This is a genomic window from Leifsonia sp. 71-9 (assembly GCF_001898805.1).
In the GTDB taxonomy this organism is placed as follows: Bacteria; Actinomycetota; Actinomycetes; order Actinomycetales; family Microbacteriaceae; genus Leifsonia.
The window spans coordinates 106,562-156,087 of record NZ_MKVJ01000021.1; the positions used below are offsets into that span (position 1 = coordinate 106,562).

Annotated in this window: 53 protein-coding genes and 2 pseudogenes; 39 read left to right on the top strand and 16 right to left on the bottom strand. The window is 67.1% G+C overall.

Annotated features, from left to right (window positions below):
- From BGO91_RS17040 to BGO91_RS17100, 13 genes and pseudogenes are all read left to right on the top strand, one after another.
- A pseudogene (locus tag BGO91_RS17040) lies at positions 1 to 420 on the top strand (hypothetical protein); the annotation flags it as partial.
- Positions 421 to 433: 13 nt separating this feature from the next.
- Positions 434 to 1,954 carry a phage portal protein gene (locus BGO91_RS17045; RefSeq protein ID WP_290473926.1) on the top strand — a complete coding sequence of 507 codons (1,521 nt, stop codon included), beginning with the start codon at positions 434 to 436 and terminating at the stop codon, positions 1,952 to 1,954.
- The gene (locus BGO91_RS17050; RefSeq protein WP_290473927.1) at positions 1,929 to 3,188 is read left to right on the top strand and encodes a hypothetical protein; all 1,260 of its coding nucleotides are present in this window, start codon (positions 1,929 to 1,931) and stop codon (positions 3,186 to 3,188) included. The genes BGO91_RS17045 and BGO91_RS17050 overlap by 26 nt, the downstream gene beginning before the upstream one ends.
- A 64-nt stretch (positions 3,189 to 3,252) precedes the next feature.
- On the top strand, positions 3,253 to 3,960 hold the full coding sequence (locus BGO91_RS17055; protein WP_290473928.1) for a hypothetical protein: 708 nt from the start codon (positions 3,253 to 3,255) through the stop codon (positions 3,958 to 3,960).
- A 51-nt stretch (positions 3,961 to 4,011) separates the two neighbouring features.
- Entirely contained in the window at positions 4,012 to 4,968 is a 957-nt protein-coding gene (locus BGO91_RS17060; RefSeq protein WP_290473929.1) for a major capsid protein, read from the top strand.
- A gap of 19 nt (positions 4,969 to 4,987) precedes the next feature.
- The gene (locus BGO91_RS17065) at positions 4,988 to 5,311 is read left to right on the top strand and encodes a hypothetical protein (protein ID WP_290473930.1); all 324 of its coding nucleotides are present in this window, start codon (positions 4,988 to 4,990) and stop codon (positions 5,309 to 5,311) included.
- A gap of 17 nt (positions 5,312 to 5,328) precedes the next feature.
- Positions 5,329 to 5,724, top strand: coding sequence for a hypothetical protein (locus BGO91_RS17070; protein ID WP_290473931.1), 396 nt, complete (start codon positions 5,329 to 5,331; stop codon positions 5,722 to 5,724).
- 2 nt (positions 5,725 to 5,726) lie between these two features.
- The gene (locus BGO91_RS17075) at positions 5,727 to 6,143 is read left to right on the top strand and encodes a DUF6093 family protein (RefSeq protein WP_290473932.1); all 417 of its coding nucleotides are present in this window, start codon (positions 5,727 to 5,729) and stop codon (positions 6,141 to 6,143) included.
- Positions 6,140 to 6,553, top strand: a complete 414-nt coding sequence (locus BGO91_RS17080) for a hypothetical protein (RefSeq protein ID WP_290473933.1) — start codon at positions 6,140 to 6,142, stop codon at positions 6,551 to 6,553. The genes BGO91_RS17075 and BGO91_RS17080 overlap by 4 nt, the downstream gene beginning before the upstream one ends.
- The gene (locus tag BGO91_RS17085) at positions 6,550 to 6,945 is read left to right on the top strand and encodes a hypothetical protein (RefSeq protein ID WP_290473934.1); all 396 of its coding nucleotides are present in this window, start codon (positions 6,550 to 6,552) and stop codon (positions 6,943 to 6,945) included. The genes BGO91_RS17080 and BGO91_RS17085 overlap by 4 nt, the downstream gene beginning before the upstream one ends.
- 81 nt (positions 6,946 to 7,026) lie before the next feature.
- Entirely contained in the window at positions 7,027 to 7,545 is a 519-nt protein-coding gene (locus tag BGO91_RS17090) for a hypothetical protein (protein ID WP_290473935.1), read from the top strand.
- 107 nt (positions 7,546 to 7,652) lie between these two features.
- Positions 7,653 to 8,207 (top strand): hypothetical protein, encoded by a 555-nt coding sequence (locus BGO91_RS17095; protein ID WP_290473936.1) that lies wholly within the window; start codon positions 7,653 to 7,655, stop codon positions 8,205 to 8,207.
- A gap of 101 nt (positions 8,208 to 8,308) precedes the next feature.
- Positions 8,309 to 8,578, top strand: coding sequence for a hypothetical protein (locus tag BGO91_RS17100; protein ID WP_290473937.1), 270 nt, complete (start codon positions 8,309 to 8,311; stop codon positions 8,576 to 8,578).
- On the opposite strand, the gene BGO91_RS17105 is transcribed toward BGO91_RS17100, so the two are convergent.
- The gene (locus tag BGO91_RS17105; protein ID WP_290473938.1) at positions 8,579 to 8,815 is read right to left on the bottom strand and encodes a hypothetical protein; all 237 of its coding nucleotides are present in this window, start codon (positions 8,813 to 8,815) and stop codon (positions 8,579 to 8,581) included.
- Positions 8,816 to 8,859: 44 nt separating this feature from the next.
- Between BGO91_RS17105 and BGO91_RS17110 the strand changes: the two genes are divergently transcribed.
- From BGO91_RS17110 to BGO91_RS17165, 12 genes are all read left to right on the top strand, one after another.
- Positions 8,860 to 11,592 carry a phage tail tape measure protein gene (locus BGO91_RS17110; protein ID WP_290473939.1) on the top strand — a complete coding sequence of 911 codons (2,733 nt, stop codon included), beginning with the start codon at positions 8,860 to 8,862 and terminating at the stop codon, positions 11,590 to 11,592.
- A 10-nt stretch (positions 11,593 to 11,602) separates the two neighbouring features.
- A complete protein-coding gene (locus BGO91_RS17115) occupies positions 11,603 to 12,439 on the top strand; it encodes a hypothetical protein (RefSeq protein WP_290473940.1) in 837 nt (278 codons plus the stop codon).
- 56 nt (positions 12,440 to 12,495) lie between these two features.
- Positions 12,496 to 13,551, top strand: a complete 1,056-nt coding sequence (locus BGO91_RS17120) for a hypothetical protein (RefSeq protein ID WP_290473941.1) — start codon at positions 12,496 to 12,498, stop codon at positions 13,549 to 13,551.
- The gene (locus tag BGO91_RS17125) at positions 13,548 to 14,408 is read left to right on the top strand and encodes a hypothetical protein (RefSeq protein WP_290473942.1); all 861 of its coding nucleotides are present in this window, start codon (positions 13,548 to 13,550) and stop codon (positions 14,406 to 14,408) included. Before BGO91_RS17120 ends, BGO91_RS17125 begins: the two co-directional genes overlap by 4 nt.
- A 10-nt stretch (positions 14,409 to 14,418) precedes the next feature.
- Positions 14,419 to 15,003 (top strand): hypothetical protein, encoded by a 585-nt coding sequence (locus BGO91_RS17130; RefSeq protein ID WP_290473943.1) that lies wholly within the window; start codon positions 14,419 to 14,421, stop codon positions 15,001 to 15,003.
- A 9-nt stretch (positions 15,004 to 15,012) separates the two neighbouring features.
- Positions 15,013 to 15,876: a hypothetical protein gene (locus tag BGO91_RS17135; protein ID WP_290473944.1), complete on the top strand. Its 864-nt coding sequence runs from the start codon at positions 15,013 to 15,015 to the stop codon at positions 15,874 to 15,876.
- A 27-nt stretch (positions 15,877 to 15,903) separates the two neighbouring features.
- The gene (locus BGO91_RS17140) at positions 15,904 to 16,398 is read left to right on the top strand and encodes a hypothetical protein (RefSeq protein ID WP_290473945.1); all 495 of its coding nucleotides are present in this window, start codon (positions 15,904 to 15,906) and stop codon (positions 16,396 to 16,398) included.
- Positions 16,399 to 16,407: 9 nt separating this feature from the next.
- Positions 16,408 to 16,764 carry a hypothetical protein gene (locus BGO91_RS17145; protein WP_290473946.1) on the top strand — a complete coding sequence of 119 codons (357 nt, stop codon included), beginning with the start codon at positions 16,408 to 16,410 and terminating at the stop codon, positions 16,762 to 16,764.
- A gap of 4 nt (positions 16,765 to 16,768) precedes the next feature.
- Complete coding sequence (locus tag BGO91_RS17150; protein ID WP_290473947.1) at positions 16,769 to 17,101, top strand: hypothetical protein; 333 nt, start codon at positions 16,769 to 16,771, stop codon at positions 17,099 to 17,101.
- A gap of 34 nt (positions 17,102 to 17,135) precedes the next feature.
- Positions 17,136 to 18,350 (top strand): hypothetical protein, encoded by a 1,215-nt coding sequence (locus BGO91_RS17155; RefSeq protein ID WP_290473948.1) that lies wholly within the window; start codon positions 17,136 to 17,138, stop codon positions 18,348 to 18,350.
- A gap of 98 nt (positions 18,351 to 18,448) precedes the next feature.
- Entirely contained in the window at positions 18,449 to 19,456 is a 1,008-nt protein-coding gene (locus BGO91_RS17160) for a hypothetical protein (protein ID WP_290473949.1), read from the top strand.
- Between the two features lie 9 nt (positions 19,457 to 19,465).
- Positions 19,466 to 20,389, top strand: coding sequence for a hypothetical protein (locus BGO91_RS17165; RefSeq protein ID WP_290473950.1), 924 nt, complete (start codon positions 19,466 to 19,468; stop codon positions 20,387 to 20,389).
- 367 nt (positions 20,390 to 20,756) lie between these two features.
- Here BGO91_RS17165 and BGO91_RS17170 read toward each other — a convergent pair whose 3' ends face one another.
- From BGO91_RS17170 to BGO91_RS17200, 7 genes are all read right to left on the bottom strand, one after another.
- A complete protein-coding gene (locus BGO91_RS17170; protein ID WP_290473951.1) occupies positions 20,757 to 21,953 on the bottom strand; it encodes an acyltransferase in 1,197 nt (398 codons plus the stop codon).
- Positions 21,954 to 22,088: 135 nt separating this feature from the next.
- On the bottom strand, positions 22,089 to 22,448 hold the full coding sequence (locus BGO91_RS17175; protein ID WP_290473952.1) for a hypothetical protein: 360 nt from the start codon (positions 22,446 to 22,448) through the stop codon (positions 22,089 to 22,091).
- Positions 22,449 to 22,548: 100 nt separating this feature from the next.
- Positions 22,549 to 23,046 (bottom strand): hypothetical protein, encoded by a 498-nt coding sequence (locus tag BGO91_RS17180; RefSeq protein ID WP_290473953.1) that lies wholly within the window; start codon positions 23,044 to 23,046, stop codon positions 22,549 to 22,551.
- A 132-nt stretch (positions 23,047 to 23,178) separates the two neighbouring features.
- Positions 23,179 to 23,433, bottom strand: a complete 255-nt coding sequence (locus tag BGO91_RS17185) for a hypothetical protein (RefSeq protein WP_290473954.1) — start codon at positions 23,431 to 23,433, stop codon at positions 23,179 to 23,181.
- 81 nt (positions 23,434 to 23,514) lie between these two features.
- On the bottom strand, positions 23,515 to 23,694 hold the full coding sequence (locus BGO91_RS17190) for a hypothetical protein (RefSeq protein ID WP_290473955.1): 180 nt from the start codon (positions 23,692 to 23,694) through the stop codon (positions 23,515 to 23,517).
- A 238-nt stretch (positions 23,695 to 23,932) separates the two neighbouring features.
- Entirely contained in the window at positions 23,933 to 25,009 is a 1,077-nt protein-coding gene (locus BGO91_RS17195; protein ID WP_290473956.1) for a DUF4037 domain-containing protein, read from the bottom strand.
- Positions 25,010 to 25,023: 14 nt separating this feature from the next.
- On the bottom strand, positions 25,024 to 25,671 hold the full coding sequence (locus BGO91_RS17200) for a TetR/AcrR family transcriptional regulator (RefSeq protein WP_290473957.1): 648 nt from the start codon (positions 25,669 to 25,671) through the stop codon (positions 25,024 to 25,026).
- 148 nt (positions 25,672 to 25,819) lie between these two features.
- Between BGO91_RS17200 and BGO91_RS17205 the strand changes: the two genes are divergently transcribed.
- From BGO91_RS17205 to BGO91_RS17240, 8 genes are all read left to right on the top strand, one after another.
- Positions 25,820 to 27,487 carry an ABC transporter substrate-binding protein gene (locus BGO91_RS17205; RefSeq protein WP_290473958.1) on the top strand — a complete coding sequence of 556 codons (1,668 nt, stop codon included), beginning with the start codon at positions 25,820 to 25,822 and terminating at the stop codon, positions 27,485 to 27,487.
- Positions 27,488 to 27,572: 85 nt separating this feature from the next.
- Positions 27,573 to 28,397 (top strand): ABC transporter ATP-binding protein, encoded by an 825-nt coding sequence (locus BGO91_RS17210; RefSeq protein WP_290473959.1) that lies wholly within the window; start codon positions 27,573 to 27,575, stop codon positions 28,395 to 28,397.
- Positions 28,394 to 29,206 (top strand): ATP-binding cassette domain-containing protein, encoded by an 813-nt coding sequence (locus tag BGO91_RS17215; protein WP_290473960.1) that lies wholly within the window; start codon positions 28,394 to 28,396, stop codon positions 29,204 to 29,206. Before BGO91_RS17210 ends, BGO91_RS17215 begins: the two co-directional genes overlap by 4 nt.
- Entirely contained in the window at positions 29,203 to 30,273 is a 1,071-nt protein-coding gene (locus BGO91_RS17220; RefSeq protein ID WP_290473961.1) for an ABC transporter permease, read from the top strand. The genes BGO91_RS17215 and BGO91_RS17220 overlap by 4 nt, the downstream gene beginning before the upstream one ends.
- A 176-nt stretch (positions 30,274 to 30,449) precedes the next feature.
- Positions 30,450 to 31,406: an ABC transporter permease gene (locus tag BGO91_RS17225; RefSeq protein WP_290474494.1), complete on the top strand. Its 957-nt coding sequence runs from the start codon at positions 30,450 to 30,452 to the stop codon at positions 31,404 to 31,406.
- Positions 31,403 to 33,673 carry a glycoside hydrolase family 3 N-terminal domain-containing protein gene (locus BGO91_RS17230; RefSeq protein ID WP_290473962.1) on the top strand — a complete coding sequence of 757 codons (2,271 nt, stop codon included), beginning with the start codon at positions 31,403 to 31,405 and terminating at the stop codon, positions 33,671 to 33,673. The genes BGO91_RS17225 and BGO91_RS17230 overlap by 4 nt, the downstream gene beginning before the upstream one ends.
- A 74-nt stretch (positions 33,674 to 33,747) precedes the next feature.
- The gene (gene dcd / locus BGO91_RS17235) at positions 33,748 to 34,353 is read left to right on the top strand and encodes a dCTP deaminase (RefSeq protein WP_290473963.1); all 606 of its coding nucleotides are present in this window, start codon (positions 33,748 to 33,750) and stop codon (positions 34,351 to 34,353) included.
- 22 nt (positions 34,354 to 34,375) lie between these two features.
- Positions 34,376 to 34,900, top strand: coding sequence for a hypothetical protein (locus tag BGO91_RS17240; RefSeq protein WP_290473964.1), 525 nt, complete (start codon positions 34,376 to 34,378; stop codon positions 34,898 to 34,900).
- A 756-nt stretch (positions 34,901 to 35,656) separates the two neighbouring features.
- On the opposite strand, the gene BGO91_RS17245 is transcribed toward BGO91_RS17240, so the two are convergent.
- The 3 genes from BGO91_RS17245 to BGO91_RS17255 all read right to left on the bottom strand — a co-directional run bounded on the left by BGO91_RS17245 (position 35,657) and on the right by BGO91_RS17255 (position 37,770).
- Positions 35,657 to 36,505: an SDR family NAD(P)-dependent oxidoreductase gene (locus tag BGO91_RS17245; RefSeq protein ID WP_290473965.1), complete on the bottom strand. Its 849-nt coding sequence runs from the start codon at positions 36,503 to 36,505 to the stop codon at positions 35,657 to 35,659.
- Between the two features lie 150 nt (positions 36,506 to 36,655).
- The gene (gene idi / locus BGO91_RS17250; RefSeq protein ID WP_290473966.1) at positions 36,656 to 37,207 is read right to left on the bottom strand and encodes an isopentenyl-diphosphate Delta-isomerase; all 552 of its coding nucleotides are present in this window, start codon (positions 37,205 to 37,207) and stop codon (positions 36,656 to 36,658) included.
- Positions 37,208 to 37,338: 131 nt separating this feature from the next.
- A complete protein-coding gene (locus BGO91_RS17255) occupies positions 37,339 to 37,770 on the bottom strand; it encodes a hypothetical protein (RefSeq protein WP_290473967.1) in 432 nt (143 codons plus the stop codon).
- Positions 37,771 to 37,933: 163 nt separating this feature from the next.
- Here BGO91_RS17255 and BGO91_RS17260 point away from each other — a divergent pair, with 163 nt between their 5' ends.
- The gene (locus tag BGO91_RS17260; RefSeq protein ID WP_290473968.1) at positions 37,934 to 39,811 is read left to right on the top strand and encodes a glucoamylase family protein; all 1,878 of its coding nucleotides are present in this window, start codon (positions 37,934 to 37,936) and stop codon (positions 39,809 to 39,811) included.
- Between the two features lie 101 nt (positions 39,812 to 39,912).
- On the opposite strand, the gene BGO91_RS17265 is transcribed toward BGO91_RS17260, so the two are convergent.
- Positions 39,913 to 41,022 (bottom strand): hypothetical protein, encoded by a 1,110-nt coding sequence (locus BGO91_RS17265; protein ID WP_290473969.1) that lies wholly within the window; start codon positions 41,020 to 41,022, stop codon positions 39,913 to 39,915.
- A 55-nt stretch (positions 41,023 to 41,077) separates the two neighbouring features.
- On the opposite strand from BGO91_RS17265, the gene BGO91_RS17270 reads away from it, so the two are divergent.
- Complete coding sequence (locus tag BGO91_RS17270) at positions 41,078 to 41,869, top strand: MarR family winged helix-turn-helix transcriptional regulator (RefSeq protein ID WP_290473970.1); 792 nt, start codon at positions 41,078 to 41,080, stop codon at positions 41,867 to 41,869.
- Between the two features lie 12 nt (positions 41,870 to 41,881).
- On the opposite strand, the gene BGO91_RS17275 is transcribed toward BGO91_RS17270, so the two are convergent.
- From BGO91_RS17275 to sigJ, 3 genes are all read right to left on the bottom strand, one after another.
- Complete coding sequence (locus BGO91_RS17275) at positions 41,882 to 42,550, bottom strand: hypothetical protein (RefSeq protein ID WP_290473971.1); 669 nt, start codon at positions 42,548 to 42,550, stop codon at positions 41,882 to 41,884.
- A 52-nt stretch (positions 42,551 to 42,602) separates the two neighbouring features.
- On the bottom strand, positions 42,603 to 44,093 hold the full coding sequence (locus tag BGO91_RS17280) for an MFS transporter (protein WP_290473972.1): 1,491 nt from the start codon (positions 44,091 to 44,093) through the stop codon (positions 42,603 to 42,605).
- A gap of 67 nt (positions 44,094 to 44,160) precedes the next feature.
- The gene (sigJ, locus tag BGO91_RS17285) at positions 44,161 to 45,048 is read right to left on the bottom strand and encodes an RNA polymerase sigma factor SigJ (RefSeq protein WP_290473973.1); all 888 of its coding nucleotides are present in this window, start codon (positions 45,046 to 45,048) and stop codon (positions 44,161 to 44,163) included.
- A 144-nt stretch (positions 45,049 to 45,192) separates the two neighbouring features.
- Between sigJ and BGO91_RS22160 the strand changes: the two are divergent.
- Positions 45,193 to 45,288 (top strand): annotated as a pseudogene (locus BGO91_RS22160) (NAD-dependent epimerase/dehydratase family protein); the annotation flags it as partial.
- A gap of 370 nt (positions 45,289 to 45,658) precedes the next feature.
- Positions 45,659 to 45,949 carry a hypothetical protein gene (locus BGO91_RS17295; RefSeq protein WP_290473975.1) on the top strand — a complete coding sequence of 97 codons (291 nt, stop codon included), beginning with the start codon at positions 45,659 to 45,661 and terminating at the stop codon, positions 45,947 to 45,949.
- 35 nt (positions 45,950 to 45,984) lie between these two features.
- Here the strand turns inward: BGO91_RS17295 and BGO91_RS17300 are convergent, their stop codons facing one another.
- On the bottom strand, positions 45,985 to 46,752 hold the full coding sequence (locus tag BGO91_RS17300; RefSeq protein ID WP_290473976.1) for a GTP pyrophosphokinase family protein: 768 nt from the start codon (positions 46,750 to 46,752) through the stop codon (positions 45,985 to 45,987).
- Positions 46,753 to 46,975: 223 nt separating this feature from the next.
- Between BGO91_RS17300 and dnaK the strand changes: the two genes are divergently transcribed.
- A complete protein-coding gene (gene dnaK, locus BGO91_RS17305) occupies positions 46,976 to 48,835 on the top strand; it encodes a molecular chaperone DnaK (RefSeq protein WP_290473977.1) in 1,860 nt (619 codons plus the stop codon).
- Between the two features lie 2 nt (positions 48,836 to 48,837).
- Positions 48,838 to 49,485 carry a nucleotide exchange factor GrpE gene (locus tag BGO91_RS17310; protein ID WP_290473978.1) on the top strand — a complete coding sequence of 216 codons (648 nt, stop codon included), beginning with the start codon at positions 48,838 to 48,840 and terminating at the stop codon, positions 49,483 to 49,485.
- Positions 49,486 to 49,526 lie beyond the last annotated feature (41 nt).

Genomic DNA, 49,526 nt, shown 5'->3' on the forward strand with positions numbered 1-49,526 from the left:
TTCGAGTACGTGTTTCAGACGTACGACGTCGTCCGCGCCTACCTGGACCCGCCACTGTGGGCCAGCGAGGTCAACTTCCTCCAAGGGAAGTACGGCGACCGGGTCGTCTTCGAGTGGCCGACGTACCGGATCAAGCCGATGCATGCGGCGCTCGAGCGATTGAAGACCGACATCATCAACCCCACCTCGGGGCTGTCATTCGACGCGGACCCCGATGCGGACATCCATTACCGGAACGCGGTCATGCGTGCCCGTGCAGGGCAGACCTACATCCTCGGGAAACCGGCGGACAACCAGAAGATCGACATCGTCATGTCCGACGCGCTGGCGCATGAGGCCGTGAATGATGCGATCGCAGCGAATGATCTCGGCCGGCGCAAGACGTCACAGATTTCGACCACGTTCTACAAGATCGGCTAACCGGGAGGTGTTCATGGACGTCATCACCGCCCGGGAACGCCTCGCTGTGGGGATGCATGAGCTTCAGGAGTCGCTGAACGCGAAGCAGAAGCGTGAGCGGTACTTCCGTGGGGATCATGACCGTCCGTTCGCCCCTGCAGGTGTGAATGAGGAGTACACGGATCTGCAGGACCAGGCGATCGCGAACTGGATCGCTCTCGCGGTCGGGTCTCCTGTTCAGCGACTCCGAGGCGACTCCTTCGTCACCCATGTGGACGAGAACCTCGACAAGACGTTGTGGCGGAATGTGTGGCAGTCGAACCGTATGGATTCGATGCAGGCGCTCCCGTATCGCGACATGATGATGCACGGCCGCGGGATCGTGTCAGTGTGGCCGAACACGAAGGTCAAGGCTCGGCCGATCGTCCGCCCGGAGTCGAACGAGCTCGTCTACGTGCACCCTTCGGAGGATGACCCGTTCACGGCTGCCTGGTCGGTGAAGGTGTTCACCGTGCAGGACTACTCGCTCGCCGCTGGTGCGCTGGTCCTCCCCACAGGGACGCCGGGCACGGTCCGCACGGTAGGGATCGTGTACGACGACACGTCGATGATCCGGTTCGAGAAGGGCGGCAAGTCCAACAACGCCGACTTCGAGGTTGTGGCTGACGGAACTCACCCGATGGGTGAGAACCCGTTCGTCACCTTCGACTACCGCCCGGATGCGATGGGCCGCACCTGGTCGCCGATGGACCCGCTGATCCCGCAGCAGGACGCGATCAACACCATCCGGTTCAACACCCTGTTGGCGATGCAGTTCAGTGCGTTCCGGCAGCGCATCGTTGTCGGATTCGACCCGGTTGTACGTGACGAGCAGGGCAACGTCGTCTTCCAGAAGAACCCGGACGGCTCTTTCAAGCTCGACGGCAACGGAAACCCAATGCCCCAGGTCACCGCGGCCGGGAAAATCGGCGTCGACCGGCTCCTCGCCTTCCCTGGTGGTGACACGAAGGTGTTCGATCTCCCTGAGTCGAACCTGTCGAACTACATCACCGTGCTTGGGGAGTTCCTGACCCAGTTCTTCGCGACCGGCCAGATTCCGCCCCAGTACCTCCTGTCTCGGATGGCGAATCTCTCCGGTGACGCACTGACCGGTGCCGAGTCGACACTTGCGTCTCTCGTGCAGGAGATCCAGCTCATCGGAGCGGAAGCGAACGAGGGCATCTTCCGTCGCGGCGCGAAGTGCGCCGGCCTCGAGTCGGACTTCCCCGACGCGGAGATGAACTACGCCGATGCGGAAGCGAAGTCGTTCGCCCAGGTGGTCGACGGGATCCAGAAGCTCATCGCTGTCGACTTCCCCCACCGGGACGCGTTCGCGATGCTCCCCGGGGCGACGAAGCAGAAGGTCGATGACTGGATGGACCACATGGAGGACGAGTCCTTCACATCCACCCTCGCCAACGCTGCACGGTCGTTCCAGGTTGCCCCCGGTCAGTCGGTGGCTCCGGTGGCTGATCAGACGGAGCTGACCGATGGCACTTCCAACAACGGCAGTTGATCACTACCGGCAGCAGCAAGCGATCAGCGTTTCCACTGCAAAGCAGGTGGAGCGGTTGTGGCGGCAGATGGGTGTGAACTTCGACCTGTCGTGGTCGTCGATCTCCCCGGATGTGTTCGCGGCTGTGATCGCAGGACAGACTGCTGCCGCTGCTGGCGGGCTCGACTATGTTCCGGCTGTGCTCGAAGAGCAGGGCATCACCGCCCCGGCTGTGGCTGACGTCAACCCCGCACGCTTCGCCGGCGGAACCCGTGACGGACGGCCGCTCGAGTCGCTTCTCGCAGGTGCCGTGTACGAGTCAAAGACTGCGGTCGGTCAGGGATACAGCACAGATGCCGCCCTCAGGCAGGGAAGCATCTGGCTGTCCACTGCCGTCCTGGACGCTGTCCGGGACGCGAACCGGCAGGCCGTTGCCTCCGGGTACACGGTGCGCCCCAAGGTGCAGGGATGGGTGCGGATGCTGAATCCGCCCTCATGCAAGTTCTGCATCACGTTGGCGGGAAAGTTCTTCCGCTGGAACCAGGGGTTCCAATCGCACAACCGGTGCGACTGCAGGCACATCCCCACGAACGAGTCCGTGTCTGAAGACCTCACTGTGGACCCGTACAAGTACTTCCACAGCCTGGACGAGAAGACCCAGAACCAGTTGTTCGGGAAGAACGATGCGGAAGCGATCCGCTCCGGTGGTGACATCTACCGGGTCGTCAACGTCCGATCGCGCGGCCTGTCCGATGACGTGCTCAAGAACACTGCCGGCCGTAACCGTGGATGGCAGGCACGACGGTGGGATTCCCCATCAAAGATGACGATCGACGACATCTTCGCCGTCGCGAAGAACCGTGACGACGCCATCCGGCTCATGGAAACGAACGGGTTCATCACCGGCGCCCAGAACGCCGGCGGAAACCTGATCGGAAACGTCGGGTTCGGTTACGCCGGGCAGCTGGGCCGCGGAGGGACCCGCAAGGGTGCAACGCGCGCGTATCAGAAGGCCCTCGTGACCGGGAACAGGGACCTCCTGGAACCGGCCACTCAGACCGCCGCGGAACGGCGCCTGCACAACGCTTACCTCGTGAAGCAGGCCGTCGACCAGAACCGCAACCCGTTCGGAACCGCGCGCCTCACCCCGGGCATGCGGAAAATCGCGGACGACATGTACGCCCGCGAGATCGGGAAGCTCGACACCGCTCCTCAGAGCGTCCGCGAGCTCGCCCGACTGCTCCACATTCTCTGACGTCGCAAGGACGCCAGACCACCGGCACGCAAGGTGCCTACACCGTCTCGCAAGGAGATCCGTCATGTGCAAACTCAACCCATTCCCCACGATCGTCGACGCTGACGGCATGGCCGTCATCGGCCGCACCCTCCACGACCTCCGAGGCATTCGCTTCGGGGACGGTGAAGGCGGCAACGGGAGTGACAGGGCAGGCGGAGACGGTGAAGGCGCTGATGGTGAAGGTGCCGACAAGGAAGGCCTTGGCGATGCCGGGCAGCAGGCTCTCGACCGGCTGAAGGCACGCGAACGGGCATCCCGGGCAGAGGCGAAGGCATACAAGGACCTCGGCCTCACCCCGGACGAGATCAAGGAACTCATCAACGCTCGCGATAAGGCGGGCGCACCCGACGAGGACAAGATCCGCCAGACCGCACAGCGGGAGGCAGAGACGGCAGCCCGTGAGAAGTTCGCCGTCAAGCTGCGTGCCTCCGAGGTGCGCGCCCAGGCGGCGGAACTCGGATTCGCTTCCCCCTCGGATGCGCTGGCCCTTCTCCCCGCAGACAAGCTCGCCGGCGTCGACGTGTCCGACGACGACGAAGTCGACACCGGTGAGGTCAAGAAGCTGCTCGAGCAGCTGAAGACCGACAAGCCGTATCTGCTGAAGAACACCGACACCACCGCCGATTACACCACTGCTGGGATCGGCGCCTCAGGCTCCGGCAAGACGCCGGATGTTCAGCCGGGGCTGGACCGCATGCGGTCCGCCTACGCGAAGAACACCAAGAAATAACAAACGCTCCACGCGGACGCGGGGAGCCCTACCTGAAAGGAGGCAGCCACAATGGCTGTCACTCTTCCTCAGTCCGCGCTCCTGTCGCAGAACGACCTGCAGCGCGGCGTCATCGAGACGTTCGTGCAGCTCTCGCCTGTTCTCGACCGCATCCCGCTGATGCCGATCGAGGGCAACGCGTACGCGTACAACGTCGAGGCCACCCTGCCCGGTGTCGCGTTCCGTGCCGTCAACGAGGCCTACACCGAGTCGACCGGTACCGTGAACCAGCTCACCGAGTCGCTCGTCATCCTCGGTGGCGACGCCGACGTGGACCGCTTCATCGTCCAGACCCGCGGCAACCTCAACGACCAGCGCGCCGTGCAGACCCGACTCAAGGTCAAGGCCGCGTCGTACAAGTTCCAGGACACCTTCTTCAACGGTGACGTCACCGTTGACACGAAGTCGTTCGACGGACTCAAGAAGCGTCTCACCGGCTCCCAGGTCATCTCCGCCGGCACCAACGGCATCCCCGTCGTCGGCAACGGCGGTTCGGACGCCAACGCGTTCTTCGACCAGCTCGACAACCTCCTCGCCGCGGTCCCCGGAATCGATGCCTCCAACGGCGCCATCTACGCCAACTCCAACATCGTCAACAAGGTCCGCTCCGCGGGCCGACGCATCGGCGGCGTGGACATCGTCAAGGAAGACCTCACCGGCAAGCGCGTCGTCACGTGGAACGGCATCCCGATCCTCGACCCGGGCAACAACAACGCCGGTACGGCGATCCTCCCGCAGACCGAGACCCAGGGATCCTCGTCCCTCGCGTCGTCCATCTACGCGGTGAAGTTCGGCGAGGACGAGACCGATGGCGGCGTCACCGGCCTCACCAACGGTGGGGTCATGGTCGACGACCTCGGCTTCCTGCAGTCCCAGCCGGTGTACCGCACCCGCATCGAGTTCTACTGCGGTCTCGCAGTGTTCGCCGGCAAGGGTGCAGCCCGCCTCACCGGTGTCCTCAACGGCTGACCTAGAAAGGAAATCGATCATGCCTCGTGCAGCAAAGCCCGCAGAGACGACCCTCGACGACAACGTCGAGGAGCTCTCCACCGTCGCCCCCGGCGACGCACCCGCCGACACCACCGACCCCACGGAGCACGCCTCCACCGTCGTCCCACAGCCCTCCGCGGAGGCGCTGAAGCAGGGAACCGTCAACGGTGTCCTCCCCGTCGAGCCGGCGACGACCGCACCCGCAGCAGCTGTCGACGCGAAGGACCACCGCGTCGAAGAGTACGACGCGGTCAAGCCGGACGGCAGCAAGGTCCGCATCAAGCACAACATCGACCTCGGCACCACCGAGATCGTCAAGTAGTCGGCAGGAGGGCGCTCGTGACTAACCCGGCGATCATCCAGGACGTCATCGAACGTTTCGAGCGCCCCCTCACCGATACCGAGAAGACCGCCGGAGCGAAGTGGCTTGACGATGCATGGAGCATCGTTCGCCGCAACGTGCCCGGCATTCAAGCTCGGATGAGTCTGAACCCAGACCAGCCCGGATACATCGAATCCGAAGACGTTGTCCGGGTTCTCTCCTGGATGGTCATCCGTGTCCTCCGTAATCCCGAAGCGTTGCGCCAGTGGTCGGACGATACCTACAACCAGACCGTAGACACAGCAATGTCTTCAGGCCTCCTCTACCTTGCCGATTCTGAGCTTGCCGACCTGCTCCCCGCAGCGCCCGGCGCCGCAGCGAACGGCATGTACTCGATCCCCCTGGGCAGGTAAGCATGGTCTCACCCGCACAGGCAGCTCAGGGCCGGCGTCGCGCTGAATCCCGACTCACCGACCGATGCCGAATCGTCCGTCGCACCAAGTCGATCACCCTCGACGAGCACGGAAACTATCCGATCGTTGAGGTGCAGGTGTATCCGCCTGGTGGCGAAGCAGACGGTCCTTGCGCCCTCAAAGCGGTCAACATCTTCCCGGAGGACGTCGACGCCGTGGGGCAGAACCTCGTCCTCCAGAGCACCGAGCTGGGATTGCCAATGGGCACCAGCGGCGACGTCGAAACCGGCCAGGTCGTCATCATCACATCATCGGAGTTCGATGCTGCATCCGTTGGAACCGAATTCCGAATCGAAGGGCTTGCGGAACGACAGACGTACGCCACATTGCGTCGGTTCCGCATCGAGGAGAGATCATGAGCGACGGATTCGACGTCGACTTCTCCGAGTTCGACAAGCTCGCCGCGGACCTGGGCGAGGTCCCGAAGAACATCGGGCCCTTCGTCCGAAAAGCGGTAGAAGTCGGCGCACGCAACGTCCGCGATGACTGGCGCCAGAACGCGCAGGGAATGGCGCACGCGCCCGCCTTTCCGTACTCAATCACCTACGACCTCAAAGGTGGGAACGCTGTCCGAGGATCTCAGATCGAAGCCGAGATCGGCCCCGATAAGGCCCGACCGCAGGGGGCGCTGGGAAACCTCATCGAGTTCGGTTCGGTCCACAACCCGCCGCAAGGCCTCGGTCTGGGCGCGCTCCAGCGAGAGCAAGAGGATTTCGTCGAAGGACTCGCGAAAGCCGAGGCTGACGCCAGGAAGAAGGGCAACCTGTGATCAGAGCCCACGTTGACGCGTTCCTTGCCCAGATCCGACTTGACGACGAACTCGCCGACACCACGTTCGACGGCGACGTCACCGGGACCCCTGATCGTTATTGCGTCGTCACATTCAACAGCGGTGATCGGTATGGGGACAGGCTCACCGGGCCGGAGGTTGCCGCCACCTTCCGTGCTGGCGTGCGGTCAGTCGGAGCGACCCGTGACCAAGCCCAGTTCGTTGCTGAGCGTGTCTTTGCTCAGGTGATGAACGTTCACCTCGAGGTGCCGGGGCGGCAGTTGGGCCTGATCCGCCACGCAGGTGGCCAGCCCACAACGAAGGACGACACCGTCACGCCGCCCCTGTTCGTGGCGACGGACTTCTTCGAATTCGACAGCGACCCCATCTGAGCGGGTCGCCTCATGCTCCCTTCGGTCTCCCCGGAGGGCTAACCGAAGACCCCGGTTTGTCGGGGAGAGAAAGGAGCCACTATGGCTGACGTTGCAGAGGGGCTCATTCCCCCGAGCGCACTGGATCAGAAGGGCAACACCACCATCTGGTGGGTCCCGACGATCGCAGACCCCACCGCCCCGAAGGTGACCGAAGTGGGCGCCGGAACGCGGGTGACGTACTCGTTCACTCCTGCCGGGTTCAACTTCGGTGGAGCGCAGGGAACTACTAAGGACGAGCGTCTCGGTCTCATTCAGGCCCTCGAATCGCTGGACACCAACGAGGTCACCCTCGACCTCGAGTACGTCGAGTCGACGGATGCGAAGTCCGCGAACGTGGTCCTCGCGCCCACGCCGCCGGCGACAACCATCGCGGGGAACTTCGTGATCCGCACCTCGACGCCGAACGCGACTCTGGCGGCTGCGGCACAGAAGGTGCGTGTCGTCCAGGTGGTGCTGGGTGCCCAGAACCTGGGGACCGTCAACAACGCGGGCAAGTTCCTGATCAAGCAGAAGGCTGCAATCGCGGCCGTGGTTGGACCGCCTGTCGCGCTGGTCTGATCTTCGACTGCCTGGCGGGGTGCTCCCACCCTGTACCCCGCCAGGCGCATCTCTCTTCATGGGTGGAAGGGTGGAAGGACTTAGGTATGCCCTCGTTTGAGGAACTGATGGCGAAGCGGAAGGCCGCGCCGCCGAAAACGGTCAAGGTGGAGGTGCTGCTCGATGTGGAGTCTTCGGAGGAGATCGCGGCCCTGCAGGCGCAGATGGATGACCTCGCGTCGAACGCAGACCAGCGTCTAGGAGTGTCGGATGGGTCGGAGGAGATTCAGGCACAGATCGATGCGCTGAAAGACGTCACTGCCGACGCGATTCTCACGCTTGAGTTTGAGCGGCTGCCTGGCGATCTCTGGACTGACGTGATCGCGAAGAACCCCTCTCGCGGGGAGTCGGCGCTGGACCTCACCTACGGGTACAACGTCGACGCTGCCGCGCGGGCGGCGGCGAAGGCTCAGCGTGGTGGGCATGCGTTCGGCTGGTGTGCTGAGGATGGCAAGTCGCGCACCCTCACCGATGAGCAGTGGGACGACCTGTTCTCGATGCTCTCCGGTCATGACATGACGGAGATCCGGGACGCGATCTGGAACCTCAACGAGTGGGCGCCGACGATGCGGCTTCTCGCGGCAAAAAAAGCATCGGCCGGGATCGAGACCGGCTCGAACTAGCGCTGCAGATGGGGGTCTCGCCACGGCGCCTGTCGGGGTGGGAACCAATCGAGGTTCACGAGTGCGAGTACGACGGTGAAGGTCGACTCGTTCGGACCGTCGTGCAGCGCGAACCGGAGTTCGATGAGAACGACCGCGAGATGCTCACCGCACACATGCTGTTGAAGATGGACACGGGCCAGTACGGCGAATCCATCAGCGAGGCAACATCGGAGAAGGCGGACCCGACCTACACCGGTGCTGATGCGGTCAGGTACAGCGCCGGCTACCGCGTCAATCACGCTGCAGCTGCGGTCGATCTTCTCCGAGAGAAGACGAAGGATCTACCCAAGGGGGCGGAGTTCTACGTCGAGCGGGAAACGTTCGAGTAGCTAGCGCTCCCGCATGAAGTAGCTGTATCCGCCGGCGCACGCGATTGCCCCCGCAATGGCGAGCCCAGCGAGGGCGATGGCGGAAGTAGCTGGCGAACTCGCAGCCAAGGCGACGGCCAACGCGACGAACCCGACGCCCCCGACGATCGACGCCAGACCCAGCAGGGTGACCCACACCGGCCTTACGGACCGCTCGGGCGCGGGCGGTTTCGCCTCTGAATCCCCGAAGTACGTCATGCCCTGAACTCTACAACTCCACAACGCCGTGACGGGAGGCCATCGTGACCGATCGCACCGTAAAGGTCTCCCTTGTCGCCCAAGTGCAGGGCTATATCTCCGGGATGGAGAAGGCCGCCAAGGCCACCCGCGAGACCGGTGGCGAGGCGGAGAAGCTCGGTCAGAAGAAGGAAGCGTTCCAGCAGATCGGCACTGCGGCGATTGCTATGGGCGCCGTCGCCGCTGCTGGCGTTGCCCTGGCCATCAAGAAGTTCGCTGACTTCGACGCCCAGATGTCGCAGGTGCAGTCCCTGTCTCATGCAACAGCCAGCGAGATGGACCAACTGCGCGACGCCTCGCTCAACATGGGCCAGGCGATCGGGTTCTCCGCTACTCAGGTGGCCGACGCTGAGACCGAACTCGTCAAAGCGGGTGTGTCGGTCAAGGACATCCTTGGTGGTGGTCTTGTTGGCGCCCTGAACCTTGCTGCTGCTGGGCAGATCGAGGTTGGTAAGGCAACTGAGATCGCTGCCGTTGCGTTGACCCAGTTCAAACTGCAGGGTAAGGACGTACCGCACGTCGCTGACCTTCTCGCGGCCGGGGCCGACAAGGCACTCGGCGGCGTAGACCAGCTCGGTCAGGCCCTGAACCAGGGTGGTCTTGTCGCCGCGCAGTTCGGCCTCAGTGTCGATGACACGGTGGGCACCCTGTCAGCGTTCGCGAACGCTGGTCTTCTCGGGTCGGATGCTGGTACGTCGTTCAAGCAGATGCTGCTGTCTCTGGCGTCGCCGTCACAGAAGGCGGCGGACACGATGAAGCAGTACAACATCCAGGCGTACGACGCTCAGGGCAACTTCGTCGGCATCACGAACCTCGCCGGCCAGCTGCAGAAGAACCTTGGCGGGGTGTCGCAGGCGCAGCGCGATTCTGCTCTCTCAATCATCTTCGGCTCCGATGCCATCCGTACCGCGAATGTCCTCTACAAGGAGGGCTCGAAGGGCATCAAGGGATGGATCGACAGCGTCAACGACACCGGATTCGCGGCCGAGCAGGCGCGCGGGAAGATGGACAACCTCAACGGCGACCTGAAGAAACTCGGCGCCGCATTCGATACCGCCCTGATCAATACAGGGTCTAACGCGAACGACGTCTTGAGGGAGACGGTTCAGGCGATCACGGGGCTGGTGTCGGCCTTCGGCGAGCTCCCGGCGCCTGCACAGGGTGTCGTTCTTGCCGGCGGGGCTGTCGTCGCGGCGATCGGTCTCATTGGTGGGGGTGCTTTGACCCTCGTGCCAAAACTCGCGGAGATGAAGATCGCCCTCGAGACCCTCGGCACGTCGATGCGGACGGTGAGTCTCGCTGGTGGTGCAATCGCTCTCGTCGTGGCGGGTCTCATCCAGGTGTTCGCGGAGTTTGGCGAGAAGCAGGCGCAGATTGCGTCGGATGCCTCATCTTTGGCTGAGACTCTCGACAAAGAGACTGGCGCGATTACGAAGAACACTCGGGAATTCGTGGCGAACAAGCTTGCGAAGGATGGGACTCTCGAGCTCACCAAGAAACTCGGCCTTGCATCGAACGACGTCATCAACGCGTACTTGCAGCAGCCAGCGGCGCTGAAGCGGGTTCAGTCTGCGGTCAACGAACTCGACAAGAGTGAGAGCAAGTACATCGACGGCCTCGATAAGGGCAAGTACACAGCTCAAGACCTTATCGACGTGCGAGCCAAGTTGGGCTCGGTCGTCGGCGACGGTGCTGCTGCGATGAGCCAGGCGAAGACTGAAGCGGAAGCGCTGGCAGAGGCAGAGACATCCTCCGCTGATGCGAGCGATACCGCTTCCGCGAGCGCGTCCACCGCGGCCACGGCGTATATCGACGCAGCGAAAGGCGCTCAGGAACTCGGAGACCAGATTTCTCAGTTGGTCGACGAGATCAACAAGGCCAACGGTGTCGGGCAAGACGCAATCTCCACCAACTCGGCATATCAAACTGCGCTGGCGAAGGTCCAGGACACCATCAAGAAGGCCAAGGAAGGTGCCGAGGGGTACTCGACTTCGCTCGACACTGCTACCGCTGCTGGCGCAAGCAACGTGGACATGTTCGCCGACTTGGCCGAGAAGTCACAGGCTGCCGCTAAGGCCCAGTTCGAGGTTGACCACAATTCGCAGTCGTATGTCGCGAATCTGCAGGCTGGCCGACAGGCACTGATCGACAACATCACAGCTCTGGGCGGGACTGCTGCGCAAGCCCAGGCGGTTGCTGACCAGGTCTACCGGATCCCCGACGAGAAGGCCGTCAAGATACTCGCGGACGCAGCGCAGGCGCAGCACAACATCGACGTGTTCAACCAGTGGCTGGCTTCGATCCCTTCGGAACGGATCGTCAACATCGTCACTCGTTCGAATGCGAAGGTGAACGCCTCAGATGGTCCGGGTTTCGCTACGGGTGGGCGAATCAGTGGGCCTGGGACGGGGACGTCTGACTCGATCCCGATCTGGGCGTCCAACGGCGAGTACATGAACACCGCCAAGGCTGCGTCGAACCCGAACAACCTCGCGGCCATGGAGTACATGAACCGTGGCGGTGAGATCCGTGGGTACGCGGGTGGCGGGCAAATCCAGCCGACCTACGTGCCGGCGTCGTCGTTCGCTTCGGCGCCCACCGTGACAGTGAAGACGTCGGATCGTCCGATCTACATGGACGGTCAACTGTTCGGGATGCTGCGCGAGATGGCGAATGGGGAAGCCCAGATCGTTGTGAACGCGAACGAAACCGCACGCACACGACGCGCTCGAATGTGAGAGGTGAACGATGGCTTACGCTCCCACATTGAACGTGTCGACTGATGCGGCCCCGTGCCCGCGCGTGGAGGTGCTGTTCAACACCTTCGCCGCGGGCACGACCGCCGTGGATGTGTACCGTCTCGCGGGTGGTCGTGAGTACCTCGTGCGTGGCGCGGTGAAGACCGCTGTGGCTGGGGCGTTGTCTCGTATCGACTTCGAGGTTCCGTTCGGTGTGCCGGTGCAGTACCGGGCGGAGATGTTCAACTCGTCCGGGTTGTCGCTCGGGTTCACGGACACTGCGACGACCACCGTGTTTGTGGCGGAGACGTGGGTGCATAACCCGCTTGACCCGCAGGGGGCAACCATTGTGGCGTTCAGGGCGACCGCGGCTCGTGAGGTGAAGCGACCTCACGAAGGCGACATTGTCTGGCCCGAGGGTCGCACCGTGGGTGTGGTGGTGTCCGGTCAGCGGCGTGGTGTTCAGGATGCCGTCTTGGACGTCATCGTGGACTCGATCGTGCAGGCCGACAAGCTGCAGGCCATGTTCGGTTCCTATGGGACCCGCACCACACCGGTGATCTGTTTCCGTATCGGCGCAAACGATCGTGTTCGTTTGCCGCGGCCGTTCTTCGCCGGGATCCTCGAGCTGTCCGAGCAGGACCAGAACTATGCGATTGGCACTGGGGAGAAGATCGCGTATGGGATGACGGGCAGTGAAGTGTCCCCGCCGACCCCGGCACTGGTGGTGCCACTGCTGACCCGTGCTGACTTGAATGCGGCGTTCGCGACGCGGGCTGCGTTGAATTCGTTCTTCCTCACCCGTTTGGATGCGAACCGGGCGTACCAGTTCGCCGGGAGCGCCTGATGAGGGCCCGCACGGCAGCCCTGGATGATGTCCTCACTGGGTCGCACAGTCGGCGCTTGTTCGTGGATGTGTTCCACGGGTCGGATCGTGTGCTGCAGGGCCTAGAGATGGAGGAGTGGGAGCTTGAGGGTGACCTGAGCCAAGAGGTGAAACTGTCGGGGTCTGCGACGATTTCGTATCAGTCGGTGTCTGGGGAGTCTCTTGTCCCGTCCGGGACGCAGGGAGTTCTGTCACCGTTTCGGGCGCGACTGCTGTTGACAATGGAGATCCAGGCAGGCGACTTCACCGAACTGGTCACCCTGGGGTGGGCGCGCCTCAGCACGGTCCCCGCTGGTGTCGACTACTGGGCGGACACCCGTTACGGGAAGTTCGTAGTTGCTTCGTTCGTGAAGATCGAATGGGCGGGCCTTGAGGATTACGTCCGCCGGCGCGGCTTTCGTTCGCCGGAACAACCACCGTCCGTGACATCCACGTATGCGGAGTTGCGGCGCGTCACCGGGATGACGGTTGTGCAGACAGTGGCGGATGCTGTCCTTCCTACAGGGATCACGTACGACACCAGCAGTGGCGGTCGACTCAAAGGTGTTCAGCTGCTGTGGGACAACCTCGGATGCATCGGAGCGATCAACCCTGCAGGTCAGTGGTATGGGATTCCGAAGGCGGCAGGCGACCCGGTGGGGACGCTGACGAAGGGTCGTAACGGGACCATCATCGACGTCGGCTATCAGGTCGAGACCGACAACATTTACAACTGTGTGGTCGGTGTCTTCGAAGACGCGAACCGGAACCCGATCTACTCGGTCGCCGAGGTGAAAGACGGGCCACTGTCCACGAGTGGACTGTACGGGGAGAACACCCTGCAGTACACGTCCTCGGTGCCGACCACGCAGGCTGCGGCGGACGCGACGACTCAGTCGTTGCTGACTCAGTCGATTGGTGGGCAGACGTACGAAGTCCCCATCACCTGTATCAGTAATCCGGTGTTCGAGCTCGGTGATGTTCTTGCCGTGTCCGGGCACACACGCCCGCTGCAGGGCCGGTTGATCAAGTACCGGATGACGAACGCGGCACTCATGGATGTGACGCTTGAGGTGCAGAGGACCTTCGGATGAGAGACGCCGATGACATCTTCAAGGACCGGTTGAACGCGCTCCCAGATGTTGACCGTCGCACGGCTGTGTTCGTGAAGATGATGGGCAGCCTGGCTCAGGTGAACACCGGACCGACGACGATCATGGTCCCGTGTGTTGGGTTCACTCCGCCGGTTCCGGGCATGACGGTTCAGATGGAACGCACTGCCGGTCAGTGGAAGGTGACGGGTCCCGCGGTGGCTTTGCCGGCTGTGGGGACGATCACCGCCACTGGTAGTCCGACTGCGACGGTCACGATCGGTGGGGGTGCGTACACGCTGTTCTACCGGTCTGGGTACACACCGACGCTGGGTGATTCGGTGGAGGTCAACTGGGCGACGGGTGTCATTCAGGGCAGGATCACCGGCTCAAATTCGGGCACTGATCCGGGGACGAACCCGGGCGGTGGGCCGACACCGTTGCCGGGTGATCCGGTGTTGGCGACGAACTCTGGTCAGTACCGGTCGAGGTGGCAGTCGAATGATGTGCGAGCTTCCGACAGTGTGTCTGGGGCGTGGTTCTACTCGGGTCGGGTGGCTGCTGCGCTCACCGGTGCGTCGGTGTCGAAGGTCGAGATCTACCTTCCCCTTCGAACCCAAGTCGGGGTGTGCAACATCGGCACCCACGGGTATGCGGACATGCCTGGCGGGTGGACGGGCATAGCGAACTCCACCGCCCTGAATCCTCGCGGCGGGTGGGTTTCCCTCCCGCTGTCATTCGTTTCTGCCCTCGCCGCTGGTGGGGGCATTGCTGTGACGTCCGGCAATGGTGACAACCAGTGGTCGGGGACACAGTCTGATCCGCTTTCTGGCGCTCTGCGCTTCCAAGGAACCCGATAGGAGATCCCCGATGGCTGTTGACACGTATGGTCCGAGAAGCGAGCCGCAGTTCGTTGCGGGTGGCGCGCCAGCCATTGATGTGGACCCGACCGCAGTCGGTGCCCACGTTGCGCTGATGGGTAACCATGTCATCGGAACCACGATGCAACGGAACGCGAACGTCATCCCGAACGCTGGTGCGAAAGCAGTGTGGGACGGTCTCCTCTGGTCGGACACAACGGACGGGTACACGTACAAGCGCATCGGTGGTGCGTGGGTGCGTCAGCTTGAAGACACCGGGTGGGTGCCGCTTTCCTATGCGGCGAACTGGTCCGACTTCAACGCCGGGTATCCGTCGCTGGCGATTCGCCGGAAGAACGGTCTCACGATGCTCAGCGGCATGGGGAAGACCACGGCCGGCTCTGGTGTCGGAACACTGATCACCACTGTCCCGGTCGGGTTTCGCATCAGCCGGCAGGAAGTGCGAGTGACGATCGGTGCCGGTGGTGCTTGCTCGCTCGAGATCTTCGCGGACGGTTCCGTCAAGGCGGGGCCTGGTGGTGTGTACGCCACGTGGACGTCGCTCAGCGGCGTCTCCTGGAACGCGGACAACTAGGGGAACCTGATGTCGATCATTGATGGGAAAGGTTTGGTCACCTGGGAGGGTGGCCTGTTCGAGCCCGGGAGTGATCTCCTCGGGCGCACCCAGTGGGCGTTCGCGCAGATCCGTAGCGCCGGCGGGACGATCGTCCTCAACGAGGCGGGGCGCCCGTACGGTGTGCCCTCGGATCAGTATGTGCGGAACGCGTCTCAGACGGCGTCGGGGATCTCGACCGTGTACTTCCAGTGGGGTCGCTACCTGCGCGGTGAGACCCCTTCGGCTGCGAACCCTGCCCTTGGCCCTCTGGCGTCGGAGCACACGCAGGGTATCGCGACGGACACCAACGCCCCCTCTGTGTTCGACATGACTCTGCGCGCGAAGTATTTCGGGCAGGCGGGGCTGAAGAACACGATCGCGTCGGAGTCGTGGCACTGGGCCATTCGGGGGCCTGTCCAGGCTGGAGTTTCTTTGGCGGCGGTCAGCGGCGCCACCTCGATCAACAACACCCCTCAAGGAGATGAAGTAGACATGGCAAGCCTCGCCGAAGTCCGCCAGCAGCAGGACGCGTCCAACGCCGCCCAGACCGAACTCATCAAGCAGATGCTCCTCCGCGAGGAGCGCGGCCGTCTCTACTACTGCTCGCAGCCCGCGGCCGGGCTGCCGAACTTCATCATCATCTTCTGGCAGCGCGACCCGGGGCAGAAGGCGATCCTCTACCTCAACGATGGGGAGACGCAGGCGCGGAACGCACGCGAGTACTACTTCCAGACGTACGACACGGTCGAGCAGGCGAAGGCGGCTGAGATCGCGCCGGGCACGTTCTCGAAGCTCGTCGACTTCGCCGAGGGCCGTGACTCTTCCTACACGAACGCTCGAGCGCCGAAGTAGCCCTCCTACTCCCTGAGAGGGGGATTCATGGTCGCCACTGACCCGAACGCCATCGACGATCGACGGAAGTTCAAAGAAGCCCTGATCCGCTACGTGGACATGGCGGCCTACCTTGCCGTGTTCCTCGGCGGGGTGGGCGCGTTCCTGTCCACCCCTCAGACGGTGAAGTCCGCCCTGTACGGATTCCCCTGGCTGATCGCAATCTGGGGGTCTCTGCTGCTCATCGGTGGCGCGCTCGGGTTCGTCGGCCGACTCACCCGCATTTGGGTGATCGAGATCCCCGGCGCCTCGGCCGGGTTCTTCGGCTCGGCGATGTACTTCGTCATCCTCGGACTGGCTGCACTCCGATTGCCTACAGCGATCGTTGCGGTCGCGTTGGTGGCGTGCATGATGGCGCTCCTCGGACGCCGGTACATCGAACTGCAGATCCTGACATCCGAGCCCGGCCATGTGCGTTTCCGGGAGAAGGTCCGACAGATCCTGCAACGGAGGACGGCAGACACAGTTTCCAAGCACCACTAGGGGGAAGCGGTGAAGAACATCGACCCCGCCTTGGTGATCGCACTGTTGGGTGCTGGTGGTCTGGGAGCGTTCGTCAAGGACATCTTCGAGGGCCTCTGGAAACTCCGTTCGGGTGTGTCTGCCCGGGAGACGAAGCGACGTATCGACGTCGTGCAGCAGCGTGACGAGGCGTACACGCGCCTCGAGCAGGAACGCGACCGTGCTGACCGTGCTGAGCGCAACGTAGCTGCGTTGCGTGAGTACGTGACTGATCTCCGCATTCAGTTGCGGACAGCTGGTGTTCAGCGCAACGAGATCGCACCCCAGCCTGATCTTGAAAGAACCCTGGACCGTAATGAGGTCCGCCGCATCATCGACAAGGAGTAACCCCATGAGCGACAACACCAGCAATCTCGGCTCGGTCATCACGAGCCCGACCGCACGCAAGCTCATCTATGGCGTGTATGTCATCGCAGTCGTCGTGATCGGCGCGATCCAGGTCGCCTACGCGTCCGTGCCCGCTTGGGGTGGACAGCCCGATTGGCTGACCGCAGCACTGCAGGTCACCGCGTCCCTCGGCATCCCGGTCGGCGGTCTCGCTCTGGTGAACACCAGCAACGGTACGTCGAAGGATCAGGTGCTCGCGAAGCATGCTCTCCTGACGCCGTCCGAGCAGGAGGCATCCGAGAACGCCGCGACATCCCGGGTGACCGGCGACGTCTGAACTACCCCTCTGATCCGGTAGCGAAGGAGCCATCATGGCAGACGACCCCCGCCCGTTTGGGCTGGTTCATGGGCGCATCTACGTCAGTGTCGGCGACACGGTGGATGCGGGGCGCGCACCGGATCAGGTGGGTACGAACGGTACCGCGATCTTCTCCGCGAACGTGGAGCGTGTCATTACGACCACTGTCGGTGCTGAACAGATTTCGTTGCCGCAGAAGATCACCGCCCAGGTGGTCAACGGTGCCCTGCAGTGGCTCGGTACGGATGATGTGCCCCTGACGGCGAACCTCGACTCTGCGGGGAACTCGCTGGGGTGGCAGTGGCGTGTCGACTGGGCGCTCACCTACACCGACCCGACAACGAACAGCCCGCAGCGGGTGACGTTGACGGGGTGGGCGTTCGACGTGAAGGTGTACAACGCTGCCGCCCCGCTCGTGGCTGGTGTGAACCCGACGCTCACGCAGATCACCACGCAGGCGCCGGTGAATGTGGCCTCGTCCGCGCTGCTGGCGAAGGGCGATCCGGGATCGCCGATGGAACTCACTATTGGCACAGTGTCGACCACCACGGATCCTGCTGCCGCGGCAGTAACGATCACACCCACTTCGGACCCGCTGAAGAAGGCTCTCAACTTCGTCATCCCGGTGGGGGCCGGTGGCGGTGGCGGTGGTGGCACGGGCACCGTGTCGAAGGTCAACGGTGTCTCACCGGATGGTTCTGGGGCGCTGGTTCTTTCACCGGCGAACATCGGTGCCGCTGCGGCAGTGGATGTTCAGACCGCTCAGGCGACCGCGTCGAACGCGTTGCAGGCAGCATCGAGTGCACAGTCTGCGGCGAACGCTGCCCAGACGACGGCGAACGCGGCACAGTCGGGGCTGGCGTCGAAGGCTGATGCCGGGTCGATTCTCGGCCTGGCGCCGATCAACTCGCCCACATTCGCCGGTGACCCGAAAGCACCGACCCCTGCAACCACCGACAACGACACGTCTCTCGCAACGACAGCGTTTGTTCGGGCTGCGATCACCCAGTACGCCCCCACGGCGTCGTCGAGTTCGAGCGTGGTCGACCTGGCATGGGATCCGACCACTCAGGCGTGGGTGTCTGGGACGGGGGCTGTTGTGACGAGTCGTCCGAACGCGAAGATCGTTCGTCTGAACGGCACCACGGATGCGGGTGCAACACGTCCTGGGTGGATGGCGACGGGTGACCAGATCATCCCTCACCCCGATTCCCCGTTGGCCGGCTGATGGGTGGACGCACGGTTCTCCGGGTGCTCACCGCTCCGGGAGTGTTACGGGGCAAGAGTCTCCCGGATGTGACGTTCGGTGGGTCGCAAACCTACCCGGTGGCGACGACTCGGATCTCCACCCTTCCGGGGTATCCGTCGCTGCGGTCGGTGATCAACGCCCTGTCCACGGATACGGTTATCGACCTCGAGGGCGGCACCTTCCAGGACAGCGACTTCTCCATGGGTGGGAACGTCTACACCTACTTCGGTGGCAAGCTCATCGGGCTGGTTAACGGGTCGACCGCTCAGAAGCCCAACTCGTCGACCCATGCGGCTGCGGTGAATGCTCAGGTAGCGGCGAACAGTGGAACGGTGCAGGAGACGTTTCTTCGCCTGGGCCGTGGCATCGTCCAGACGACGCAGGCGTACGTCGCCGACCTCACGCTGATCGCGACTGCGCAGGGTCACATCTACAACGGCATCAACATCTACTGGTGCACGGACGCACTGATCGAACGCCTCACGGTGAAGGGCTACCCGGGCTCCGCTTCGTACCCGCCCGGTGAGACGTTCCAATTCAACAACTTCCACTCGATCCGCACCGTCGTGAAGGACTCCCTGTTCGACGGTATCGGCGTCACGGCGTCGAACACCGGCAACAACTCGTCGGTGACGATGACCTACATCCGCTGCCAGTTCCTGAACACGGGCTCTGGTCACGGCGTCGCTCACTACCTCTCGTCCGACCCGACGTACATCGACTGCCTGTTCTCGGGCAACGCGAAGTCAGGGGCGAACTTCGAGAAGGTCACCGGGACCATCACGATGGTCAACCCGACGTTCCACGCGAATCAGGTCAACATGATCGTCGATACGGACGGCCCCAGCGCCGTCGTGAACATCTACGACCCTGTCTGGGACGGCATGGACACAGGCACGAAGTTCAAGATCCTCCGCCACAACACCTACAACTACCCACCCCCGGCCGTGGACGCGAACAAGCAGCTCGTGTCCGGCTTCCACATCTTCCGTGGCGGGACATGGTCGGGCGGAGAGCACGGCGCCGGCACGTACGTCGGCGGCACCGAAACCACATCGACCGACCTCCAAGTCGTCACCAACTAGGAGCAACCCATGGCAACCCGATACGTTCAGAGCTTCGAGAGCGGTGGAGCCGTCGGCTCGCCCGTGACGACGATCAACCCTTCCGGCGACAAGCCCTTCTCCGCGAATCCCCAGGGCACGGTCGTCGTCGACAACACCCATGTCGCCCACGGCTCCAAGAGCGGGAAGTTCTCTCCCACGGCAGGTGCAACATGCTCGGCGCGCTGGACGGGCCTGAACGTTCCTGTCGGCTCGACCTTCGGCGTCAGCGGCTACGGATGGTACGACGCGATCTCGGCCTCCGAGACGTACATCTGGCGTCTCAACGACACGGCCGGCGCTCTCATGTGCATGATCGAGATGTCCAACACCGGCAAGTTTCGCCTCATCGACAAGAACGGCACCACCACGCCGCTCTTCAACAGCGGCCTCAACCTCCCGACAGGGCAGGAGATCCGCTACGAGGTCTTCGGAACCATCGGGGCCTCGGCCCCGCTCAAGTGCGCCCTTTTCGCCGGTGACTCACTCACCCCGTTGGCCGGCTACAGCACGAGCGTCAGCAACGCCAACCTCGGCACGACGGCAGGCGACGTGTCCCTCTTCGGCAAGGGCGACACGGGCTCCTACGCGACCCCGTTCTGGCAGGACAGCCTGCAATTCGAGGTCGGCGGCGCCGACTTCATCGGCCCGTGGGTCTCCCAGCTCGCCACCCCCGCCCTCTCGCTCGAGAACAGCATCAACCCGACCACCGCGGGCGGGTCCGACGGGCAGGCGACCGTCTCCTGGGCGGCCGTGCCCGGCGCCGGTTCGTACAACGCCTACAAGAGCACCCTGGCGAGCCCCACGGACGCCCAGCTCGCGGCCGGCCTCGTCCAGGCGGGCGTCACGTCGCCCTTCACCTTCACGGGCCTCAAGGCGGGCGGCACGACGGTCGCCATCCAGGCGGAGCCGTAGGCCATGGTCTACACAGCCTCGGCGATGGGCCAAGCCTCCGTGACCCTGTCGGACCCTAGCGCTGCGCTCCTGAGTGCGTCGTTCATGGGAACCATCGGAGTGACGCTGGCTGATCCGGCCGCAGCCGTTATCGGTGCGTCACCAATGGGTCGAGCCGCCGTAACCCTGTCCGATCCCACGGCCCCATCCATCGCGGCGTCGCCCATGGGGAGACTCGCAGTGACACTGGTCGACCCGATCAGCGCATCGCCTTCGCCCATGGGCAAGCTAACAATCGGCCTCACCGACCCGCACAAACCAATCGGTGTCCTGATGGCGAACGGGACGATCAAGTTCTCTCCGATCCTCACATGGGATGGGACCAAACTCAGATGATCACACTGGCCCCCTCGGGTCTGCCTTCGGGCAGGTCCGAGGGGGTCTTTCGTGCATTCAGGGCATGCCCGACATGACGGGACAGGGCGATGGATGGGCGTTCCACGACCCGGTAGAACCCCTCTGCCGCGAGAAGAACCACCGGGATGGTCACGGCGGCGATCAGTAGCCATGACCACCCGTCTGCACCGACGAGAAGGGCTGTGGCGACCAGGATCGGTTCGTGGATGAGGTACAGGCTGAACGACCGTGAGCCTGCCCACTGGACCGGGCGGGCCTCGAGCGGCCGGCGTGCGGGACTGGTGAACGCGAGGACGATGATCATCGTTACACCGGTGAGGCTGAGCAGGTAGGCGAACGCTTGCGGGACACCGTATCCGGGTGGGGTGATCATGCTTGGGGAGATGGTGAGGAGCAGGGCGCCGATGATGAGCGGCCACCATGTGCGCACCCGTGATGCTGCAGTGGTGAGGCGTTCATGGTTGAACGCGATCAGCATGCCGATTCCGAATACGGGGAGGTACTGCAACAGGTCGGCGGTGAGCCACGCGACGGGGAGAGCGTGGCGCACGTTGTCGAAGCGGGAGAGCACAGAGATGACCATCAGGGTCGGGATCGCCGCCCACCACCACCGGTCGGCCCGCAACCAGCGGATGAGGAGGAACATGACCGGCATGAGGAGAGAGAACCAGACCTCCCAGGTGAGGGACCACAGAGGGCTGTTGAGGTTCGATGTGCCGAACAGCAGGACGGCGTCGTGGATGAACGACCCTAAGGTGGGGGCGTGGTGAGATCCCAACCAGCCCTGCCCAGGTTGCCGGGGCACCAGGACAGCGAGGCCCAAGGCGACGATCAGAGACGACCAGACCGGGATGTAGAGGCGAATGATGCGGCGCCCGTAGTAGGCGAGCGTGGACCGGCCGGTGGGTGGCTTGTGGAGGAAGGGGAGGGTGAGCACGAACCCGGAGAGGACGAAGAACACCAGGACGGCTTCATGGCCGGCGAGGAGCAACCTCAAGGGTGTAGCGTACAGCCACCATTCCGGGGTGAACAGGGTGGGGTTGGTCTTGTCGACGTAGATCGTTGACATGGCGGGGACGATGAGGAGTGCGTGGTAGCCGACGACGATGACGGCTGCTACACCTCGGAGCCCGTCGAGAGACTGAAACCGTTGGTGAGGGGTGCTCATGTTTCGTGAGGATACCTACACGGTCTGCCCCCTGACCTCACCCCAATCCGGGTGTCAAGCGGACTTGAACCGTCGCCCTGAACATGCAAGCGAAACGCGATTCACTTGCATCGGGGTGGATCATCATGGTGATCATCATGATGATGACCCCTGACGGTGTTCGCGCCAGAACTTCACGAGCTCGCCGGCGGGTGGTTTCGCTGCAGCCATCACACTGTTGTCCGTCCGCCGCGCAGCCATGTGATGCCGCCACTCCTCGAACGCGATCCGGTAGTCCCACCCCAACTGACACGCCTGATCGAACGATCGCACCCACCCGATCAGCTCCCTGGCCTCGCTCGTGGGCGCATACGTGACAACCCGGAACCATTCCTCGGGCCGGTTCGGATCACCCTTCAGGAACCGCCTCACGACCGCGTACGGCACCTGAGACTCCGACACCCGCAGCAACCACTCGGTCGGGCGCGCGTAGGAGGTAGGGGACCAGTCAGACACCAGGACAGGATAGGTCCCCACCCCCGACACGAGAACACCCCCGAAGCCGTAGCTACGGGGGTGCGATTCTCATTTGCGGATGAGGTTGGGTGTGGTGATGCTAGGCGATCGCCTTCTTCGGGCGGCCACCGCTGGTGTTGCGGGTTTCAAGCCACCGGGCGACAGCGTGCCGTCCCATCAGCGGGCCCTGAGCGGTCTCTATGACCGGTTTGGGGAACCCGCTGATGGATGCGAACTGCCGCGCCCGCTGACGAGAGACACCAGCCATGTCAGCGATCTCCGCGTAACCGACGACCTCCGGGAAGAGAGGGCGTGCAAGCTCAGCATCGACTGCGGACTCGGAAAGAACCTCAATCCCGGTCACACTGATCGAACCAAGGATCGGTTCGGCTGCAGATGTGACGAGACGGGTTGCTTCCGCGGCTGCGTCCAAAGGCGTCGCAGCCTCAACGGAGAGGGTGACAGACCCTCCCGAGAGGTCGCGCTCGACACTCATCGCGGCGCCGTGGGTGAGCAGCGCCTCGATGGTGTCGAAGGCCGCGTCTTCGGTGAACGGGTGGGCGCTCATGAATGCGACGCTGGCCTGCCAGTTAGTCATAAGGGGCATTTCCTTCCTGATCTCCAATTTGATGGTTGCAATTTTCGGAGGATGTTCGCCAAGGCATGTGTGTTAGGTTTGGGGGAAAGCTGGTCTGCAAACTTGCTTTCCCCCGCACCCAACAGCATCCGCTTACTGGTTGTATCCGCGCTGCCTCAGCAGCGAGAGGGTATTCGCATACCATCTGTGGTCGGACGAGGTCTTATGGATCAAGACCCCCGACAGGGACTCATCGGGTGGATAGCACATCCAGCCTTTTTTGACGGTAGCGATCCGCCATCCCTGATCTGCCAGCTTGTCGAGAAGCGGCTTGATGCGCTTATCGATAGGGCGAACCTCCTCTGTGTAGTTGTTTGACGAGGCGGTTGCCTTGTCGATGACAAGCATAACACAACTATTCCCATCGACAACAGAACCGTCACGACCCTGATGCCCTGTACCCCAGTCCACCCCATTGCAGGGGAAGGGCTACTGCTCATCACCTCGCACGAGGACGAAGCTCACCGGGCCAATAACCTGGGCTCGAATGACCTGCTTGATCTGCCAGCCGAGGCGTGACCACTTGTTGAGCTCTGCGGTGATGTTCTCGTCTACGCGGTCGCTCTTATTGCCAGGGTGATACGTGACGAACCTGTACTCGACAGCCATGCGATCGAGACTAGGCCCATGCGCAGTTTATTGGCGGTTTTGACGCGTGAATCCCCGTGAACTGCGGTGATGAAACGGCCAAGGATCTGCGCATCAAAGCCCCGGTCAGCCCGAGTATCGATGATGACGAGTGATGATGCGTGAATCAGGCTTGTTGAAGCTGAAGTTCTACCATTGAACTACACTCGCGTGGCCCTCGATCCCAGTGATCCACTGGGAGGCGGGACTGCCGCCCAGACTACCCGGTCGTTCGTCCGTGGCCAAACTCGTCGACCGCGTTGCGCCGTGCCTCCGGGTTGGTGAGCACGGCAACGTTGTCGGTGCGCTGCTCGATCGAGCCGCGTCCGCGGGGGAGTCGCTGCACGACGGGGTCGGCGATTCCGTCGAGGAGTTGGTTCGCGATGGCCGGATCCGGGTGCAGGTGCGGGCGGTCCCAGAATGGGACGAGCGCGGCGTCCACCGCGGTCAGGCCGAGCGCGTTCTGCTGGTCCAGGAGGAGCTGGAGGGCGTGGCCGAGTCCGCTATGCCGCGTCGCGAGGTCGCGCGCATCCAGCACCGTGTCGATCGATTCGCCCACGGGCCCCGCGTTCGGCAACTGCGCGAAGCGGGAGCCGAACCACTTCGCGTAGGGCGGCCAGGTGCGTTCGAGCAGGAATGCGAGGTGCATGGCGATCTGGGACAGCCGGGCGGCGATGATGCGCGCGCCGGTGTCGTCGCCGACCTCCGCCGCTCGGCCCATCAGCGGGAGCTCCTGGCCGATCCGTTCCCAGTCGCACGCCAGGACGTACCGCCAGAGGTCGTCCGGGTACCAGTCCAGGGCGTGGCGCACCGCCGCGAGCTCGCCGGTCGGGTCGGTGAAGACCGGGCCGGCGGTCACCTCGAGGGCGGCCTGGCCGGAGACGGAGAGCCAGTCGTCCACTCCGATGCCCGCGCGCGGGTCGAAGCCGAGGCGGGCGACGGCGAACTCCGTCACCGTCGTCACCTCGACGTGATGGTCCGCGCGGCTCTCGCCGGTGAAGGCGAACCGGGTGGGGAGCCCCCGGAAGGTGTCCGGGAGGTCGTGGTCGAGCAGCGCAGAGACGCCCGCGACCGCGTCGGCGGGGACGAAGAGACTGAGCCGGAGGCCCCAGTCGTGGTCGCGGGAGACGGCGTCGTCGAAGCCGAGGACGTCCGAACCCGATCCGAGACGGCCGGCGGCGACGGGGAGGCCGGGAAGCCGCGCCGCGAGGAGGGGCGCGACGAGGTCGTCGAAGTACGCGCGCGACAACAGGATCCCCGTCGCGGCGTCCTCCGGCACGTCGGCTCCGCGATCCATGGATTCGGCGGGCCTCAGGCCTCGCGCACGTACGTGGTCAGCTCCGGACCCGGGTGGAGCACGCCGTTGACGATCGCGCGGATGGCGTACTCGCTGGCGCCGGCGAGGTCGATCGACGAGGGTTCGAGCAGCCACTGGAGCTGGAGGCCGTCCATGACGGCGAGGATGGAGGCGGCCGCCTTGTCGACCGACCGGGGGTCGGTGACGCCCTCCTGCTCGCAGAGCTCCCGGAAAGCCTCGCCGATCTCGCTGCGCAGCGTCCGGTAGCGGTCCTCGAAGTAGCTCCTGGCGGGGTGCTCGTCGGTCACCGACTCGGCGGAGAGCACGGTGTAGACCTGCACGATGCCGGGGCGCTGGGCGTTGCGGAGGGCCGTGCCGACCAGGTGCATGAAGAGTTCGGGCCCGCCGGGGATGTGTCGGTCGGCCAGGTGGGCGACGTCGTCCTGGTCGCGGAACTCGATGACCTCGAGGAGCAGGTTCTGCTTGGAGCCGAAGTGGTGCAGCACGCCGGCATGGGTCATCCCGACCTGCTCGGCGATGTCGGCGAGGGTGCCGTTGGTGGAGCCCTTGGTGCCGAAGACCTCGACCGCCGCGCGGAGGATGTCCTTGCGCTTGCGCTCGGTCTCGGGGCGCGGGTTGGCCGTGCCGGCGGTGGTGGCCATCCCGCATCTTCTTTCGCTCGATCTTGCGTGGCAGCTTACCACCCAGTAATCTCACGCTAACTTGCTTTCTGACCAGTAAGCAAGTTATGTTCACCAAACACCCCTGCACCACCAGGCACAAGGACTGTGCCGTCACGAAGGAGAAGCAATGAGGCTTAGGAAGCTCTTGATCGCGGGCTCCGCGGTCATCGCCATCAGCGCGCTGGCGCTGACGGGATGCTCGAGCAGCGGATCGAACGCGTCGAGCGGATCGCTCACGATCGCCAAGCCGGACGGCTCCGCCGTTCTCGCGACGCAGATCAACAACCCGTTCATCAGCACCGGCTCGGGCCAGTCGCTCGGTTACAACCGGATGATCTTCGAGCCGCTCGCCATGGTCAACCCGGTCGGCAAGAACGAGACCACCCCGTGGCTCGCGTCGAAGGTCGAGTGGAACTCCGACTACACGCAGCTGACGGTCACGCCCCGCGCGAACGTCAAGTGGAGCGACGGCAAGCCGTTCACGGCCGACGACATCGTCTTCACCTTCAACCTCATCAAGAACACCCCGGCCCTCGACCTCGCCGGCCTGAAGCTCTCCGACGTGAAGAAGGACGGCGGCAACGTCGTCCTCAGCTTCTCCGAGTCGAAGTTCGTCAAGCAGGGCGACGTGCTCCAGACGGCCATCGTGCCCGAGCACCAGTGGAAGGACATCGCCGACCCGACGAAGGATGCGGTCAAGGACGCGGTCGGCACCGGTCCGTACACGATCAAGACCTTCTCGTCGCAGGGCGTGGTGCTGAAGTCGCGCACCGACTACTGGGGCGGCAAGGTCCCCGTGCCCGAGCTGAAGTACCTCGAGTACAACGACAACACCGGCCTCCTCCGCGGCCTCCAGAACGGCGAGACCGACTGGGCGCAGATCTTCATCACGGACTACCAGAAGAACTACGTCGACAAGGACCCGAAGCACAACGTCTTCTGGGGCGCGAACATCCTGAGCCCGGACATGATCGTGGTCAACACGACCAAGGCCCCGTTCGACAACGTGGCGTTCCGCAAGGCCGTCAACATGGTCGTCGACCGCAAGGCTCACGCCGAGAAGGCCCGCAGCAACGCCGGCCCCGAGCTGAAGAACGTGACCGGCATCCCGCAGCCGACCGGTGACCAGTACATCGCCCCGGACTACAAGGACCAGAACTTCAAGGTCGACGTCGACGGCGCCAAGAAGGTCCTCACCGACGCCGGCTACACCTGGAAGGACGGCGCCCTGATGGACCCGTCCGGCAACCCGGTCTCCTTCACCCTGCAGGACCCGCAGGGCTGGAACGACTACGTCACCGGCATCCAGCTGGTCGCCACGCAGGTCAAGAACACCCTGGGCGCCGATGCGAAGGTCGCCACCCCGGACGCCGACACCTGGACCACCAACGTGGCGACGGGCAACTTCGACGCCGTGCTGCACTGGACCGGCTCCGGCTCGAACCCGTGGCACATCTACGACGACGTCATGAACGGCGCCTACCTCGACCAGGCCGCCGACGGCAAGGTCGCCGACAACTTCGGGCGCTACAACAACCCGGAGGCGACCGCCCTCCTCAAGGAGTACGCGCAGGCGTCCGACGACGCGTCCCGCACCGCCGCCCTCGACAAGATCCAGAAGATCTTCGTGGACGACGTGCCGGCCATCGCGATCGGCACCCACCCGCAGCTCGGTGAGTACAACACCCGCAAGTACACCGGGTGGCCGAGCGAGAGCGACCAGTACGCGACCGCCGACCCGACCCAGCCCTGGGCCGTGCAGGTGATCATGAAGCTGAAGCCCGCGAGCAAGTAACCCCCCACTGCGTCCGGGGCGGAAGACGGTTTCGACCCCGCCTCCGCCCCGGACGTTTCGCGGTCAGCACGAAAGCGACGTACTCATGACAGACTCCCTTCTCTCTGTGCGCGACTTCTCGGTCGTGTACGACGTGGATCCGCCGGTCCAGGCGGTGAAGAACGTCACCCTCGACATCAAGCGCGGCGAGATCGTCGGCCTCGCCGGCGAGAGCGGCTGCGGCAAGACCACGCTCGCCTACGGCGTGCAGCGGCTCCTCCGGCCGCCGGCCGTCATCACCGACGGCAGCGTCGTCTTCCACGACAAGAGCGGCGACGACGTCGACATCAACTCCCTCGGCGTGGAGCAGATGCGCCGGTTCCGCTGGGACAAGATCTCCATGGTCTTCCAGGGCGCGATGAACGCCCTCAACCCGGTCGCGACGATCGGCTCGCAGCTCGAGGACGTCTTCGAAGTGCACCGGCCCGACATGAACCGCACGGAGCGCCGCAAGGCCGTCGTCGAGCTCCTGGAGATCGTGAAGGTCGGCGGCCAGCGCGTCCGCTCCTACCCCCACGAGCTGTCCGGCGGCATGCGCCAGCGCGTCATGATCGCCATGGCGCTCGCACTGCGCCCCCAGCTGATGGTGATGGACGAGCCGACCACCGCGCTCGACGTGCTCGTGCAGCGCGAGATCCTGCGACAGATCTCCCAGCTCCGCCACGAGTTCGGCTTCTCCGTCGTCTTCATCACCCACGACCTGCCCCTGCTGCTGGAGATCAGCGACCGGATCGCGATCATGCGCGAGGGCGAGATCATCGAGCTGGCCACGGCCGAACGCATCTGGAACGACCCGCAGCACGAGTACACGCGCAAGCTGCTCGCCTCCTTCCCGCGTCTGACCGGAGAGAGAGGAGTGGTCGCGCGATGACGACCCTCGAGTTCAAGAACGTCACCAAGATCTACAACGTCCGCGGGTCCGGCCAGCTCAAGGCCCTCGACGACGTGAGCTTCACCCTCGGCTCGCACCAGACGCTCGGCCTGGTCGGCCAGTCCGGCAGCGGCAAGTCGACGATCGCGAAGATCCTCACCCAGCTGGAGACCCCCACGCGCGGCGAGATCCTGCTCGACGGCGTCCCGATCCCGCGCGGCGGGCGAGGCCTGCGGCGCTACCGCCAGCAGCTGAGGATGGTGTTCCAGGACCCGTTCGCGTCGCTCAACCCGTCCCACTCGATCCGCCACCACATCGAGCGTCCGCTCCGGCTCGACAACGTCGTCCCCAAGCGCGAGGTCGACGACGAGGTGCGGCGCCTGCTGCTCCGCGTGCGCCTCGACGCGGACGCCGTGATCGACCGCCGCCCGCACGAGCTCTCCGGCGGCCAGCGTCAGCGTGTGGCCATCGCCCGCGCCCTGGCCTCCCGCCCGGCCCTCCTGGTCGCCGACGAGCCGGTCTCGATGCTCGACGTGTCGATCCGCCTCGGCGTGCTCAACCTGCTCGCCGACCTCCAGCGCGAGGAAGGGCTCGGCGTGCTCTACATCACCCACGACCTGGCCACGGCACGGCACTTCAGCGACGAGATCATGGTGCTCAACCAGGGCAAGGTCGTCGAGCGCGGCACGGCCGACGACGTCATCCTGCGCCCGCAGGACCCGTACACGCGCGAGCTGCGCGCCGCTTCGCCCGACCCCGAGAAGCACTTCCGGGAACTGTCGGCACAGACTTCGGGAGGTGCGCAGTGAGCGCCGAATCGCAGGCCCCCGTCGATCCGACCCTCGTCGGCACGACCGCCACCGGCACGGAGCGCCGCCGCACGCGCGTCCCGTGGCGCTTCATCGGCGGCCGCGTGGCCTTCTACCTGTTCACGCTGTGGGCCGCCATCACCGTCAACTTCTTCCTGCCCCGCCTGATGAAGGGCGACGCGGTCGACTCCTTCATGGCGCGGAGCCAGGGGCAGCTGACGCCGGACGCCGAGAAGGCGCTGCGCGCGCTCTTCGGCCTCGACAAGTCGGTGCCGCTCTGGGACCAGTACGTCAACTACTGGAACATGCTGCTGCACGGCAACCTCGGCATCTCGATCTCCACCGGCATGGCTCCGGTGGGGGAGGCGATCGCCTCGGCCCTGCCGTGGACGCTCGGCCTGGTCGGCGTCGCCACGATCATCTCCTTCGCCATCGGCACCGGCCTCGGCGCGGTGATCGGCTGGAAGCGCGGCAGCCGCCTGGACCTGTTCGTCCCGGTCACGACCTTCCTCGGCACGATCCCCTACTTCTGGCTCGGCCTGATCTTCATCGCGATCTTCTCCACCACGCTCGGCTGGTTCCCGGCCGGCCACGCCTATGAGGTGGGAGTGGAGCCCGGCTGGAACGCGGAGTTCATCTCCGAGGTCGTCTCGCACGCCGTCCTCCCGGTGCTGACCATCGTGGTCGTCTCGCTCGGCGGCTGGGTGCTCGGGATGCGCAACATGATGCTCACGGTGCTCGACGAGGACTACATCACGGTCGCGCAGGCCAAGGGCATGCCCAACCGGCGCGTGCTGTGGCGCTACGCCGCCCGCAACGCGGTGCTCCCGCAGATCCAGAGCTTCGCCCTCGCGCTCGGCTTCATCGTCGGCGGCACGCTCGTGATGGAGATGGTCTTCTCCTACCCGGGCATCGGCCTGCTGCTGCTCAACGCGACCAACGCGAAGGACTACGCGCTGATGCAGGGCATCTTCCTCGTGCTGGTCCTGGCCGTGCTGGTGGCGAACATCATCGCGGACATCGCCTACGCCATCCTCGACCCGCGCACCCGTCAGACGGAGGCCTGATCATGACAACCCCCGCCGAGAAGACCGTCCCCGCCGAGAGCGCACCCGCACTCACGCACCACGTGGGCGTCGGCGCCCCCGAGACCGCGGCCGTGCTGGCCGGCCGGCCGCAGAACTCCCCCGAGCACACCCCGGAGCGGAAGACCTTCTGGTCCCAGCTGAAGGTCTCGCTCGCGATGTTCAGCAACCCGAAGTCCGCCACGGGCCTCATCATCCTCGGGGTGTTCATCCTCGTCGCGATCTTCGCGCCGCTGATCGCCCCGTACGACCCCCAGGCGCAGAACCTCGACGCCACCCTGCAGCCGCCGTCGTTCCAGCACCTGCTGGGCACGACCCACATCGGGCAGGACGTGTTCAGCCAGCTCGTCTACGGCACCCGCGGCGTGCTCGTCGTCGGGTTCCTGGCGACGATCATGGCGACCGTCGTCGCGATCGCCGTCGGTGTGACCGCCGGCTATCTGCGCGGCTGGAAGAGCGAGGCGCTGTCCGCGCTGTCGAACGTGTTCCTCGTCATCCCCGGCCTGCCGCTGATGATCATCATCGCCTCGCAGTTCGAGGACCCGCCTCTGGTCGTCATCGCCGCCGTGCTCGGTCTCACGGGCTGGGCCTGGGGTGCGCGCGTGCTGCGCGCGCAGACCATGTCGCTGCGCAACCGCGACTTCATCCAGGCCGCCCGCGCCAACGGCGAGCCGCTGTACCGCATCATCCTGGTCGAGATGCTGCCGAACCTGATGGCGCTCATCGCCTCCAGCTTCGTCGGCACCATGACGGCCGCCGTCCTGGGCCTGACCACGCTGGCGTTCATCGGCGTCATCCCGGTGTCGAACCTCAACTGGGGAACGGTGCTCTTCTGGGCGCAGCAGAACAACGCGTTCCCGGACTACTGGTGGTGGTACGTCCCCGCCGGTCTCTGCATCGCGATCCTCGGCGTGGCGCTCTCGCTCGTCAACTTCGGCATCGACGAGTACGTCAACCCGCGCCTGCGCTCCGCCGGTGAGCGCGCCCGCGCGATGAAGAAGAAGGGTCTCAACATCAACGCGACCGTCACCCAGGTGCGCACGGGGTCATCGGCCCCGTCTGCCTCCACCTCCTCCCCGTCCAACGGGCCCGCGGCGGAAGGCGCCACTGAATGACATCGACACTGCCGACGACGGACGCCGCGCACGCGGGCATCGCCCCGTACCAGGATCCGTCGCTGACGACCGCGGAGCGCGTCCGCGACCTGCTCGGCCGCATGACCGTGGAGGAGAAGGTCGGGCAGATGCTCCAGCTCGACGCGCGCGACGACCTGCGGGACCACGTCCTGCGGCGTCACGTCGGGTCGATCCTCCACACGTCCCCCGAGCGCATCCTGGAGGCGAACCGGCTCACGGCCGAGACGCGCCTGCGGATCCCGCTGCTCGTCGGCGAGGACTGCATCCACGGGCACTCGTTCTGGCCCGGCGCCACGATCTACCCCACCCAGCTCGGCCTCGCCGCGTCGTGGGATGCGGAGCTGATCGAGCGCGTCGCCCGCGCAACGGCCGAAGAGGTCGCCGTGACGGGTGTGCACTGGACCTTCTCGCCGGTGCTGTGCATCGCGCGCGACCTCCGCTGGGGACGCGTCAGCGAGACGTTCGGCGAGGACCCGTTCCTCATCGGCGAGCTCGCGAGCGCGATGGTCCGCGGCTACCAGGGCGACGGCCTCGACGACCCGACCGCGATCCTCGCGACGGCGAAGCACTTCGCCGGCTACTCGGAGACGCAGGGCGGCCGCGACGCGAGCGAGGCCGACATCTCCCGGCGCAAGCTCCGCAGCTGGTTCCTGCCGCCGTTCGAGCGCGTGGCCCGCGCGGGCTGCCGCACCTTCATGCTCGGCTACCAGAGCACCGACGGCGTGCCGATCACGGTCAACGACTGGCTGCTCAGCGAGGTGCTCCGCGGCGAGTGGGGCTACACCGGCACCCTCATCACCGACTGGGACAACGTGGGCCGCATGGTCTGGGAGCAGAAGGTCCAGCCCGACTACGCGCACGCGGCCGCCGCGGCCGTGACGGCGGGCAACGACATGGTCATGACCACTCCTCTCTTCTATGAGGGTGCGCTGGAGGCCGTCGCCCAGGGGCTGCTCGCCGAGGACGCCTTCGACGCGGCGGTCGGGCGCATCCTGACCCTCAAGTTCGACCTCGGGCTCTTCGAGGACCCGCGCCTCCCCTCCGCCGACCTCGACTCCGTGGTCGGCAGCGCGGAGCACGCCGCCCTCAACCTCGAGGTCGCGCGCCGCTCGCTCGTGCTGCTGGAGAACGACGGGACGCTGCCGCTGGCGGCGACCGCATCCGCGCCCGTGCGCGTCGCGCTGGTCGGCCCGCTCGCCGACGACGCGCAGACGCAGCTCGGCGACTGGGCGGGCGGGTCGGGTCAGGCCGGCTGGCTGGACGGCCAGCCGCGCGAGATGATCACCACCGTGCTCGACGGGCTGCGTGCGCTGGAGGGTGTCAGCGTGCAGTACGCCCGCGGCGCCGACATCCTCACGCTCGAGGACGACCCGAACGGGCGCACGTTCCCCGACGGCCAGCCCCGGCCCCCGGTCGTGGTGCCGTGCGCGCCCGACCAGCAGCTGATCGACGAGGCCGTGGCCGCCGCCGAGCAGTCGGATGTCGTGGTCGCCGTGGTCGGCGACCGCATCGAGCTCATCGGCGAGGGCCGCTCCACGGCGACCCTCGAACTGATCGGCGGCCAGAACGCGCTGCTCGACGCCCTGATCGCGACCGGGAAGCCCGTCGTCGTGATCCTGCTGGCGTCGAAGCCGCTCGTCCTCCCGGCGTCGACCGAGAACGCGGCCGCCGTCATCTGGGCGGCGAACCCGGGCATGCTCGGCGGCCAGGCGCTGGCCGAGCTCCTCACTGGTCGCATCGAGCCTTCGGGCCGCCTGCCGATCTCGTTCGCGCGCCACGTCGGCCAGCAGCCGACGTACTACAACCAGATCCGCGGCCAGCACGGCGACCGCTACGCCGACCTCACCCAGACGCCCGCCTGGGCGTTCGGCCAAGGCCTGTCGTACACGACCGTCGAGTACGCCGACCTCGCGCTCGCGCGCACCGGCCTCGGCGTCGGCGACGACATCGTGGCCGAGGTCACCGTGAGCAACACGGGCGACCGGCCCGTCCGCGAGACCGTGCAGGTGTACGTGCGCGACGCGGTCACCAGCGTGAGCTGGACCGACCGGGAGCTGAAGACGTACCGCCAGCTCGACCTCGCGCCGGGGGAGTCCGCCCGAGTGGAGCTGACCCTCCCCGTCGCGGAGTGCTCGATCGTGGATGCGGCCGGCGTACGCCGGGTCGAGCCCGGGGCGTTCGAGCTGCTCGTCGGCTCGTCGTCGCGCACCGAGGACCTCCTGACGGCGGCGTTCGAGGTCCGGTGACCGTGCCTCCGGTCGGCCGGGATGGCGGCGCAACGCCCGTGTCCCGGCCGACCGGCACCCGATAAGCTGAGATCGTGCTTCTCTCCGATCGCGACATCAAGGCCGAGCTCGGCGCCGGACGGATCGGCCTGGAGCCGTTCGACCCCTCGATGGTGCAGCCGTCGAGCATCGACGTGCGGCTGGACCGGTTCTTCCGGTTGTTCGACAACCACAAGTACCCGTTCATCGACCCGTCGGAGGACCAGCCCGAGCTGACGCGCTTCGTCGAGGTGGAGGCGGACCAGCCGTTCATCCTGCACCCCGGCGAGTTCGTGCTCGGGTCGACGTACGAGCTGGTGTCCCTGCCCGACGACGTCGCCGCCCGCCTGGAGGGCAAGAGCTCGCTCGGGCGCCTCGGCCTGCTGACGCACTCGACCGCCGGGTTCATCGACCCCGGGTTCTCCGGTCACGTGACGCTCGAGCTCAGCAACGTCGCGACCCTCCCGATCAAGCTCTGGCCGGGCATGAAGATCGGCCAGATGTGCTTCTTCCGGCTCACCTCGCCGGCCGAGAAGCCCTACGGGTCGAGCGAGTACAGCTCCCGCTACCAGGGCCAGCGCGGGCCGACGGCGTCGCGCTCCTTCCTCAACTTCCACCGGACCGACGTGTCCGCCACCGAGGCCGGGCGCCCGTCCAGCTGACCAACGACCCGAGAGGCGCCCCATGAGCGAGACGACCGACGCCGAGTTCGCGAGCGCGCTGATCGCGCCGGGGCCCACTCCCGTGAGGCCGCAGCGGATGCACCTCTTCGGCCAGCTGGTGGGCAGCTGGCGCGCCGAGTGCCGGTTCCTCGACGAGGAGTCCGGAGCGTGGAGCGAGTTCACGACGGACTGGCTGTTCGCCTACACGCTCGGCGGCCGCGCCGTTCAGGATGTGCTGGTCGCCCCGACCGCGGCCGACCCCTCCCGCACGGAGTCGAAGGGCACCACCGTCCGCGTGTACGACCCCGTTCTCGGCGCATGGCGGGTGAGCTGGTTCGGCGCTGTCGCCGGTGACTTCTGCACCCTCGTCGCCTCCGGCCACCGCGACGGGATCCGCCAGGACGGCACCCAGACCGACGGCCGCCCGATCCGCTGGAACTTCTCCGCCATCACCGCCGACTCCTTCGAGTGGGACGGCTGGGTCTCCGACGACGAGGGCCGCACCTGGTGGCTGGAGCAGCACATCACCGCGACCCGCACCGGGTAGGGGCGCCGCCGCGCCCTGCGGCCTGGCCGCGCCCGCTGCTGCCCGCGCGCATCCATCCGTCACAACACGCCGCCAACGCGGGCGCGCACGCGGCATGTCGCGACCACTGGATCCTCCGCTCCCATCCACCCGCCACGATGCGCTACCAGCGGCAGCGCCAGCGCCGGCGCGCACGCGGCGTGTCGCGCCCACTGGATCGCCCGCTCCCATCCAGCTGTCGCAACGCGCCGCCAGCGCGGGCTCCCGTACGGCGTGTCGTGACCACTGGATCGCCCGCTCCCATCCAGCTGTCGCAACGCGCCGCCAGCGCGGGCGCCCGTACGGCATGGTGCGACCGCTAGATGCGCAACGTGCCCAGTCGATCCCGTCGCGTGACCAGTGGATCGCGCCACGTGACCAATGGATGCGGCAAGCGGGCGCCACCATCTAGTTGCCACCCCGTGACTCCAGTCGTCACAACTCGCCGTCAGCTCCTGCTCCCGCACAGAGTGTTGCGACCACTAGATGCGCCACGTGACCAGTGGATCGCGTCACGTGACCAGTGGATCGCGTCACGTGGTCGCTGGATGCGGCGGGTGCGCGCCACCGTCTGGTTGCCACCCCGTGACTTCAGTCGTCATAACTCGCCGTCAGCTCGTGCTCCCACGCGGCGTGTTGCGACCACCGGATCGCCCGCTCCCCACCAGTCGTCACAACGCGCCGTCAGCGCAGCCTCCCGCACGGCATGTCGCGACCACTGGATGCGGCGACAGCTCCCTACGCGACCCACCCCGCGGTCGCCCCGGTGACGGCGGAGCCGTCCAGGTCGGCCAGCTTGATGCCGACGAACGCACGCGCGGCGTCCGACGTCTGCACGCGGAACGGCGGCTCCGCCTCCGTCAGCACCCGCTCGATCACGGCGGCGACGTCCGCGGGCTGCTGCGCCGCGGCGAACGCGCCGGCGGTGCGCTCCAGGTAGGCGGCGAGCTGCGGGGCGTACGGTCCGGCGTCGGCGAGGGCGGCATCCCGGCCCTCGGTGGCGTTGGCGACGAACTCGCTCGCGACGGCGCCGGGCTCGACCACGATGACCGCGACGCCCTGGGCGGCGGCGACCGGGTGGAGGCTCTCCATGAAGCCCTCGACCGCGAACTTGGCGGCGCAGTACGCGTCGTTGAAGGGCTGGCCGACGATGCCGCCGACGCTCGACACGGTGACCACGCGGCCGCGGGAGGCGCGCAGTGCGGGCAGCGCCGCCTGTGTCAGCTGCACGACGCCGAAGAAGTTGACCTCCATCGCAGCGCGGATGCGGTCGATGCCCATCGTCTCGGCGGTGCCGAGGGCGGCTGCGCCGGCGTTGTTGACCAGGGCGTCGAGGCGACCGCGGTCGGCCACCACCTGCTCGACGAGGGCTGCGGAGGCCGCGCCGTCGGTCACATCCAGCGCCCGGATGTCGACGGAGACCCCGGCGGCTGCGGCCGCGTCGCGCAGGCGGTCGGCGCGGGAGACGTCGCGGACGGTGGCGACGACGTCCCAGCCGCCGCGGGCGAGGGCGACCGCCGTCTCGAGTCCGATGCCGGTGGAGGTGCCCGTGACGACGGCGACGGGAGCGCTGGAGGTGGAGTTCATGATCCCAGCATGCTCCTTCGAGTGCACTCGACGTCAAACACGGGGCGGTCTCCCGCCGCACACCGTGCGTGCACGAAGGTATTCGCGCCACGGCATGCGCTACGGGAGTTATCCACAGGTGATTTCACAAGTGGAAAATATGAGCCGTTCTCACAGCTGGCCCGAAGGTTCGCCGTCCGGGTCGGCGTAGAGGGCCGGCAATTGGAGGGTGAGCCACGGGCTGAACGCCCAGGGTGTGGCCTCCACGGCGGAGAGCAGCGTGCGCGCGTCGACCCATTCCCACTCGGCGACCTCGGCGGCCGACGGGGAGAGCGGCGAGGCGACGGTCGCGGTGTAGACGGGGCAGATCTCGTACTCGACGATGCCCGACGCGTCGACCGCGCGGTAGCGGAAGTCGGGCAGCGCGACGACCAGGTTCTCGATCGTCGTGCCGAGCTCGTCGGCGGCGCGTCGGGCGACCGCGTCCTCCATGGACTCGCCCGGGCCGGGATGCCCGCAGAACGAGTTGGTCCAGACGCCCGGCCAGGTGGCCTTGCCGAGCGCGCGACGGGTGACCAGGATGCGCCCCTCGCCGTCGAAGAGGTGGCACGAGAACGCCAGGTGCAGCGGCGTCTGGGTGGTGTGCACGGTGGCCTTGTCGGCCGTCCCGATCGGCGTCCCGTCCTCGGCCAGCAGCACGACCTCTTCACGGGTTGGCGTCATGCGTCCCATCCTAGGCGCGGGTGCTGGGAGGGGAACCGGGCGGAGCCGGGTGAGACAGGGCGGGCTCGGTGGAGCGGGCGGAGCCGGGTGGGGTCGGGCGGGGGCTCGGCAGACCCGGGCGGCGGCCCGCCTCACGCCGGCGGGGTGGCCGCCATGTGGTCGCGCATCGGGAGGAGGTTCTGCAGCGGAGCGAAGTACCCGAACCGCGGCAGGTCGAACACCACGCCGCGCACACCCGACGCGGCGAAGGAGGCGAGCCACTCGATCGCGCCCGGCAGCGGCACCGACAGCACCTTCGAGGCGGCCTCGTCATCCAGTCCCGCGCTCAGCGCGCCCTCCCGCGCCCGCCCGAGCGTCGTGAAGGCGAAGACCATCGGCCCGGCGTCGAGCTCGCCGACGAATGGCGTCGGCGCGTCGTCCGTCCCGCGCGCGATGAAGGCCCAGCTCGGCAGCGCGTAGACCGCGCGCCAGAGCCCGTCCATCGCCGCGAAACTGTCCGGTGCGTTGCGCATCACCTCGGCCGCCGCGTCGATCGCGGCGACCTGCTCGTCGGACGGCTGCATCGATCCTCCCCCTGGTTCGGTGCGTCCACCCTAGCCCGGGGATGCGCGGGCACAGCAGGACATACGTGCTTGCGCATCGCTATGTATGCGCATACACTCGCTCGAAACCGTGACCGCCCGCCATCCCGCACACAGCCGTCGGGATGTCGGCGAAAGGACGATGATGCCCCTTCACCTCTCCCGCCGCGCGCTGCGTGCCGGCGGAACCGCTCTCGCCGCCGCGTTCGTCGGCGCCGTCGCTCTCGCCGCTCCGGCGGCGGCCGCACCAGCGGGGTCGGCAGCCGCTCCGGCAGCCGCCGCACCTCCGGGGCCGGCCGGGGCCGCCGCTGTCTCGGCCATCTCCGTCGACACCCATGGCCCCGCTTCCGGCGACGCCGCTCCCTACGCCGCCGACCTCCGGCGCTGGGCGGCCGACATCTGGCGCTCGCTCGACGCGATGACCGATCCCGCCGTCGGTCTCCCCGCCGACAACATCGACGGCGCGCTCGATCCCGCCTCCGTCAGCGGCCACACCTCGCCGACCAACATCGGCGGCTACCTCTGGTCGACCCTCGCCGCCCGCGGACTCGGGATCATCTCCGTCGACGACGCCCGCACGCGGCTGACGACCACCGTCGGCACGCTCGAACACCTCGAGCGCAACGCCGCCAGCGGGATGTTCTACAACTGGTACTCGCCCGCCGACGGCCGCATGCTGACCACGTGGCCGGAGGACGGCTCGGTCGTCCATCCCTTCCTCAGCACCGTCGACAACGGCTGGCTCGCGGCGGCACTGCGCATGGTCGCGAACGGCGAGCCGACACTGACCGATCGCGCCCGCGCGCTGTACGACTCGATGGACTTCGGCGTCTTCTTCGACCCGACCCCGTACAACCCCGCCCTTCCGGCCGGCACGAACAAGGGCGGCTTCTGGGAGGCGCAGCCCGGCGACACCTGCGCCACCGAGCGCGCGCCGTTCTCGGGATCCGGCCCGAACGTCTTCTACACCTGCCACTGGTACGACACGACCGTGAGCGAGAGCCGCATCGCGACCTACCTCGGCATCGTCAACGGGCAGATCCCGCCGTCCGGGCTGTACGGCACCTTCCGCACCATGCCCGCCGGCTGCGACTACTCCTGGCAGGAGCAGAGCCCCGTCGGCGAGAACCGCGTCTACGACGGCCTCACCGTGTACGAGGGCGCGTACACCTCCGATGGCATGCAGTTCGTGCCGAGCTGGGGCGGCAGCATGTTCGAGGCGCTCATGCCCGACCTCCTGGTGCCCGAGGAGACCTGGGGTCCGACCTCGTGGGGCGTGAACCATCCCGTCACGGTCGCCGTGCAGGAGAAGCACGGTCAGGATGCCGGCTACGGATACTGGGGATTCTCGCCCGCGAGCAACCCCGACGGCGGCTACCGCGAGTACGGGGTGGACGCCGCCGGGATGCGTGCCGACGGCTACTTCTCGGACCAGGAGAACACCGATGTCGACCTCCCCTTCGCCGGCTGCCCGACCGCCGCGCGCGGCACGAACCCGGCGCCGACCTACGGTGACGGCGTGGTGACGCCGCACGCGTCGTTCCTCGCACTCGGCTACGACGCCCGCGGCGCGGTGGAGAACCTGCGCGGCATCGAGCAGAACCTCGGCGCCTACGGCCCCGGCGGCTTCTACGACGCGGTCGCCGTGCACAGCGGCCGCATCGCCGAGCGCTACCTCTCGCTCGACCAGTCGATGATCATGGCCGCCGTCGCCAACGGCCTCGACGACGGCGCGATGCGCACCCTCTTCGCCGACGACGCGGTGCGGGATGCCCTCCAGCCGCTCATGGCGGCCCAGACTTTCTCGGCGTCGTGGGCTCCGCGAGCGGAGACCGGCGAAGGTGCGGGCGCTGCGGGAGGCGACGGCGCTGCGGTCGCGGGCATCGCGACCGGCGAACTCGCCGCGACCGGCTCGGCGACGGGAGGCGCGGCCGTCGCCGCGTCTGCGCTGGCGGTGCTGGTCGCGGGTGCGGGGATGATGGGGATGGCGATCGTGCGGAGGCGGCGTCGGCGAGTGGGGTGATGTTTGCCGCGGCCTTCAGCCGCACACGACGGAGGCCGGGACGCTCGCGCGCCCCGGCCTCGTGTCGTTCCACCTGAGGTGTTCAGTGGAGCCGTCGGTGCTCAGCTCTGCTCGGGCTGACCCGGCTCCGCGGGCGTGCCCGGCTCGTCGGCCTGACCCTGCTCCCGCGGCTCCCAGCCCAGGTTGCGGGCCATCGTCTCGAGGGTGGCCAGGGTGGTGGCGTAGTCCTCGGGGGAGATGCCGTCGGCGAGTGTCTCGCGCACCTCCTGCACCCGGGCGAACGCCGCGTCGTGGGCGGCGCGGCCCTCGTCGGTCAGGGTGGCGCGGTCGCCGTCGAACCAGACCCAGCCGCGCTCGGTGAAGTCGGCGAGGATGCGCTCGATGCGCGCCGTGCGACGGTCGCCGTCGCAGCGGCTGTAGGGGCCGCCGTGACCGCGGTGCCCGTGGTGCGGGCCGAAGCCGCGTCCGCCGCGGAAGCCGCCGGGGCCTCCGAAGGGGCCTCCGAAGGGACCACCGAACGGGCCACCGAAGGCGGGTGCAGCGGCGGTGCCGCGCAGGAACCCGCGCTCGAAGCCGCGCTCGAAGGCGGCCTCGCGGCCGTCGTGGCCGTGGTGCTCGTGGCCGTGGTGCTCGTCGTGGCCGTGGGCCTCGGCGTGGGCCTCGGCGTGAGCGTCGGCGCCGTGGTGGTCGCGGCGACCACCTCCCGGGCCGAACGGGCGCTCGGCGCGCCACGTCTCGCGGCTGTAGGTCCAGGCGCCCTGGGAGCGCTGGGATGGGTGCGGGTGGCGCCCGCCGCGTTCGCGCGGGTCGAAGCCGCCGCGTTCGCGCGGGTCGAAGCCGCCGCGTTCGCGCGGGTCGAACCCGGCGCGGCCGAAGCCCTCGCGGCCATGACCGCGCTCGCCGCGCTCACCGCGCTCACCGCGCTCCGGCACACCGGACCGATCGTGATCGCGACCGCGGCCGAAACCGTCGTGTCCGCGTCCGCGTCCGCGACCGTGGCCACGACGCCCGCGGGGGAGCCGGTCCGCGAGCTCGGCGGCGGTCGCCGGGCCCTCGGAGAGGGAGTGGAGCAGGCGCCAGCCGCCGCGGCGGAGGTCCTGCTCGGCCAGCGCGTCCCGCATGCGGTCGCGCAGCCGGCTCTCGATCTCGCCGAACCAGTATCCGGGCGGGGTCGAGGCAGGGGTGTTGTTCGAGTCGTCGATGTTCGTCATCGGGGACCCCTTCCTATTTGCATGTATCTTGACAAGTAAATGTATAGTTACATACATGGATGACGAGAGTCAAGCTCAGCAGGGTTCGCCGTCAGCGGACGTGGTCGCGCTCATCGAGAGCGCGCTCATGGCGGTGCGCCGCGATCAGTCGCGCCGCCGGCCGCCCGGCCCCTGGGGCGATGGACCGTTCGGCCGCGGCGGCCCGCACGCCTGGGGCCCGCGCGGTCCGTGGGGTGCCCCGGGAGGCGACGGCGGCCACGACCGGCCCGACCGCACCGCGCACGGTCGCCCCGGCCCCGAGCGCCCCGAGCAGGACCAGGCCGGTCAGGACCGCGCCGATCAGGACCGGGCCGACCGTGGCTCCCACGATCGCAACGGCCGGGACCAGGGCTCCCACGACCACAACGCTCGGGATCACGGCTCCCACGACCACGACCACCCGCCGTTCGGCGACTCCGCCCGCCCCGGCCCCGGTCGCCGCGGCCGCGACGGCAGCCTCGGCCGCATCGCGCGCATCCGGATGCTGGAGGCGCTGGAGACTGCGGAGGCCGCAGGCAGTCCGCTCTCCATCAGCTCGCTGGCGCAGGCGATCGGCGTCGATCAGCCGCGGGCGAGCCGGCTGGTGCAGGAGGGCGTCGAGCGCGGGCACGTGCGGCGCGTGCCCGATCCGTCTGACGCGCGCCGGGCGCTCATCCAGCTCACCGCCGCCGGCCGGTCGCAGCTCGAGGAGGTGCGCACCCACCGGCGCAGCGCGGTCGAGTCGGCGCTCGCGGAGTTCACCCCGGAGGAAGCGCGCACCTTCGCCGAGCTGTTCGACCGTTTCGTCCGCGCCTGGCCCCGCCCCTGAGCGGAAAGGTCTTCACACCGCAGGCGCCTGCCCCGTCCCGCAATCGCACGGCGGGTACTCGCCGCGCAGCACGGCGGCGGGAGCCGACGGGATCAGCAGCGAGCGCTGCAGCCGACGGTTCCAGAACGGCTTCCGGCTGGTGATGCGCAGTCGCAGACTCGAATGGGTGAGCCATCGCCCGGCGGCCCAGTGGGTCAGCGTGTTCTCGACGCGGTGCACGCGGCGGACGTACTCCTGGTCGGCCGCCAGCCAGGCCGGGTCGATGAGGGCGGCCTCCCTGCCGAGGGTGTGCATCCAGCCGTGGAGGATGTCGGCCTGCGCCTGCAGGAACACCTGCGAGTTGAACAGCCAGTTGCGGGCCCACCCGCTGCGGAGCGGCTGGAGGAGCATGAGCTCGGTGGATCCGTCCACCGCACTGTCGACCGCGCGCACGCCGTAACCGCGCGGGGTCGCCCCGTCGGACGGGACGATCCCGTCGAAGGGCCGACCCGCGTCGGCGGCGTCGCGCCCGATCCCGAAGATCGTCCGCAGATTGGCCGCCGCCCAGGCCTGCCGCGCCGCGAGCGCGGTCTCCGTGCGCGCGGAGCCCCGCACCAGCGTGCCGATCAGGAACCCGAGCGCCAGAGCGATCACGCCGACGAGCACCACCACGCCGAGCGGGAATGTCACGACCTCCGCCATGGGGCCAGGCTAGGCGCTCCCGCCGCCGGGCCGAATGGTCGATTTCGCCGGGTCAGCCGAGGCGCACCGAGCGCGGCGCCTTGACCGGGATCAGCAGTCCCAGCCCGATCGCGAGCACCAGCACGATGCCGAGGATGCCCCAGTACTGCGCGCCGCCGACGGCGACGAAGGTCGCGAACAGCAGCGGCGCCAGGAACGACACCGCGCGTCCCGTGGTCGCGTAGAGGCCGAAGACCTCCCCTTCGCGGCCGACCGGGGTGACCCGGGTGAGGAACGTGCGGCTGGCCGACTGCGCGGGCCCGACGAACAGGCAGAGCACGAGGCCGCCGATCCAGAACGCGGTGGCGCCGCCGTCGTGCAGGAAGAACACGGCGAGCCCGGCGACGACGAGGCCGACGAGGGCCGTGACGATGACCGGCTTGGGGCCGTATCGATCGTCGAAGCGCCCGGAGATCAGGGTGCTGACGCCGGCGACGACGTTGGCCGCGATCGCGAAGATGATGACCTGGCCGCTGGAGAAGCCGAAGGTGCCCTGGGCCAGGATGCCGCCGAACGTGAACACGCCGACGAGCCCGTCGCGGAACAGGGCCGAGGCGATCAGGAACAGGACGGTGTTCCGGCTCTCCTTCCACAGCCTCCCGATGTCGCGCACGAGCACGGCGTAGGAGGCGAAGAAGCCGACCCGCGGAGTGCGGGCGTTCTTCGCCATCTCGGGCACCGAGATCAGCACGGGCAGCGAGAAGACCAGCGTCCACAGCGCGGCGATGAGCGCGATGATGCGGATGTTGAGCCCGGCGTCCTGGCTGGCGTGGAGGAAGCCGCCGGTGCCGTCCGGGTTGTCGGTCACCAGGCCGAAGTACACGATGAGGAGCAGCACGATGCCGCCGAGGTAGCCGGCGCCCCAGCCGAAGCCGCTCACCCGGCCGACGGTCTTCGGCGTCGAGACCTGCACGAGCATGGCGTTGTAGTTGACGGTGGCGATCTCGTAGAAGACGGTGGCGATCGCGACGAGGGCGACCCCGAGCAGGAAGTACGACGGCTCGCCGACGACGAGGAACATGAGTGCGGTCACGACCACGACGACGCCGGTGTTGATCCCGAGCCAGAGCTTGCGGCGGCCGGAGCCGTCGGTCCGCTGGCCCAGCACCGGCGCGAGCAGCGCGACGATGACGCCGGCGATGGCCAGGCCCCAGCCGAGACCGCTGGAGAGCGGTGCCTCGGCGGCGGTCACGGCGGCGTGCGCGGGACCGTTCAGATCCGTCTCGGCGTCACGCGCCGCGACGAGCGCGGGGTCCACGAAGAGGCTGCCGGTCAGATACACCGTGAACACGAAGGTCGTGATGACCGCGTTGAACGCGGCGCCGCCCCAGTCCCACAGCGCCCACGAGACGACCCAGCGACGCGGGATGCGGCGCTCGGTCGAGCTGTCGGAGAAGAGCGGGCTCGCCGACGTCAGGAGCGCATCGGTCGACGTGGTGGGGCGTTTCGTGCTCGCGTCGTCATCGCCGTTCGCACCGCCGCCTCCGGGGAGGTCGCGTGTCATGCCCACAGCGTAGGGGCTGCCGGGGAACGGGCGGTGAACCGGCGCGGCGCGGTCACGTCCGGGGTGCTCACGCCCAGAGCGTCAGCTTGTCGGGGTTGCGCATCATGCGGATGTCGGTGACGAGACCGCCCTGCACGCTCAGGGTGAGGATGCCGGTGACCACGCCCTGCTGCCGCACCTCGAAGCCGAGCCCGTCCGTCGTCTCGATCGGGCGGACCACGGCGTCCGAGAACTTGGCGGCCAGGCCGAGGAGGAAGCGCGCCGCGTTCTCGGCGCCCCGGACGGGCCGGCGGGCCGAGCTCACCCGGCCGCCGCCGTCCGCCACCAGTACGACCGCGGGATCGAGGACGGCCACGAGCGCGGCGAGGTCGCCTCCCGCCGCCGCCTCGCCGAACGCCTGCACGACCCGGTCGTGCTCGGCGCGGGGGACGGACCGTTCGCGGCGCTCTTGGACCCGCCGCCGAGCGGAGGTCGCCAGCTGACGGCAGGCGGCGGGGGAGCGCCCCACGATCTCCGCGATCTCGTCGAAGGGGAGCGCGAACACGTCGTGCAGCACGAACGCCACGCGTTCCGCCGGTGTCATCGCCTCGAGCACGACGAGCAGCGCGGTGCTCACCGATTCGTCGAGGGTGACCCGGTCGAGCGGATCGAGCGGAGCCGCATCCCCGGCCCCTCCGAACGCCGACGTGGGCAGCGGCTCCGGCAGCCACGGGCCGACGTAGCTCTCGCGTCGCACGCGCGCCGAGCCGAGCACGTCGAGGCAGACACGGCTCGCAACCCGGGTCAGCCAGGCGCGCGGCGACGAGATCGCGTCGCGCTCGCCGGGCGTGAGCCGGTACCAGCGCGCGTACGTCTCCTGCACCGCGTCCTCCGCCTCCGCCACCGTGCCGAGCATCCGGTACCCGAGTGCCAGCAGGTGCCGCCGCTCGGCGATCACCTCCGCGTCCACGTCCATGCCGCCTCCTCTTCCCCTATTAAGACGGATCGGGGCGCCTGGGTGTGAGGCCGCACCTCACATCCGCGGGTGCTGCGTCGTCCTGCAGGGTATGGATGACTCGCTTCTGCACAGAATCCCCGCGCGCACCGAGGCGGTGACGCGATGAGGGTCGCCGTCGCCGGCGGCACCGGCGTCGTCGGGCGGCACGTCGTCGCCGCCCTCGACGCCGCCGGTCATGACGCCGTCGTGCTGAGCCGCTCCCGGGGCGTGGATGTGCGCGCCGCCGACGCAGTAGCCACCGCGATCGAGGGATGCGCGGCGCTGGTCGACGTGACCGGTGTGCAGACCACCTCGGGCCGCGTCTCGCGTGAGTTCTTCGGCGGGGTCACCCGCTCCCTGCTCGCCGCCGAGCGTCTCGCGCATGTGCCGCATCACCTCGCGCTGTCGATCGTGGGAGCCGTGGCGGCGCCGTCCGCCTATTACGCGGGCAAGGCGTTGCAGGAGCAGCTGGTGCGGGAGTCCGGCACGGGATGGAGCATCCTGCGGGCGACGCAGTTCCACGAGTTCGCCGCGCAGCTCGTCGGCGACCGCGCAGCTCGTCGGCGACCGCGCGAAGCGGTTCCACCTCGTGCCCGCGATGCGCTCCCAGCCGGTCGCCGCGGCCGAGGTCGGCGAGGCGCTCGCCGCGATCGCCGTCGGCGAGCCGCGCGGGCTCGACCGCGACCTCGCGGGGCCGCTGGTCGAGGACATGCCCGACCTCGTCCGCCGCTACCTCGCCGCGACCGGGCGCGGCGGCCCGGTCGTCACGGTGCCTCTCCCGGGCCGCTGGGGCCGGGCGCTCCGCGACGGCACCCTCCTCGCCGGACCGGACGCGCGCCTGGGACGGCAGACGTTCGCCGAGTGGTTGGAGGCGCGCTAGGCCCGCACCGGGCCGGGCGTCAGACGGGCGCGGCGCTAGATCTGGATCGGCAGCGTGTACTGCTGCATCCCGCCGCCGTCGCCGCGCACCTGGCGGTGGATGTCCTCCATCGTCACGTCGAGCTGACCGGCCGTGCCGGCGGCGGCGGTGAGGTCGCGCAGCAGGTGCTCCGGGATCTCGCCGTCGTACTTGTAGTAGATCTTGTGCTCGAGGCTGGCCCAGAAGTCCATCGCCACCGTGCGCAGCTGGATCTCGACCGGCACGTGCACCGGCCCGGCGCTGAGGAAGACGGGGACCTCCACGATCACGTGCAGGCTCTTGTAGCCGTTGGGCTTGGGGTGCGCGATGTAGTCCTTCACGCGGAGCACGCGGACGTCCTCCTGGGCGACCAGCAGCTCGAACACGCTGTACACGTCGGAGACGAACGAGCACACGATGCGCACGCCGGCGATGTCGGTGATCGCGTCGCGGATCGCCTCGAACGACGGCTCGCAGTTCTTGCGCACGACCTTCTGCTCGATGCTCTCGGCCGACTTCAACCGGCTCGAGATGTGCTCGATCGGGTTGTACTCGTGCAGCTCCGCGAACTCCTCGCGCAGGATGGATACCTTCGTCGAGATCTCGTCGATGCCGAACTTGTACGGCATGATGAACCGCGCGAAATCGTCCCGGAACGCCTGCACTTCGCTCAGCGTCGCGGGGTCGATGCTCTGCAGCGCCTCGATGGCGCGCGACGACAGCAGCGGCCCTCCGTGCTCCCCGGCGAGTGCAGGGGTGTCGGCGTCGGCAGGGGCGGGATCCATGCCTCCACGCTATCGACGGTGGTTGTGCGAAAAGTGTGAATCGGGGTGGGAATACACCTGCATTCCTTAAAGTTGAGTCAGGTGTACTCAAGTTTTGGGCTCGACGGCTTGACATGATTCCACCCCGGGTGGCACTCTTGAGTCGTCGGGACTCAACTCTCGACCCCCTGATTTTCATCGGCCAGCGAATACGCAGACCAGCAACAAAGGAGAGAAAGCACATATGTCACGTGCAGTAGGTATCGACCTCGGAACCACCAACTCCGTCGTCTCGGTGCTCGAGGGCGGCGAGCCCACGGTCATCGCCAACGCGGAAGGCTTCCGCACCACCCCGTCCGTCGTCGCGTTCACCAAGGACGGCGAGGTGCTCGTCGGCGAGACCGCGAAGCGCCAGGCGGTCACCAACGTCGACCGCACCATCTCGTCCGTCAAGCGCCACATGGGCACCACCTGGACCCAGGAGATCGACGGCAAGAAGTACACCGCCCAGGAGATCTCGGCCCGCATCCTGCAGAAGCTGAAGCGCGACGCGGAGCAGTACCTCGGCGACACCGTCACCGACGCGGTCATCACGGTCCCCGCCTACTTCAACGACGCCGAGCGTCAGGCCACCAAGGAGGCCGGTGAGATCGCGGGCCTCAACGTGCTCCGCATCATCAACGAGCCCACCGCCGCCGCGCTCGCGTACGGCCTCGACAAAGGCAAGGAGGACGAGCTCATCCTCGTCTTCGACCTCGGTGGCGGCACCTTCGACGTCTCCCTCCTCGAGGTGGGCAAGGACGACGACTTCTCGACCATCCAGGTCCGCTCGACCGCCGGCGACAACCGCCTCGGCGGCGACGACTGGGACCAGCGCATCGTCGACTGGCTGATCAAGAAGTTCAAGGACACCACCGGTGTCGACGTCTCCGGCGACAAGATCGCGAAGCAGCGCCTCAAGGAGGCCGCAGAGCAGGCCAAGAAGGAGCTGTCGTCGAGCATGTCGACCAGCATCCAGCTGCCCTACCTGTCGCTCACCGAGAACGGCCCGGCCAACCTCGACGAGACGCTCACCCGCGCCCAGTTCGAGCAGATGACCAGCGACCTCCTCGACCGCACCAAGAAGCCGTTCCAGGATGTCATCCGTGAGGCCGGCATCAAGGTCGGCGACATCGCGCACGTCGTGCTCGTCGGCGGATCGACCCGCATGCCCGCCGTCTCCGAGCTCGTCAAGCAGGAGACCGGCAAGGAGCCCAACAAGGGCGTCAACCCGGACGAGGTCGTCGCCGTCGGCGCCGCGCTGCAGGCCGGTGTGCTGAAGGGCGAGCGCAAGGACGTCCTCCTCATCGACGTCACCCCGCTGTCCCTCGGCATCGAGACCAAGGGCGGGATCATGACCAAGCTCATCGAGCGCAACACGGCCATCCCCACCAAGCGCAGCGAGACCTTCACCACGGCCGACGACAACCAGCCGTCCGTCGCGATCCAGGTCTTCCAGGGCGAGCGCGAGTTCACCCGCGACAACAAGCCGCTCGGCACCTTCGAGCTCACCGGCATCGCCCCGGCCCCCCGCGGGATCCCGCAGGTCGAGGTCACCTTCGACATCGACGCCAACGGCATCGTGCACGTGTCCGCCAAGGACAAGGGCACCGGCAAGGAGCAGTCGATGACGATCACCGGCGGCTCGAGCCTGCCGAAGGACGACATCGAGCGCATGGTACGCGAGGCCGAGGAGCACGCGGCGGAGGACAAGAAGCGCCGCGAGTCCGCCGAGACCCGCAACCAGGCCGAGCAGCTCGTCTACCAGATCGAGAAGCTCATCAAGGACAACGAGGACAAGCTCCCCGAGGACGTCAAGAACGAGGTCCAGGGCGACGTCGACGCGCTGAAGACGGCTCTGGCCGGCGAGGACGACGAGGCCGTCAAGACCGCGTTCGAGAAGCTGAGCGCGAGCCAGCAGAAGCTCGGCGAGGCCATCTACTCCTCCAGCCAGGCCGACGCCGCGGCTCCCGAGGCGGACGCCCCCCAGGGCGAGCAGGCGGGTGAGTCCTCCGACGAGGACGTCATCGACGCCGAGGTCGTCGAGGACGAGGAGAAGAAGTAATCATGTCGGACCAGAACCCGGGTGCTCCGGGATCGGGCGAGCCCGATCCCGAGCGCGAGGAGCCGATCATCCGTGACAAGCGGCGCATCGACCCCGAGACCGGCAAGGTCCGGGAGCCGTCCGAGCACGACCTGTCGCACGAAGAGCTCGTCGACGTCGGCCCGGCCGCGGAGGAGGGTCCCGTCCTGTCGGACGACGACCTGGACGTCCTCTCCGGCCAGACCACGTCCGACGCGCTCGCGGCGGAGCGGCTCGCCGACCTCCAGCGGGTCACCGCGGAGTACGCGAACTACCGCAAGCGCACGGAGGCCAACCGCGAGGTCGAGCGCGAGCGCGCCGTGAGCGAGGCCGTCAAGGGCCTCATCCCGGTGCTCGACGACCTCGAGCGCGCCGAGAAGCACGGCGACCTCACCGAGGGCAGCGCGTTCGCGACCATCGCGGCCAAGCTGCGCACGAACGTCGAGCGGCTCGGCCTCACCCCCTACGGCGAGAAGGGCGAGCCCTTCGACCCGCAGATCCACGAGGCGATCTTCCAGCAGCCCACCCCGGACGTGACGGCCGACACCGTCGCGGACGTCGTCGAGACCGGCTACCGCCTGGGCTCGACCACCGTCCGAGTGGCGAAGGTCGTCGTCGCGGTCCCGGCCTGATCGACCGGATGCACGGCACGGCGGAGCGGCGGGACCACGGT

Coding starts and splice junctions, on each gene's coding strand:
- BGO91_RS17280 (WP_290473972.1), bottom strand. CDS start 44,093: ATGACACGCGACCTCCCCGGAGGCGGCGGTGCGAACGGCGATGACGAC.
- BGO91_RS17170 (WP_290473951.1), bottom strand. CDS start 21,953: ATGAGCACCCCTCACCAACGGTTTCAGTCTCTCGACGGGCTCCGAGGT.
- BGO91_RS17210 (WP_290473959.1), top strand. CDS start 27,573: ATGACAGACTCCCTTCTCTCTGTGCGCGACTTCTCGGTCGTGTACGAC.
- BGO91_RS17090 (WP_290473935.1), top strand. CDS start 7,027: ATGGCTGACGTTGCAGAGGGGCTCATTCCCCCGAGCGCACTGGATCAG.
- BGO91_RS17050 (WP_290473927.1), top strand. CDS start 1,929: ATGGCACTTCCAACAACGGCAGTTGATCACTACCGGCAGCAGCAAGCG.
- BGO91_RS17310 (WP_290473978.1), top strand. CDS start 48,838: ATGTCGGACCAGAACCCGGGTGCTCCGGGATCGGGCGAGCCCGATCCC.
- BGO91_RS17200 (WP_290473957.1), bottom strand. CDS start 25,671: ATGGCCACCACCGCCGGCACGGCCAACCCGCGCCCCGAGACCGAGCGC.
- BGO91_RS17080 (WP_290473933.1), top strand. CDS start 6,140: ATGAGCGACGGATTCGACGTCGACTTCTCCGAGTTCGACAAGCTCGCC.
- sigJ (WP_290473973.1), bottom strand. CDS start 45,048: ATGGACGTGGACGCGGAGGTGATCGCCGAGCGGCGGCACCTGCTGGCA.
- BGO91_RS17165 (WP_290473950.1), top strand. CDS start 19,466: ATGGCAACCCGATACGTTCAGAGCTTCGAGAGCGGTGGAGCCGTCGGC.
- BGO91_RS17265 (WP_290473969.1), bottom strand. CDS start 41,022: ATGACGAACATCGACGACTCGAACAACACCCCTGCCTCGACCCCGCCC.
- idi (WP_290473966.1), bottom strand. CDS start 37,207: ATGACGCCAACCCGTGAAGAGGTCGTGCTGCTGGCCGAGGACGGGACG.
- BGO91_RS17150 (WP_290473947.1), top strand. CDS start 16,769: ATGAGCGACAACACCAGCAATCTCGGCTCGGTCATCACGAGCCCGACC.
- BGO91_RS17075 (WP_290473932.1), top strand. CDS start 5,727: ATGGTCTCACCCGCACAGGCAGCTCAGGGCCGGCGTCGCGCTGAATCC.
- BGO91_RS17270 (WP_290473970.1), top strand. CDS start 41,078: ATGGATGACGAGAGTCAAGCTCAGCAGGGTTCGCCGTCAGCGGACGTG.
- BGO91_RS17245 (WP_290473965.1), bottom strand. CDS start 36,505: ATGAACTCCACCTCCAGCGCTCCCGTCGCCGTCGTCACGGGCACCTCC.
- BGO91_RS17130 (WP_290473943.1), top strand. CDS start 14,419: ATGGCTGTTGACACGTATGGTCCGAGAAGCGAGCCGCAGTTCGTTGCG.
- BGO91_RS17190 (WP_290473955.1), bottom strand. CDS start 23,694: ATGGCTGTCGAGTACAGGTTCGTCACGTATCACCCTGGCAATAAGAGC.
- BGO91_RS17115 (WP_290473940.1), top strand. CDS start 11,603: ATGGCTTACGCTCCCACATTGAACGTGTCGACTGATGCGGCCCCGTGC.
- BGO91_RS17155 (WP_290473948.1), top strand. CDS start 17,136: ATGGCAGACGACCCCCGCCCGTTTGGGCTGGTTCATGGGCGCATCTAC.
- BGO91_RS17205 (WP_290473958.1), top strand. CDS start 25,820: ATGAGGCTTAGGAAGCTCTTGATCGCGGGCTCCGCGGTCATCGCCATC.
- BGO91_RS17240 (WP_290473964.1), top strand. CDS start 34,376: ATGAGCGAGACGACCGACGCCGAGTTCGCGAGCGCGCTGATCGCGCCG.
- BGO91_RS17095 (WP_290473936.1), top strand. CDS start 7,653: ATGGCGAAGCGGAAGGCCGCGCCGCCGAAAACGGTCAAGGTGGAGGTG.
- BGO91_RS17230 (WP_290473962.1), top strand. CDS start 31,403: ATGACATCGACACTGCCGACGACGGACGCCGCGCACGCGGGCATCGCC.
- BGO91_RS17140 (WP_290473945.1), top strand. CDS start 15,904: ATGGTCGCCACTGACCCGAACGCCATCGACGATCGACGGAAGTTCAAA.
- BGO91_RS17195 (WP_290473956.1), bottom strand. CDS start 25,009: ATGGATCGCGGAGCCGACGTGCCGGAGGACGCCGCGACGGGGATCCTG.
- dnaK (WP_290473977.1), top strand. CDS start 46,976: ATGTCACGTGCAGTAGGTATCGACCTCGGAACCACCAACTCCGTCGTC.
- BGO91_RS17180 (WP_290473953.1), bottom strand. CDS start 23,046: ATGACTAACTGGCAGGCCAGCGTCGCATTCATGAGCGCCCACCCGTTC.
- BGO91_RS17215 (WP_290473960.1), top strand. CDS start 28,394: ATGACGACCCTCGAGTTCAAGAACGTCACCAAGATCTACAACGTCCGC.
- BGO91_RS17225 (WP_290474494.1), top strand. CDS start 30,450: ATGTTCAGCAACCCGAAGTCCGCCACGGGCCTCATCATCCTCGGGGTG.
- BGO91_RS17135 (WP_290473944.1), top strand. CDS start 15,013: ATGTCGATCATTGATGGGAAAGGTTTGGTCACCTGGGAGGGTGGCCTG.
- BGO91_RS17060 (WP_290473929.1), top strand. CDS start 4,012: ATGGCTGTCACTCTTCCTCAGTCCGCGCTCCTGTCGCAGAACGACCTG.
- BGO91_RS17275 (WP_290473971.1), bottom strand. CDS start 42,550: ATGGCGGAGGTCGTGACATTCCCGCTCGGCGTGGTGGTGCTCGTCGGC.
- BGO91_RS17255 (WP_290473967.1), bottom strand. CDS start 37,770: ATGCAGCCGTCCGACGAGCAGGTCGCCGCGATCGACGCGGCGGCCGAG.
- BGO91_RS17065 (WP_290473930.1), top strand. CDS start 4,988: ATGCCTCGTGCAGCAAAGCCCGCAGAGACGACCCTCGACGACAACGTC.
- BGO91_RS17260 (WP_290473968.1), top strand. CDS start 37,934: ATGCCCCTTCACCTCTCCCGCCGCGCGCTGCGTGCCGGCGGAACCGCT.
- BGO91_RS17105 (WP_290473938.1), bottom strand. CDS start 8,815: ATGACGTACTTCGGGGATTCAGAGGCGAAACCGCCCGCGCCCGAGCGG.
- BGO91_RS17055 (WP_290473928.1), top strand. CDS start 3,253: ATGTGCAAACTCAACCCATTCCCCACGATCGTCGACGCTGACGGCATG.
- BGO91_RS17185 (WP_290473954.1), bottom strand. CDS start 23,433: ATGCTTGTCATCGACAAGGCAACCGCCTCGTCAAACAACTACACAGAG.
- BGO91_RS17125 (WP_290473942.1), top strand. CDS start 13,548: ATGAGAGACGCCGATGACATCTTCAAGGACCGGTTGAACGCGCTCCCA.
- BGO91_RS17300 (WP_290473976.1), bottom strand. CDS start 46,752: ATGGATCCCGCCCCTGCCGACGCCGACACCCCTGCACTCGCCGGGGAG.
- BGO91_RS17045 (WP_290473926.1), top strand. CDS start 434: ATGGACGTCATCACCGCCCGGGAACGCCTCGCTGTGGGGATGCATGAG.